General features: G+C 65.4%; 55 protein-coding genes, 3 tRNA genes and 1 pseudogene (2 of these 59 cut by a window edge). 36 read left to right on the forward strand and 23 right to left on the reverse strand.

The genetic code is table 11. The features are described 5' to 3' along the window. Both AC1DIM_RS10775 and AC1DIM_RS10780 read right to left on the reverse strand, forming a co-directional pair. Window positions 1-742 carry the 5' portion of a glutathionylspermidine synthase family protein gene (locus AC1DIM_RS10775; protein ID WP_477710477.1) on the reverse strand. The gene continues 479 nt to the left of window position 1, outside the view, so the window shows 742 of its 1221 coding nt (coding positions 1-742); it begins with the start codon at window positions 740-742; its stop codon lies off the left edge, out of view. Between the two features lie 2 nt (window positions 743-744). After that, a complete protein-coding gene (locus tag AC1DIM_RS10780; protein WP_477710478.1) occupies window positions 745-1341 on the reverse strand; it encodes a Tat pathway signal protein in 597 nt (198 codons plus the stop codon). 167 nt (window positions 1342-1508) lie between these two features. Between AC1DIM_RS10780 and AC1DIM_RS10785 the strand changes: the two genes are divergently transcribed. The 8 genes from AC1DIM_RS10785 to AC1DIM_RS10820 all read left to right on the forward strand — a co-directional run bounded on the left by AC1DIM_RS10785 (window position 1509) and on the right by AC1DIM_RS10820 (window position 9219). Then, on the forward strand, window positions 1509-2162 hold the full coding sequence (locus AC1DIM_RS10785; RefSeq protein WP_477710479.1) for an MOSC domain-containing protein: 654 nt from the start codon (window positions 1509-1511) through the stop codon (window positions 2160-2162). 413 nt (window positions 2163-2575) lie between these two features. Further along, a complete protein-coding gene (locus AC1DIM_RS10790; RefSeq protein ID WP_477710480.1) occupies window positions 2576-4789 on the forward strand; it encodes a DEAD/DEAH box helicase in 2214 nt (737 codons plus the stop codon). Between the two features lie 251 nt (window positions 4790-5040). Next, window positions 5041-5112 (forward strand) — tRNA-Thr (locus AC1DIM_RS10795). Window positions 5113-5173: 61 nt separating this feature from the next. Further along, a tRNA-Met gene (locus tag AC1DIM_RS10800) sits at window positions 5174-5247 on the forward strand. A 155-nt stretch (window positions 5248-5402) separates the two neighbouring features. Next, window positions 5403-6185, forward strand: coding sequence for a membrane protein insertase YidC (yidC, locus tag AC1DIM_RS10805; protein WP_477710481.1), 783 nt, complete (start codon window positions 5403-5405; stop codon window positions 6183-6185). Window positions 6186-6231: 46 nt separating this feature from the next. After that, complete coding sequence (locus AC1DIM_RS10810) at window positions 6232-6792, forward strand: dihydrofolate reductase family protein (protein ID WP_477710482.1); 561 nt, start codon at window positions 6232-6234, stop codon at window positions 6790-6792. 35 nt (window positions 6793-6827) lie between these two features. After that, on the forward strand, window positions 6828-7484 hold the full coding sequence (locus AC1DIM_RS10815; protein ID WP_477710483.1) for an SDR family oxidoreductase: 657 nt from the start codon (window positions 6828-6830) through the stop codon (window positions 7482-7484). 163 nt (window positions 7485-7647) lie between these two features. Beyond that, complete coding sequence (locus AC1DIM_RS10820) at window positions 7648-9219, forward strand: Na+/H+ antiporter (protein ID WP_477710484.1); 1572 nt, start codon at window positions 7648-7650, stop codon at window positions 9217-9219. A 10-nt stretch (window positions 9220-9229) separates the two neighbouring features. On the opposite strand, the gene AC1DIM_RS10825 is transcribed toward AC1DIM_RS10820, so the two are convergent. Next, a complete protein-coding gene (locus AC1DIM_RS10825) occupies window positions 9230-10396 on the reverse strand; it encodes an ROK family protein (protein WP_477710485.1) in 1167 nt (388 codons plus the stop codon). Between the two features lie 120 nt (window positions 10397-10516). Between AC1DIM_RS10825 and AC1DIM_RS10830 the strand changes: the two genes are divergently transcribed. The 4 genes from AC1DIM_RS10830 (at window position 10517) to AC1DIM_RS10845 (ending at window position 14507) form a co-directional block, all read left to right on the forward strand. After that, a complete protein-coding gene (locus tag AC1DIM_RS10830; protein WP_477710486.1) occupies window positions 10517-12244 on the forward strand; it encodes a glycoside hydrolase family 13 protein in 1728 nt (575 codons plus the stop codon). Between the two features lie 46 nt (window positions 12245-12290). Next, window positions 12291-13232 carry an aldo/keto reductase gene (locus AC1DIM_RS10835; protein ID WP_477710487.1) on the forward strand — a complete coding sequence of 314 codons (942 nt, stop codon included), beginning with the start codon at window positions 12291-12293 and terminating at the stop codon, window positions 13230-13232. Window positions 13233-13398: 166 nt separating this feature from the next. Further along, window positions 13399-14262, forward strand: a complete 864-nt coding sequence (locus tag AC1DIM_RS10840) for an HpcH/HpaI aldolase/citrate lyase family protein (RefSeq protein ID WP_477710488.1) — start codon at window positions 13399-13401, stop codon at window positions 14260-14262. 20 nt (window positions 14263-14282) lie between these two features. Next, complete coding sequence (locus AC1DIM_RS10845; protein ID WP_477710489.1) at window positions 14283-14507, forward strand: DUF3188 domain-containing protein; 225 nt, start codon at window positions 14283-14285, stop codon at window positions 14505-14507. Here the strand turns inward: AC1DIM_RS10845 and AC1DIM_RS10850 are convergent. Beyond that, window positions 14497-16173 (reverse strand): SulP family inorganic anion transporter, encoded by a 1677-nt coding sequence (locus AC1DIM_RS10850; protein ID WP_477710490.1) that lies wholly within the window; start codon window positions 16171-16173, stop codon window positions 14497-14499. The two genes, AC1DIM_RS10845 and AC1DIM_RS10850, sit on opposite strands and share 11 nt — an antisense overlap. Then, on the reverse strand, window positions 16170-16550 hold the full coding sequence (locus AC1DIM_RS10855) for an ArsR/SmtB family transcription factor (protein WP_477710491.1): 381 nt from the start codon (window positions 16548-16550) through the stop codon (window positions 16170-16172). Before AC1DIM_RS10855 ends, AC1DIM_RS10850 begins: the two co-directional genes overlap by 4 nt. Before the next feature lie 111 nt (window positions 16551-16661). Here AC1DIM_RS10855 and AC1DIM_RS10860 point away from each other — a divergent pair, with 111 nt between their 5' ends. Genes AC1DIM_RS10860 through AC1DIM_RS10870 form a run of 3 tightly spaced genes read left to right on the forward strand, consistent with a single transcriptional unit; the run spans window position 16662 to window position 18646 of the window. Continuing rightward, window positions 16662-17129, forward strand: a complete 468-nt coding sequence (locus tag AC1DIM_RS10860; RefSeq protein WP_477710492.1) for an FAS1-like dehydratase domain-containing protein — start codon at window positions 16662-16664, stop codon at window positions 17127-17129. 2 nt (window positions 17130-17131) lie between these two features. Next, the gene (locus AC1DIM_RS10865) at window positions 17132-17569 is read left to right on the forward strand and encodes a MaoC family dehydratase (protein ID WP_477710493.1); all 438 of its coding nucleotides are present in this window, start codon (window positions 17132-17134) and stop codon (window positions 17567-17569) included. A 9-nt stretch (window positions 17570-17578) separates the two neighbouring features. Then, window positions 17579-18646 (forward strand): UDP-N-acetylmuramate dehydrogenase, encoded by a 1068-nt coding sequence (locus tag AC1DIM_RS10870; RefSeq protein WP_477710494.1) that lies wholly within the window; start codon window positions 17579-17581, stop codon window positions 18644-18646. A gap of 4 nt (window positions 18647-18650) precedes the next feature. Here the strand turns inward: AC1DIM_RS10870 and AC1DIM_RS10875 are convergent, their stop codons facing one another. Beyond that, on the reverse strand, window positions 18651-19178 hold the full coding sequence (locus tag AC1DIM_RS10875; RefSeq protein ID WP_477710495.1) for a hypothetical protein: 528 nt from the start codon (window positions 19176-19178) through the stop codon (window positions 18651-18653). A 37-nt stretch (window positions 19179-19215) separates the two neighbouring features. On the opposite strand from AC1DIM_RS10875, the gene AC1DIM_RS10880 reads away from it, so the two are divergent. After that, a complete protein-coding gene (locus tag AC1DIM_RS10880) occupies window positions 19216-20316 on the forward strand; it encodes a winged helix DNA-binding domain-containing protein (RefSeq protein WP_477710496.1) in 1101 nt (366 codons plus the stop codon). A 237-nt stretch (window positions 20317-20553) separates the two neighbouring features. Then, a complete protein-coding gene (locus tag AC1DIM_RS10885; RefSeq protein ID WP_477710497.1) occupies window positions 20554-21531 on the forward strand; it encodes a hypothetical protein in 978 nt (325 codons plus the stop codon). Window positions 21532-21611: 80 nt separating this feature from the next. On the opposite strand, the gene asd is transcribed toward AC1DIM_RS10885, so the two are convergent. The 9 genes from asd to AC1DIM_RS10930 form a co-directional block, all read right to left on the reverse strand. After that, on the reverse strand, window positions 21612-22742 hold the full coding sequence (gene asd / locus AC1DIM_RS10890) for an aspartate-semialdehyde dehydrogenase (protein ID WP_477710498.1): 1131 nt from the start codon (window positions 22740-22742) through the stop codon (window positions 21612-21614). A 108-nt stretch (window positions 22743-22850) separates the two neighbouring features. Then, complete coding sequence (locus AC1DIM_RS10895) at window positions 22851-23069, reverse strand: NF038396 family protein (protein ID WP_477710499.1); 219 nt, start codon at window positions 23067-23069, stop codon at window positions 22851-22853. Window position 23070: 1 nt separating this feature from the next. Further along, window positions 23071-23655 carry a dihydrofolate reductase gene (locus AC1DIM_RS10900; protein ID WP_477710500.1) on the reverse strand — a complete coding sequence of 195 codons (585 nt, stop codon included), beginning with the start codon at window positions 23653-23655 and terminating at the stop codon, window positions 23071-23073. Beyond that, window positions 23652-24455, reverse strand: a complete 804-nt coding sequence (locus tag AC1DIM_RS10905) for a thymidylate synthase (RefSeq protein ID WP_477710501.1) — start codon at window positions 24453-24455, stop codon at window positions 23652-23654. The genes AC1DIM_RS10900 and AC1DIM_RS10905 overlap by 4 nt, the downstream gene beginning before the upstream one ends. Window positions 24456-24457: 2 nt before the next feature. After that, window positions 24458-25063: a DUF1648 domain-containing protein gene (locus AC1DIM_RS10910; RefSeq protein WP_477710502.1), complete on the reverse strand. Its 606-nt coding sequence runs from the start codon at window positions 25061-25063 to the stop codon at window positions 24458-24460. After that, entirely contained in the window at window positions 24957-25925 is a 969-nt protein-coding gene (locus tag AC1DIM_RS10915; RefSeq protein WP_477710503.1) for an NUDIX hydrolase, read from the reverse strand. The genes AC1DIM_RS10910 and AC1DIM_RS10915 overlap by 107 nt, the downstream gene beginning before the upstream one ends. A gap of 8 nt (window positions 25926-25933) precedes the next feature. Next, window positions 25934-28183, reverse strand: a complete 2250-nt coding sequence (locus AC1DIM_RS10920; RefSeq protein ID WP_477710504.1) for an RNA degradosome polyphosphate kinase — start codon at window positions 28181-28183, stop codon at window positions 25934-25936. A 149-nt stretch (window positions 28184-28332) separates the two neighbouring features. Beyond that, window positions 28333-29304, reverse strand: a complete 972-nt coding sequence (gene mshD / locus AC1DIM_RS10925) for a mycothiol synthase (protein WP_477710505.1) — start codon at window positions 29302-29304, stop codon at window positions 28333-28335. A 224-nt stretch (window positions 29305-29528) separates the two neighbouring features. Then, window positions 29529-30227 carry a winged helix-turn-helix transcriptional regulator gene (locus AC1DIM_RS10930; protein WP_190987352.1) on the reverse strand — a complete coding sequence of 233 codons (699 nt, stop codon included), beginning with the start codon at window positions 30225-30227 and terminating at the stop codon, window positions 29529-29531. 379 nt (window positions 30228-30606) lie between these two features. Here AC1DIM_RS10930 and AC1DIM_RS10935 point away from each other — a divergent pair, with 379 nt between their 5' ends. From AC1DIM_RS10935 to AC1DIM_RS10960, 6 genes are all read left to right on the forward strand, one after another. Then, window positions 30607-31341, forward strand: a complete 735-nt coding sequence (locus tag AC1DIM_RS10935; protein WP_477710529.1) for a permease — start codon at window positions 30607-30609, stop codon at window positions 31339-31341. A 168-nt stretch (window positions 31342-31509) separates the two neighbouring features. After that, window positions 31510-32124 (forward strand): nitrobindin family protein, encoded by a 615-nt coding sequence (locus AC1DIM_RS10940; protein ID WP_477710506.1) that lies wholly within the window; start codon window positions 31510-31512, stop codon window positions 32122-32124. 90 nt (window positions 32125-32214) lie between these two features. Next, window positions 32215-32937 (forward strand): flavodoxin family protein, encoded by a 723-nt coding sequence (locus tag AC1DIM_RS10945; protein WP_477710507.1) that lies wholly within the window; start codon window positions 32215-32217, stop codon window positions 32935-32937. Between the two features lie 40 nt (window positions 32938-32977). Next, window positions 32978-34060: a CAF17-like 4Fe-4S cluster assembly/insertion protein YgfZ gene (gene ygfZ / locus AC1DIM_RS10950; protein ID WP_477710508.1), complete on the forward strand. Its 1083-nt coding sequence runs from the start codon at window positions 32978-32980 to the stop codon at window positions 34058-34060. Beyond that, window positions 34060-34500, forward strand: a complete 441-nt coding sequence (locus AC1DIM_RS10955) for an ankyrin repeat domain-containing protein (protein WP_477710509.1) — start codon at window positions 34060-34062, stop codon at window positions 34498-34500. Before ygfZ ends, AC1DIM_RS10955 begins: the two co-directional genes overlap by 1 nt. A gap of 3 nt (window positions 34501-34503) precedes the next feature. Next, window positions 34504-36018 carry a DHA2 family efflux MFS transporter permease subunit gene (locus tag AC1DIM_RS10960; RefSeq protein WP_477710510.1) on the forward strand — a complete coding sequence of 505 codons (1515 nt, stop codon included), beginning with the start codon at window positions 34504-34506 and terminating at the stop codon, window positions 36016-36018. An 8-nt stretch (window positions 36019-36026) separates the two neighbouring features. On the opposite strand, the gene AC1DIM_RS10965 is transcribed toward AC1DIM_RS10960, so the two are convergent. The 5 genes from AC1DIM_RS10965 to AC1DIM_RS10985 form a co-directional block, all read right to left on the reverse strand. Continuing rightward, window positions 36027-36743 (reverse strand): GNAT family N-acetyltransferase, encoded by a 717-nt coding sequence (locus AC1DIM_RS10965; RefSeq protein WP_477710511.1) that lies wholly within the window; start codon window positions 36741-36743, stop codon window positions 36027-36029. Window positions 36744-36770: 27 nt separating this feature from the next. Continuing rightward, window positions 36771-37796: an ATP-dependent 6-phosphofructokinase gene (locus tag AC1DIM_RS10970; protein WP_477710512.1), complete on the reverse strand. Its 1026-nt coding sequence runs from the start codon at window positions 37794-37796 to the stop codon at window positions 36771-36773. A gap of 204 nt (window positions 37797-38000) precedes the next feature. Continuing rightward, complete coding sequence (locus AC1DIM_RS10975; protein ID WP_477710513.1) at window positions 38001-38252, reverse strand: PspC domain-containing protein; 252 nt, start codon at window positions 38250-38252, stop codon at window positions 38001-38003. A 3-nt stretch (window positions 38253-38255) separates the two neighbouring features. Continuing rightward, on the reverse strand, window positions 38256-38549 hold the full coding sequence (locus AC1DIM_RS10980; RefSeq protein WP_477710514.1) for a hypothetical protein: 294 nt from the start codon (window positions 38547-38549) through the stop codon (window positions 38256-38258). A 1-nt stretch (window position 38550) separates the two neighbouring features. Beyond that, a complete protein-coding gene (locus AC1DIM_RS10985; protein WP_477710515.1) occupies window positions 38551-40104 on the reverse strand; it encodes a PspC domain-containing protein in 1554 nt (517 codons plus the stop codon). A gap of 124 nt (window positions 40105-40228) precedes the next feature. Between AC1DIM_RS10985 and AC1DIM_RS10990 the strand changes: the two genes are divergently transcribed. Both AC1DIM_RS10990 and AC1DIM_RS10995 read left to right on the forward strand, forming a co-directional pair. Beyond that, the gene (locus tag AC1DIM_RS10990) at window positions 40229-41692 is read left to right on the forward strand and encodes an ATP-binding protein (RefSeq protein WP_477710516.1); all 1464 of its coding nucleotides are present in this window, start codon (window positions 40229-40231) and stop codon (window positions 41690-41692) included. Then, on the forward strand, window positions 41689-42372 hold the full coding sequence (locus tag AC1DIM_RS10995; protein ID WP_477710517.1) for a LuxR C-terminal-related transcriptional regulator: 684 nt from the start codon (window positions 41689-41691) through the stop codon (window positions 42370-42372). Before AC1DIM_RS10990 ends, AC1DIM_RS10995 begins: the two co-directional genes overlap by 4 nt. A gap of 93 nt (window positions 42373-42465) precedes the next feature. Here the strand turns inward: AC1DIM_RS10995 and AC1DIM_RS11000 are convergent, their stop codons facing one another. Next, the gene (locus AC1DIM_RS11000; RefSeq protein ID WP_477710518.1) at window positions 42466-43683 is read right to left on the reverse strand and encodes a pyridoxal phosphate-dependent aminotransferase; all 1218 of its coding nucleotides are present in this window, start codon (window positions 43681-43683) and stop codon (window positions 42466-42468) included. 270 nt (window positions 43684-43953) lie between these two features. On the opposite strand from AC1DIM_RS11000, the gene AC1DIM_RS11005 reads away from it, so the two are divergent. The 9 genes from AC1DIM_RS11005 to rplL all read left to right on the forward strand — a co-directional run bounded on the left by AC1DIM_RS11005 (window position 43954) and on the right by rplL (window position 50553). Then, a tRNA-Trp gene (locus AC1DIM_RS11005) sits at window positions 43954-44026 on the forward strand. An 81-nt stretch (window positions 44027-44107) separates the two neighbouring features. Then, a complete protein-coding gene (secE, locus tag AC1DIM_RS11010) occupies window positions 44108-44392 on the forward strand; it encodes a preprotein translocase subunit SecE (protein ID WP_477710519.1) in 285 nt (94 codons plus the stop codon). 115 nt (window positions 44393-44507) lie between these two features. Continuing rightward, window positions 44508-45383 carry a transcription termination/antitermination protein NusG gene (gene nusG / locus AC1DIM_RS11015; protein ID WP_477710520.1) on the forward strand — a complete coding sequence of 292 codons (876 nt, stop codon included), beginning with the start codon at window positions 44508-44510 and terminating at the stop codon, window positions 45381-45383. A 130-nt stretch (window positions 45384-45513) separates the two neighbouring features. Continuing rightward, complete coding sequence (gene rplK, locus AC1DIM_RS11020; RefSeq protein WP_190987336.1) at window positions 45514-45945, forward strand: 50S ribosomal protein L11; 432 nt, start codon at window positions 45514-45516, stop codon at window positions 45943-45945. 185 nt (window positions 45946-46130) lie between these two features. Further along, window positions 46131-46838, forward strand: coding sequence for a 50S ribosomal protein L1 (rplA, locus tag AC1DIM_RS11025; RefSeq protein WP_477710521.1), 708 nt, complete (start codon window positions 46131-46133; stop codon window positions 46836-46838). 122 nt (window positions 46839-46960) lie between these two features. Beyond that, window positions 46961-48073: a GNAT family N-acetyltransferase gene (locus AC1DIM_RS11030; protein WP_477710522.1), complete on the forward strand. Its 1113-nt coding sequence runs from the start codon at window positions 46961-46963 to the stop codon at window positions 48071-48073. 8 nt (window positions 48074-48081) lie between these two features. Continuing rightward, on the forward strand, window positions 48082-49200 hold the full coding sequence (locus AC1DIM_RS11035; RefSeq protein WP_477710530.1) for a GNAT family N-acetyltransferase: 1119 nt from the start codon (window positions 48082-48084) through the stop codon (window positions 49198-49200). A 295-nt stretch (window positions 49201-49495) separates the two neighbouring features. Next, entirely contained in the window at window positions 49496-50095 is a 600-nt protein-coding gene (rplJ, locus tag AC1DIM_RS11040) for a 50S ribosomal protein L10 (RefSeq protein ID WP_477710523.1), read from the forward strand. A gap of 80 nt (window positions 50096-50175) precedes the next feature. Further along, complete coding sequence (rplL, locus tag AC1DIM_RS11045) at window positions 50176-50553, forward strand: 50S ribosomal protein L7/L12 (RefSeq protein WP_164205871.1); 378 nt, start codon at window positions 50176-50178, stop codon at window positions 50551-50553. 118 nt (window positions 50554-50671) lie between these two features. Here the strand turns inward: rplL and AC1DIM_RS11050 are convergent, their stop codons facing one another. Both AC1DIM_RS11050 and AC1DIM_RS11055 read right to left on the reverse strand, forming a co-directional pair. After that, window positions 50672-51175: an aminoacyl-tRNA deacylase gene (locus AC1DIM_RS11050; RefSeq protein ID WP_477710524.1), complete on the reverse strand. Its 504-nt coding sequence runs from the start codon at window positions 51173-51175 to the stop codon at window positions 50672-50674. Beyond that, window positions 51175-52374, reverse strand: a complete 1200-nt coding sequence (locus AC1DIM_RS11055) for an acetyl-CoA C-acetyltransferase (protein ID WP_477710525.1) — start codon at window positions 52372-52374, stop codon at window positions 51175-51177. The genes AC1DIM_RS11050 and AC1DIM_RS11055 overlap by 1 nt, the downstream gene beginning before the upstream one ends. Before the next feature lie 234 nt (window positions 52375-52608). On the opposite strand from AC1DIM_RS11055, the gene AC1DIM_RS11060 reads away from it, so the two are divergent. Beyond that, window positions 52609-53076: a hypothetical protein gene (locus AC1DIM_RS11060; RefSeq protein WP_477710526.1), complete on the forward strand. Its 468-nt coding sequence runs from the start codon at window positions 52609-52611 to the stop codon at window positions 53074-53076. 296 nt (window positions 53077-53372) lie between these two features. After that, window positions 53373-55566, forward strand: a pseudogene (gene rpoB, locus AC1DIM_RS11065) (DNA-directed RNA polymerase subunit beta); it runs 1185 nt beyond the window's last position.

Consider the following 55566-nt stretch of genomic DNA (forward strand, 5'->3'; position numbering starts at 1 on the left):
GGTGCCCGAACGGCTCCTTCATCATCAGCTCCCAGGGGTACAGCTTGAACATGGTGCTGATCATGTAGTTGTCCAGGTCCACGAACCTGTTCAGGTTGGGGTCCCAGCCGATGTCGGACATGTTGATGCCGATGGTGGTCCAGCCCGCCTGGCTGGCGACGTCGCGCATGTAGGCAGCAGTCATCCAGTCCTCGCCGGACTCCTCGGCCTCGGAGTGGGCGATGTGGAGGGTGCTCATCCCGGTGCGGTACTGCATTTTCTTCCACTGCCGGATCAGGGCCTCGTGGATGCCGTTCCACTGGTCCTTCTCCGGGAACACGTCCTGCAGCCAGAACCACTGCGCTACCGCAGCCTCGATCAGTCCCGTGGGGGTATCAGCGTTGTACTCCAGCATCTTGGCCGGGCCGCCCTGGCCGTCATAGATAAAGTCGAAACGTCCGTACACGTCCATGTCGCCAGCCTGCAGGGACTCGGCAGCAAGCTCCAGGGCCTGCGGGCCGATGCCGATGTTTCCCATGGCGCCGGTGGCCATGAACTTGGCGGCTTCCACGCACATCTTGTGCATGTCCTCGGCCTGGAACTCAAGGGATTCCACCTCGTCCATGGTGAATTCGTAGTAGGCGGACTCGTTCCAGTATTCGATCTTCCGGCCGTCGGGCATGGTGGTGGTGGAGAAGACCAGGCCCTGCTCTTCGATCTTTTGTTTCCAGTCAGGCCTGGGCTCCGATAGCAACCGTTTCACGCCTAGCCTCCCGTACTTCCGCCTTTGGAGCTGCTGCCAAAGCCGCCCCTGCTGACCGTTCCGCCCTTGGTGCTGTAGCCGGTCGAGGCCTTGGCGCCGCTTGGGACTGTCTTGGTGAAGTTGGGCGCCGTTGACCTGTTCTGGCCCACCCCGGGCACACTGGCGCCACGGGCGTAGAAGTACCAGGCGTAGAGGGCGCCGCTGCGGCCCGCCGAGCTGTTGCACTGCGTGTCTTCCACACGCTCGCCGGTCTCATCGTTGAAACAGACCTGCGCGTACTCGGGCTCATCGTCGTTGCTTGCCACGATGGCGGTGATGGTGCCGGCGAGCAGGGCGGTGACGCCGAGGCCCACCACTACGGTGCGGCGCTGTGACCGCTTCTTGCGGGTGGCCACTTCATGCGCCTGGCGCTCGCGGTCCTTGGCGAAGGGGTCCACCGTGGGCACCGGCTGGTTCAGGAGTTCGGGGCGCAGCTCGGGTTTGGGCACCTGCCAAGGCGGGGGTTTTGGCGCGTCCGTAGCGGGGTCGTTGCCCTTGGCTTGTTGGTCTTTGGCTTGGCCGTTGTCCGGACCGTTGCCCCGGTTCTTGTCCGGGTCCATGACGTCCCCCTCGGTTGTCCATGCTGAATGTGGGCGCAGCGGTGCGCCGGAAGCTCAATCCTGAAATCAGCCTAGCCGGTGCCCCGGCCGGCTGCGACGGTAACCGGGGGAGAAGTCCGCACCCGGCCCGCCACCCGAACTCGTGGCCGGGAACCTACACTGGTGCCATGGAATCCGCTTCTGTGCTCGCCGTCTGCCGCGTCCATCAGCTCCTGCCCGATGAGGGGAGCGTGGGTGTCACAGCCATCGACAAACGGCCGGTGGAAGGGCCTGTAAAGGTCCACAACCTGGGCCTCCACGGCGACATCCAGGCGAGCCGTGTGCACCACGGCGGTGAAGATCAGGCCCTCTACGCTTACTCCCAGAAGGACGCCGACTACTGGATGAACCAGCTTCAGCGCGACCTCCCGCCCGGGATCTTCGGTGAGAACCTGCGCGTGACCGGGATCGAAACCACCGGCGCCGTCATCGGCGAACGCTGGAAGATCGGTCTGGACGTCGAGGTTGAGGTCACCTCCCCGCGAACACCGTGCGCCACCTTCCAACGCGCCATGGGCGAGCCGCAGTGGGTGAAGCGCTTTACCGAAGCAGGCCGCGTGGGCGCGTACCTCCGGGTGGTGCAGACCGGCACCATCCGGGCCGGCGACCATATCCACCGCCTGTTCGTCCCGAAGCACGGCATCACGATCGGAAAATGGTTCAGCGAACCGGACCTTGAGTCGATGGAGGCGTTGCGTGACGCCGACGCTGACGGCGAGATCCGGTTGCAACCCGAGTACCGGGAGGAATTCGAGCGGCTGCAGCGGCAGCTGACCCCGTAGCAGCCGCCAGGCCGCCCCTCAGCGGCACCCGCAGGGGCCGTGTGCGCAAGCTCACCGCCGCCGTCGTTCGTTCAATTAGCCGCAAAGCGGATACGTACCTTACACTTGAAATATCCCCCACTCCGGAAATCCCTTATTCCTGCCCAATTTTTGAGGCAGGACTGGCAAGTGTTGGGGCCCGCACAAGCGATGCGGGCATTTTCATAGGGAGAGCCGGCTAAAGAAAACGCTGTACAGACTGCTGGGATAGCAGCCAAGAGATGCAGCGGGAAGTCCTGCCACGGGATTGCGAAAGCGCCGGACTTCCAGTGACCGGCCGGTCAATGTATGCCCGGCACCCACGGCACACGTACTGCGGCTCCGCTCACCTCGGGTTGTGCCGCCTGGCCCCCTATGGATGAGGAAACTTCCCTATGCCCGAAAATCAGAACGACGCCACCGAAGCGGTAACCGCAGAAACCGCTGCCGTCGAATTCACCGAAGCCGCTGTCCCCGCAGCCGAGCCTGCCGCTGAAACCGAAGCGCCCGCCGTCGAAACCGAAGCGCCCGCCCTCGAAGCCCCTGCCGAAGCTCCGGTTGCAGTCGAAGCGCCCGCCGCCGAAGCTCCGGTTGCCGAAGAAGCCCCCGCCAAGGCAGAAGAAGCCGAAGAAGAAGGCGTCCGTTTCGCCGATCTCGGCATCGACGGCCGTGTCCTCGCCGCACTGCAGGACGTCGGCTACGAAAAGCCTTCCCCCATCCAGGCAGCGACCATCCCGCTGCTGCTTGAAGGCCGCGACGTCGTGGGCCTCGCCCAGACCGGCACCGGTAAGACTGCAGCATTCGCAGTACCGGCCCTGTCCCGCCTGGCCGAGCTCCACGACCTCAACGGCCCGTCCCGCAAGACCCAGGCCCTGGTCCTGGCCCCCACCCGCGAGCTCGCGCTCCAGGTTGCCGAGGCCTTCACCTCCTACGCCAAGCACATCGATGACTTCACCGTCCTCCCCGTCTACGGCGGCTCCGCCTACGGCCCCCAGCTCGCCGGCCTGCGCCGCGGCGCCCAGGTTGTTGTCGGTACCCCCGGCCGTGTGATCGACCACATCTCCAAGGGTTCCCTGGACCTGTCCGAGCTCCAGTACCTGGTGCTGGACGAGGCCGACGAGATGCTGCGCATGGGCTTCGCCGAAGACGTGGAGCAGATCTTCCAGCAGACCCCCTCGGACCGCCAGGTTGCCTTGTTCTCGGCCACCATGCCGAGCCAGATCCGCCGGATGTCCAAGCAGTACCTGAACAACCCCGCCGAGATCTCGGTGAAGTCCAAGACCACCACCGGCGCCAACACCCGCCAGCGGTACCTGCAGGTCATGGGCCCGCACAAGCTCGACGCCCTGACCCGCATCCTCGAGGTTGAAGAGTTCGACGGCGTTATCGCCTTCGTGCGCACCAAGATGGCTACCGAGGACCTGGCTGACAAGCTGAAGTCCCGCGGTTTCCAGGCTGCCGCTATCAACGGCGACATCCCGCAGCAGCAGCGCGAACGCACTGTTGACGCGCTGAAGGAAGGCCGCATCGACATCCTCGTGGCCACCGACGTCGCCGCCCGCGGCCTTGACGTTGAGCGCATCAGCCACGTGGTCAAYTACGACATCCCGCAYGACACSGAGTCYTACGTCCACCGCATCGGCCGCACCGGCCGTGCAGGCCGTWSCGGCGACGCCATCCTGTTCATGACGCCGCGGGAGAAGTACCTGCTGCGTTCCATCGAGAAGGCCACCCGCCAGCCGGTGGAGCAGATGCACCTGCCCACCGCCGAGACCGTGAACACGCTGCGTCTGGGCAAGTTTGCCGAGAAGATCACCGAGACCCTCGAGTCCGAGGACGTTTCGGCGTTCCGCGACCTCATTGCCTCCTACGAGCAGGAGCACAACGTTCCGGCCTCGGAAATCGCTGCCGCGCTGGCCGTCATGGCCCAGGGCGGACAGCCGCTGCTGGTCAAGGAACTGCCCGCAGCTCCTGAGTTCCAGAAGCGCGAGCGCTCCAAGGACGGCTTCGGCTCACGTGGCCCGACCCGCACGCTCACAGAGGGCAACGCCACCTACCGGATCGCCGTCGGACGCCGCCAGCGCGTTATGCCGGGTTCCATCGTGGGCGCCATTGCCAACGAGGGTGGCATCTCCTCGGCCCAGATCGGCGGCATCGACATCCGCTCGGACCACTCCCTCGTGGAGCTCCCGGCGGACCTGAGCGCCGATCAGCTGCGCGCCCTGTCCCGCACCCGGATCGGCGGCGAGCTGATCCACCTCGAGCTGGACAACGGCCGCAAGCCTTCCGGCGGCGGCGAGCGTGGCGGCTACCAGGGCAACCGTGGCGGCGGGGACCGCGGCGGTTACTCCGGCGGCGGCGACCGTGGCGGCAACTTCAAGGGCAGCGGCGGATTCAAGAAGGAATACCGCAAGACCGACGGCGAGCGTTCCTCCGCTGACCGCGGTGGCCGTTCTTACAGCGACCGGTCAGAGCGCAGCGTTGGAGCCGACAGCGGTTCCAGCCGCGGCCAGGCCAGCGATTCCCGCTTCGGCGGCCACGGCGACGGTTCACGCAAGCCCCGCACCGAGGGTGGACAGGGCGGTTTCAACCGCAAGGGCAAGTGGTAACCGTCAGTTAGTCTGACAAGTTTCTCCCCAAGGGGCCGGCTTTCGAGCCGGCCCCTTGGCTTTTAACCCTTCAACCTCAAATCCCGCATGTTCGCTTCGTCACACCTGTTTCGCGGGCACGCTCCGATCAGCCCTTCATGGGCCCCGGAGTGGCTCTTTGGCGCCGGGATTCAGGGGTTTTTCGCGCCTTTGGCCGCGTCTGGCCCCCGATTTGTTGGTGGCCAAATCTTCCGGTAGAGTATTTACTCGTTGCCCCCCTAGCTCAGTGGTAGAGCGCGTTCTTGGTAAGAACGAGGTCACCGGATCGATTCCGGTGGGGGGCTCTGAATGAGGGCCTGTGTCAAGGCGGTTTTGACCGGCTTGATGCAGGTTTTTCTCATTCGTGGCGGTGTAGCTCAGTTGGTTAGAGCGCACGACTCATAATCGTGAGGTCGGGAGATCGAGCCTCCCCACCGCTACAGGCTAAGCCCCCGGAGTCCCCGAGATTCCGGGGGCTTTTCTGTGTTCACCCAGATCGGCGAGGTTCCGGGCTAACCCGGGTTCTGCTGCGCGGGGCAGTGACAAGCGTGGCTTTTCGCCGTAGCTTGGCAGCATCTGGCGATGGGGGGTTTCAGTGGACGTCCTCGCATCGGTCATGGCTCCGTTCAAGTGGCTTGTCTCCGCCCTTATGGTCTGGTTCCATGATGCCCTGAGCAGCCTCGGCATGCCGGCTGCCAATGGCTGGACATGGACCTTCTCCATCATCGGGCTGGTGCTGGTCATCCGCGCCGCTTTGATTCCGGTCTTCCTGAGGCAGGTCAACGCCCAGAGCCGGATGCGGCGCCTGCAGCCGGACTTGAAGAACCTGCAGGTCAAGTACCAGGGCAAAACGGATCAGCTTTCCCGGCAGGCCATGGCGCAGGAGCAGATGGCGCTGTACAAGGAACATGGGACCAATCCATTGTCGGCCTGCTTGCCCGTGCTGATCCAGGTGCCGTTCTTCTTTGCCCTTTTCCAGGTCCTTTCCGGCATCACCTCTGCGGCCGGGCAAGGCCAGGGCATCGGCGCGATGAGCCGCCAGCAGGTGGCGCAGTTTGACCAGGCGAGCATTCTCGGCGCCCCCCTGTCAGCTTCCGTGCTGCACGGAGTCGGAGGCGACCAGACGGCGGTCATAGTGCTCACTGTTGTGATGATCCTGGTGATGACGGCCGCGCAGTTCCTTGCGCAGCGGCGGATCATGGCCAGAAGCATGCCGGAAGAATCCGCTGATAATCCACTGATGCGGCAGCAGAGGATGTTCCTGTATGTCCTGCCGCTGATCTTCGGTGTTGGCGGCATCCTCTTCCCGATCGGTGTCCTGACCTATTGGACCATCACCAACCTCTGGACCTTGGCACAGCAGTCCCTCGTCAAGTGAGTGGCGCGGCCTATCCAACACGGTACGGCGACGGCACAATGGGCGGATGGGCCAGCTCATCTACACAGGCATCGCGTCCCTTGACGGGTACGTGGCGGACCGGGACGGCAATTTCAGCTGGAGCGAACCGGACCAGGAAGTCCACAAGTTCGTCAATGACCTCGAGCGCGACGTAGGCACCTACCTCCTCGGGCGCCGCATGTATGAGGTCATGTCGGTCTGGGAAACCCTCGGCAGCACGCCTGGTGCGCCGGACTATATCCAGGATTACGGCCGGATCTGGCAGGGGGCAGACAAGATCGTCTACTCCTCGTCGCTTGCAACCGTCCAGACTGCCCGCACGAGGATCGAGCGGACATTCGGCGCCCACGCAGTCCAGAAGCTGAAGGACAGCACAGACGGGAACATCAGCATCGGCGGCCCCACCCTCGCCGCGGCCGCCCTGCAGGCCGGGCTCGTGGACGAGTGCCAGCTGTTCGTCAACCCGGTGGCGGTTGGCGGCGGCTTACGGTTCCTGCCCGACGGCCTGAACCTGCGGCTCGAACTCCTGGCGGAACGCAGGTTCGGCAACGGCGTGGTCTATTTGAGTTACCGCACCCTCGCTTGACTGCGGGGAACGGTGTTGGGGGGCAGAATGGGGGCATGACCCGCATCGCTATCATCGGCGGCCACGGCAAAGTGGCCCTCCACCTGTCCTCGCTCCTCGCCACAGAGGGCCACAGCGTCACCTCGATCATCCGCAACCCGGACCACGCGGCAGACGTCGCGGCAACGGGGGCTACGCCGTCGGTCCTGGATGTTGAAAGCTCGACGACGGCGGCCATCGCAGACGCGATCCGCGGCCACGACGCCGTGGTCTGGTCAGCCGGCGCCGGCGGCGGCAACCCGGAACGTACCTACGGGGTGGACCGTGATGCCGCCATCCGGTCGATGGACGCGGCGGCCGAGGCCGGCGTCGGGCGCTATGTCATGGTGTCCTACCTGGGGGCCGGCCCGGACCACGGCGTCCCGGCGGACAATTCCTTCTTCGCCTATGCGGACGCGAAGGCCGCGGCGGATGAGTACTTGCGCGGCACCCAACTTGCCTGGACCATCCTGGGTCCCGGCAGGCTGACGGACCAGCCAGCGAGTGGCCTGATCGAGGTCAACCCGCCCCGGGACGGCGACGGGGCAACCTCCCGCAGCAACACTGCCAGCGTGGCAGCGGCAGTGTTGGACCTGCCCGAAACGGCAGGACGTACCATCGAATTCCGCGACGGCACCCTGCCCATTGCGGCGGCTTTGGAACCTCTGCCTTAACGGGAGGTCCCGCACGGACGGCCGGGCTGCCGTGCCGCCATCGCTAGAGTACAGGCGCCGCTAGAGTACCGCCGCTGGAGTACCGCCACCGATAAACTGGGACCGGCGGCAGGCGCCTCCCACCGGGCGGCGGGACAGGCCGCCCCGCCGGGGAAGCAGGCACATGGATCAGCTGGCACTCATCATCGGACTTTTGTTGGCCACTGTGGTGGCTGTCGGCCTGGGGGACCGGCTCCGGCTGCCATATCCGGTGCTTATGCTCCTGCTGGCCATCGGGCTGACCTTCATCCCAGGCTTCCCTGACCTGAACTTCGCGCCTGAGCTGATCCTGCCCATCTTCCTGCCGCCGCTGCTCTTTGCCACGGCCCAGCGCAGTTCATGGGCGGTTTTCCGGGTACGTTGGCGCACGCTGATCATGCTGGCGGTGGCGCTGGTGGTCATCAGCACCGCCGCTGTGGCGGGTGCCGCGTGGCTGATGATTCCGGGCATCGGCATCCCGGCCGCAATCGCGCTGGGTGCCATGGTGGCGCCGCCGGACCCCATAGCGGTGGAATCGGTGGCTGGCCGCGTGCACATGCCGCGCCGGCTCACCACCGTGCTGCAAAGCGAAGGACTCTTCAACGACGCCGCGGCCATCGTCATCTTCCAGGCGGCAGTCGCCGCCGCAGTGGGCGGCACCGAGATAGGGCCCGACGTCGTCCTCAAGTTCGTGATCGGCGCCGCGCTCGCCGTGGTGGTGGGCATGGCCATGGGCTGGCTGACGGGACTTATCACCAGGCTGGTCACCTCGCTGGTTGCCCGCAGTGCGGTGACGCTGGTGGTGCCTTTCGCGGCCTACATCCTGGCAGAAGAGGTGCACGCCTCCGGGGTGATCGCCGTGGTGGTGACCGCCCTGGAGATGCAGCGGCACTCCCGGCCGCAGTACGCGGAGGAGCGGGTCACCCGGGCGGCCTTCTGGGATGTGGTGGAGTTGCTGGCTACCGGCCTGGCCTTCGGGTTGGTCGGGCTGGAAATCCGGCACGTCATCCACGATGAACGCGCGGATCTCCCCGGCATGCTCGGCGTCGCCGGGCTGGTCTGCGTGCTGGTGTTCGTTGTCCGGTTCCTATGGATGGCCATCCTGGCCATGGGGTCCCGGAACCGCTCGAATGTCCTCCAGCCCACGTCAGCCAAGGAGGTCTTGATCCTCACCTGGTGCGGCATGCGCGGGCTCGCGACCCTGGCCCTTGCGCTTGCGCTGCCCCTCACCCTGGCCGACGGCACACCGTTCCCCGCCCGGGACTACCTGTTGGTGATCGCTTGTGCCGTACTGGTGGCCACCTTGGTGCTGCCCGGCCTGACGCTGCCGTGGCTGATGCGTGTCCTGAATGCTTCCGGGGACGGATCAGAGGAACGCGACGCCGCCCGTCTGCTTGCCAAGCGGGCGCAGGAGGCGGCTGTTGCCGCCCTGAAGCAGCATGACCTGATGAAGGATCTTCCGCCGGAGAAAGTGGCCCTGGTCAAGGCAAAGATGGGCCGGCTGCATGCCGAACTCCTGGACGGCAGCCTGAAGAACGAGAGCGTGGCCGAGCTTCGGTCCCGGGGGCGCGGTCTCGCGGTTGCAGTCCAGACCATTGCACTGGATGCGGCGCGGCAGGAAGTGGTGATGGCCCGCAACGAACCCGACATGGATCCCGAGGTGGCTGACCGGGTACTGCGCCAGTTGGACCTGCGGACCATGATCATGCCGGAGTGAGCAGGGCGCCTCAAGCCGGCCGGGGCGCAAGCGCCAGGTCCAGTGCATTGGCCTCCACGAAGTCCAGCGCATGCCGGACTGCCCCAATGGTCACGATCGCATCGCCCAGCGGCGAGACTGTAATGCGCGGAACGGTCGCCGTGAAGCGCGGAAGCCACGCCTCGATGCCGGGCACCAGGGCGCCAGCCGAGCCGGCCACTGCTCCGCCGATCACCACCTGCTCCGGGTTCAGCAGGACCGCCAGTGATGCCACCACCCGTGCCAGCCGTTCGGACAGCCGGTCCAGGACTGCCGCTGCGGCGGGGTTCCCCGCGGCCGCGGCAGCGAAGACCTCCGGTGCCTCGAGCAGCGATCCCGTTTCGGCCTGGTACCACTCCCGGGCCAGCACGGCTATGCCGGCGGAACTGCCCACTCCTTCCACCAGATCCAGGTAGCCCATTTCGCCTGCCGCCCCGGACAGTCCGTGAAGCAGCCGTCCGGATTCGATGATGCCGGCACCGATCCGCTCGCTGGCCAGCAGCACCACCAGGTCATCAACGCCTGCGCCCGTTCCGCGCCACCGCTCACCCAGGGCCGCGAGGTTGGCGTCGTTCTCCAGCAGCACCGTCCAGCCGTGGAGGTCCTTCAGGGCGGCCCGGAGGCCGACGTCGAACAACCGCCAGAAAGGCCGGGTCACCAAGACATTGCCGGCACGGTCCACCGGCGCCGCAAGGCCGGCGCTGGCTGCCAGGACGTCCAGGGAGGTGGCACCCGCCTCCGCAAGTGCTGCCCGGCAGGCCTGGTCCACAACATCGATGCGCTCCGCGGCCGGGATCTCGGGGATCCGGAAGCTGCGGCTGGCCCTCGCGATGATCTTTCCGCGAAGGTCCGCAACTGCGGCAGTGGTGGTGGCCGCCCCGATGTCGATACCCAGAACCACGCCGGCCCGCGGATTCAGCTCAAACCGACGGGCGGGCCGTCCCTTCGGCTGGCCGGACTGGCGGGCTGCCTCCAGTTCCCGGATCCAGCCCCGCTGGAGCAGATCCTCACAGACGGCGATGACCGAAGCCCGGGTCAGTCCGGTCCACGCCATCAGGTCAGAACCGGTGGCTACCTCCGCGCTGCGCAGGAAGGACAGGACAGCGTTGGCATTATGCCGCCGCAGCAGTTGGGGGCTTGGTGCCCCGGCGTTCTTCATGCGTCCTTGACCTCCAGATTCCGCCGTCCCATAATTGGTGAGGGAATATATTTAGTAACTATCTAAATTGTACCCAGCCGTCCCGGAACGATCACCCCCCAGACGAAAAGGATCATCGCCTTGCCCTCCACTGCCACGCTGGCAACCCTGTCCGAAGCTGACCGTCCGGCCGACCCCAACTGGTGGCGCCAGGCTGCCGTGTACCAGATCTACCCGCGCAGTTTCTCTGATTCCAACGGTGACGGGCTGGGGGACATCAAGGGCATCACGGCCAAAGTCCCTTACCTCAAGGAACTGGGGATCGACGCCGTGTGGCTGAGCCCGTTCTACCCTTCTGCGCTCGCCGACGGCGGCTACGACGTGGACGACTACCGCAATGTGGATCCCAAGCTCGGCACCCTGGCCGACTTCGACGCGATGGCCAAGACACTGCACAGCGCCGGCATCAAGCTCATCGCGGACATCGTTCCCAACCATTCCTCGGACCGGCACGAATGGTTCCGCGAGGCGCTGGCCTCCCCGCGGGGATCGGCCGCCCGGGAGCGCTACATCTTCCGCGACGGCAAGGGGCCCAACGGCGAGTTCCCGCCGTCGGACTGGGATTCCGTGTTCGGCGGTCCGGCGTGGGAGCGCATCACCGAACCTGACGGCACGCCCGGCCAGTGGTACCTGCACATCTTCGCCAAGGAGCAGCCGGACCTGAACTGGTCCAACCGCGAGGTCCGCGAGGACTTCCTGAAGACGCTGCGGTTCTGGTCCGACCGTGGCGTGGACGGCTTCCGCGTGGACGTGGCCCACGCGCTGACCAAGGACCTCACGGAGCCGCTGCTGTCCAAGCTGGAACTTGCCCGGGAGGGGCAGCTGGTGGACGGGTTCGACGACGGCACCCACCCCTTCTGGGACCGCGACGAAGTCCACGAGATCTACGCCGAATGGCGGGCGGTCTTCAACGAGTACAACCCGCCACGCACCGCGGTCGCTGAAGCCTGGGTGCACGCCACCCGCCGCGCCCGCTACGCCAGCCCGCAGGGCCTGGGCCAGGCGTTCAACTTCGATCTCCTTCAGGCCGACTTTGACGCCGGGGAGTTCCGCGAGATCATCACCCGGAACCTGGCCGAGGCCAAGGAGACCGGGGCTTCGTCCACCTGGGTCTTCTCCAACCACGACGTCGTCCGGCACGCCACGCGCTACGGGCTGCCCAAGGGATCCAAGGGATCCAAGGGATTGAATGGCATGGAGCCCCAGGGCCAGGACGGAAAAGCCTGGCTGCTGGCCGGCGGCCCCTCGGACCAGCTGGATGCGGAACTGGGCGAACAGCGCGCCCGTGCTGCCACCCTGCTGATGCTGGCAGTCCCCGGGTCTGCCTACCTTTACCAGGGCGAGGAGCTCGGTCTGCAGGAAGTGGCGGAAATTCCCGACGCCGAGCGGCAGGACCCGACGTTCTTCCGGAGCCAAGGTCTTGAGGTGGGCCGCGACGGCTGCCGGGTTCCGCTGCCCTGGACGGTTGAAGGCACCTCCTTCGGTTTCGGCGACGGCGGCGCGCACCTCCCGCAGCCGGCCTGGTTCAGCAAGTACGCCGTCGAGGCGCAGGACGGCGCCGAAAACTCCACCCTGGAGCTGTACCGCAAGGCACTGAAACTGCGCCGGGAACTGCAGGCCGGGGAGGAACTGGAATGGTCAGAGACGGGCAGCCCGGACGTCCTGCACTTCAGCCGCCCCGGTGGCTGGCAGTCAGTGACCAACTTCGGGGACACCGCCGTCGAACTCCCCGCCGGTACCGTGCTGCTCAGTAGTTCACCGCTGCAGGACGGCAAGCTGCCGGCCAACAGCACGGCGTGGCTGCGCTGATGCCGGTTTACGTGGCTGTAGCCGTGGCGGGCGGGGGTCCAGCCTGATGCAGGAGCTCATCTATGGCTGCATGGGCCTGGGCGGCAGCTGGTCCGACGAGCCGCATGGCGCTGACCATGTGGACGAGGCAGCTGCCGCCGTCGAGGCCGCCCTGGCTGCAGGGATCACGCTGTTCGATCACGCGGACATCTACCGCAGCGGCAAGTCCGAGGCCGTCTTCGGCGAAGTGCTTGCCGCTACGCCCGGCCTGCGCGGCCGGATCCGGCTGCAGACAAAGTGCGGAATCCGGCTCAACGAACGCGGGCTTGCCACGCACTACGACCTGAGCCGGGAAGCCATCCTGGAGCGGGTGAACGGCAGCCTGAAGCGGCTGCAGACGGATTTCGTCGATGTGCTCCTGCTGCACCGCCCCGACCCCCTCACGGACCTGGCGGAGGTGGCCGGCGCGGTCGCGCAGTTGCTCGCCGAAGGCAAGGTGCGGCAGGTGGGGGTGTCCAACATGTCCGGCGCGCAGATCCAGGCGCTGCAGGACCGGCTGGAAACGCCCGTGGTGGCGAACCAGCTTGAGATGAGCCTGCTGAAGCGGGCCTGGTTGGAGAGCCAGGTCCTGGTGAACCATGCGGACTCGCTGGACTACGGCTTTCCGCACGGCACACTGGAGTACTGCACCGGCAACGGGGTCACCCTGCAGGCATACGGGGCGCTGGCACGGGGGCTGTACACCGGTGCAGCCCCGGAGGACCCGACGACGGCCGAGACTTCCACAGCGGTCCTCGTGCAGGAGCTGGCCGGCAAATACGGCACCACGGGGGAGGCCGTCCTCCTGGGCTGGCTGATGAAGCATCCGGCAGGCATCTCGCCCGTGATCGGCACGGTGAACCCAGGGAGGATCGCCGCGAGTGCTGACGCTGTCCGGGTGGCGGCGGCCATGACCCGGGCCGACTGGTACGGGCTCTGGATCGCGGCCCGGGGCGGCAACCTCCCGTAACCCCAACCAGGTAGCAGTAAGTGTCGGTTTGAGCCGTCATAACCACACTTACTGCTACCTACATTCGGCGGCCGGGGCGCGGACGGCGCCGGTACTGTTCGTATTGGTCATCACGTATGGCATTCCTGCTTAGCGCTCGCAGGGCCCGGCCAGATACGGTAGAAGCATGACGTCAATCACCGCCACCGAGACCGTTCGGCCCGAGCGCAACATCCCAGCTGAAATCGCCCGTTCCTGGCTCCTGGTCAATGCGATGAAACCCGAACTGTTCGACCAGTCGGCTGTTTCACGCGCTGACTCGATCATCCTTGACATTGAAGACGCGGTGGACCCGTCGCAGAAGGACCAGGCGCGCGGACATGTCATTGACTGGCTGACCGGCGGCGGGAAGGCCTGGGTCCGCATCAACGATGCCACCAGCCCGTTCTGGGCCGATGACCTTGCCGCCCTGCGTGGAACCCCGGGCCTGCTCGGTGTGATGCTGGCCAAGACCGAGTCCGCGGACCAGGTGACCGAGAGCTTCCACCGGATGGATGGCAAGACGCCCGTGATCCCGCTGGTGGAATCCGCCGTGGGCATCGAGGAAGCCAACAACATTGCCAAGGCCCAGGGAGCGTTCCGCCTTGCCTTCGGTTCCGGCGACTTCCGCCGCGACACCGGCATGGCCGCCACCGCCGAGGCCATGGCCTACCCCCGCGCCAAGCTGGTGGTCGCCAGCCGGGTGGGTAACCTGCCGGGCCCCATCGACGGCCCCACGGTCGGCACCAACCACCCCATCCTGCGCGAGCAGACCGGTATCACGGTGATGATGGGCATGACCGGTAAGCTCTGCCTGGCCATCGACCAGACCCCGGTCATCAACGAGGTCATCAGCCCCACGCCGTCGGACGTCGCCTGGGCCACCGACTTCATGAACGACTTCGAGGCCAACGGCCGCGTCATCCGCGACGGCTCAGACCTGCCGCGCCTGGGCCGCGCCGAGAAGATCATGAAGCTCGCAGTGGCCTTTGGGGTAAAGCCGGCGCTCTGACGCCTCGCTAGAATTGGACGGTGCTGAACGAATTCTGGAACACCGCGCCCACCGCCTACAAGGTCACCGTCTTCTGTGCCATGGGACTGATCGGCGTGGGAATCGTCCTGAACCTGATCGGCAACACGTCCGGAAACCAGGGCCTGGCCACTGCGTCGCTGCCGGTTATCGGCCTGGGCCTGGTCCTGCACATCGTGGGGATCGTGGTCCGGGGTCAGGCGATCCGCAAGAACCTCAAGCGGTAGCTGCGGCCGCGTTCCGGCGCACATGGCTGCGGGCGTGCTCCACGGCGGCCGTCAGGTCCTCGAACAGGTGCTTGTGGTGGCGCAGTGAACGGATCACGCCGACGTTGGTCACCAAGGCAAGATGATCCGGCCGGACGCCCTTCAAAAGCACCGTGATGCCGCGCAGTTCCAAGGCGGAGATGACCTCCACGAGTGCGTGCGCGCCGGTGGCGTCAAGCATCCGCAGCTGCGAGAGCCTGATGATGGCCACCTGGACGTCCTTGACCTGGCTGATCTCCTGGAGGATGCGTTCTGCGGCACCGAAGAACATGGCGCCGTCCAGCCGGAAGACGGCAATGTGTTCATCACCTGCCACAGGCGGCCCGGCAATACCCTCACGCTGCACACTGCTCAGGGACGCGAATTTACGCAACGTGAAAAGTGCCGCTGCGGCCAGCCCGATCTGGATCGCCACGATCAGATCAAACGCCACGGTGATGATTGCCGTGAGGACGAAGACCGCCGCATCCGAGCGTGTTGAGCGCAGGATCGCGTTCACCGTGCGCCGTGAGACCATCCTCACCGCGGTGACCATCAGCACGCCGCCGAGGGCCGCGAGCGGAATGCTGCCCACCAGCCCGGCGGCCAAATAGACAATGCCCAGCAGGACCACGGCATGCACTGCGGCGGATACGCGGGTTTTCGCGCCCGAGCGCACATTCACGGCGGTCCTGGCGATGGCTCCCGTGGCCGGCATTCCGCCGAACAAGCCGGCGGCGATGGATGCCAGGCCCTGGCCCGTCAGTTCCCGATCCGGGCTGTACGCGCCGCTCGGGGTCCCGTCCGGGCCAACCATCCCGCCTGCAACGCGGGCCGACAGCAAAGATTCGATAGCCGCGAGGGCGGCGATGGCGACGGCGGGCATCGCCAGGGCGCCAATGGACGCCGGGTCCATAGCGGGAAGGGAGGGGGAGGGCAGGGAGTGCGGCAGCGCGCCGATCCGGGGCACGTCCAGCCGCAGAAGTTCGGCAGCCACCGTCGCCAGTAGTACCGCGAGCAGGCTCGCCGGCAGCGCCCGGAAGTACTTCTGGACCAGGACCATCACGACGGCGACCCCCGCCACGAGTGCCAGGGTCAGCAGGACTGTGGGTGCCACCGCCCCGGACGCCGCCTCGATGGCGGCGAGCAGCGTGTTATGGCCCGGGATCCCGGCCGTACCGGTCGCGAGGGGCACTTGCTGGAGGAAGATGATGGCCGCGATTCCCAGGGTGAAGCCTTCCACCACGGGCCAGGGGATAAAGGCCACTGCCTTCCCCAGGCCGCTGAAGCCGAGGACGCAGACCATCAGCCCGGCCATCAGGGACACCAGGGCCACACTGCCTGTCCCGTGCACCGCCACCACCGGCGCGAGGACCACCACCATGGCCCCGGTGGGTCCTGAGACCTGGACGTGGGAGCCGCCCATGACGGCGGCAACCAACCCGGCCACGATCGCCGTGATGAGGCCCGCCTCCGCACCCACCCCGGAGCTGACCCCGAATGCCAGTGCCAGCGGCAAGGCCACGATGCCCACGGTTATCCCGGCCAACACGTCCGTCCGCCAGGACTGCCGGAGGCCGGCATAGTCCGCCCGGGATGGCAGGAAGCGGCTGAGCCCGGTTGAACTGGATCGCAGTTCGGTGCTCACGACGCTGCCCCGTCCTGCAGGTGCCCGGCCGGCAGCTGCTGCGCGAGCTTGAGCTGTTCATTCGAGTCGGCGAGGCTGTCCAGCAGGAACGTGCGCGCGATCGCCAGCAGTTGGGAGATACCAGGGTGCGCCAGTCTGTAGGTCACGGCGTTGGCGCTCCGCACCGACGTCACCACCTTGTGCCTCCGCAGCGTGGCCAGATGCTGGGAGAGATGCGAGGCCTCCAGCCCTGTTTCGACAAGGAGGTGGCTCACGGCAGCGGTGTTGTCCGGGGCCGCAGCGAGCAGTTCGAGGATCCGGATCCTGGCGGGGTGTGCCAGCGCTTTGAACAGGTTGGCCTTGATCTCGTAGAGCGGAGCCTGGGCGGGAGACAACATAAGAAGCGCTCCTCTGTGACCCTGCAACGGGTCACTTGATGGGATGATGAATCCATCATATCAACAGGGCGCAAGACCCTTGCGTGCTGCCCGGGCGATAGGCTTGAGCCCATGACTATCAATCCGGACCTGCAGGGCCGCAGCTACCCTGCCGCAGAGGTGTACGACGTCGGCCGCGAGAAAATCCGCGAGTTCGCCCGCGCCGTCAAGGCAAGGCACCCCGCCCACTTCGACGTCGAAGCCGCCAAGGCCCTGGGCCATACCGACCTGGTGGCGCCCCCCACGTTCGCCATCATCATCGCCCAGCGGGCCGACGCACAGCTGATCGAGGACCCGGATGCCGGCATCGACTTCACCCGCGTGGTCCACGCAGACCAGCGCTTCATCCACCACCGCCCCATCTTCGCCGGTGACCGGCTCGTTGCCGAGCTGCATGTCGACGGCGTCCGCGCCATGGGCGGCGGCGCCATGATCACCACCCGCGCCGAGATCTTTGCCCTCACCGACGGCGGCACCGATTCACGCGAGGCCGTCGCCACCACGACCTCATCCATCCTCGTCCGCGGAGAGGGACAGTAACCATGAGCCCCAGCTTCCACGAACTCAGCGCCGGCCAGGAAATCGGCAGCCGCACCATCGCGGTCACCCGCACCGACCTGGTCAAGTACGCCGGTGCCTCCGGTGACTTCAACCCCATCCATTGGAACGAAGCCTTCGCCACCGGTGTGGAACTGCCCGGGGTCATCGCCCACGGCATGTTCACCATGGGTGCCGCCGTGCAGCTGGTGACCGACTGGGCAGGCGACCCTGCCGCCGTCGTCGACTTCCAGACGCGCTTCACGAAACCGGTCCTGGTCACCGACACCACCGGCACCACGGAGCCGGGGGCCACCATCGAAGTCACCGGCGCCATCGGAAAGCTCGACGCCGAGGCGGGCACCGCGCGCGTGGACCTCACCGTGGTTGCGGCCGGGCAGAAAGTGCTGATGAAGGCCCAGGCCGTCGTCAGGCTGTCCTAGGGTGAAGCTGTGAGCCAGACAATGCTTTCTGCCCTGACCACGGCCGCCGTCGGGGGTCCCGCCGGCAAGTATGTTGAGGCCCGGACCGAGGCGGAGATTATTGACGCCGTCCGAACGGCCGACGCCGCAGGGGAGCCGGTCCTCATTGTTGGCGGTGGCTCCAACCTCTTGATCTCCGACGACGGGTACCCCGGCACCGTCGTGCGGATCGCCTCGGAGGGGTTTACCGTCAACGCGGAGGACTCCTGCGGCGGCGTGGCGGCGGTGGTCCAGGCCGGACACAACTGGGATGCCCTGGTTGAGCACGCCGTGCTCCATGCCTGGTCCGGAATCGAGGCGCTTTCCGGTATCCCCGGTGCAACAGGTGCCACTCCGGTGCAGAACGTCGGCGCGTACGGCTCGGATGTCTCCCAGACGATCGCCGCGGTCCGCACCTGGGACCGGACCCGGAACGCGGTTCAGACCTTCACCAGCTCAGAGCTGAAGTTCGGCTACCGCGATTCCATCCTGAAGCAGGCCACCGTGGACGGGTCGCCCCGCTACGTCGTGCTGACCGTTGAGTTCCAGCTGCCTCTCGGCCGGATGAGTGCGCCCATCCGCTACGCCGAACTGGCCCGCTCCCTGGGAGTTGAACCCGGCAAACGTGCCTACTCCAATGACGTCCGGCGTGAAGTACTGCGCCTGCGCGCATCCAAGGGCATGGTGCTGGACCCTGCGGACCGGGACACCTATTCCACCGGCTCCTTCTTCACCAACCCGGTTGTTCCGGTTGATGTGGCCGCCGGTCTGCCCGATTCGGCACCGCAGTATCCAGCCGGCGTCGACGGGATGGTGAAGCTCTCCGCTGCCTGGCTGATCGACCAGGCAGGGTTCGGCAAGGGCTACGGCCTGGAGCCTGGCAGCGTCTCCGGCGGGAGGGCGTCGCTGTCCACCAAGCACACGCTGGCCATCACCAACCGTGGCTCAGCCAGCGCCAAGGACATGCTGGCGATCGCGCGCGAGGTGCGGGCCGGCGTCGTCGAACGCTTTGGCATTGAACTGCACCCTGAACCGTTGCTGATCGGGCTGACGCTTTAGCCGGTCAGCAGGGCTGCGTGGCCACGGCGGCGCGCGCGTCTCTGGCGTCTGCCAACCGGACGGCCGTTGCTGTCCCCAGAAGAGCAGCGGTCCAGCCGCTGAGCGCCAGGAACGGGCCCATAAAAAGCCAGACCAGGGCCGCTGGAACTGCCGAATGCGTCGCGGCCGCGAGGATGCAGGCCATGACGCCCGCCGTCGCGGTGGCAAGGGAGAGTGCCCCGAGCAGCCGGCCGCTCAGCGGCGAGACCTTCCAGTCGCGGACTAGATGGACGTCGGCGCCCGCCCGCAGCCCGGGAAACAGGACGGCATACCCACCACCCAACGAGAGGAACAGGGACGGCAGCAGGAGCTCCATGCTTGCTCGGCCTGAGAATCCAACAACCGGGAACCCGCCGTCGCCGGATCCGCCGTACGCGGATCCCAGGGTAGGGGCGAGTCCAATGGTCACGCCCGCCAGTACCGCGACGGTCCCTCCCAGCATCCAGCCTTTCGTTTCACGCTCGAACAACTGCCATAAACTCCCCAAAGTCATGGATCTACCCTATCTGGACAGCGTTTAGGATGAGGGCATGGCAGCGAACCGGGTAAGCCGCAAGGTCATGGGCAGGCTCCGGCTGGCCTCACAGGGTCTGCTCGGGCCGGCGCGGCCGGGCTCGGTTGCCGAGGCTGTCCGCTGGATGACGGCCACCCAGGCGCAGGACCTGCAGGCCTCACTGCTGGCCGTCGGCCTGCGGGTTCCCGGGGCAGGGCTGACGGATGTCCGGGCCGCACTGGAGGATGGCAGCGTGGTTCGCTCGTGGCCGATGCGTGGAACGCTCCACCTCGTGGCTCCGGAGGATCTGCGGTGGATGCTGGACCTCACGGCGGAACGGCTGCACCGCGTGGTTGCCGGCCGGCACCGGGAGCTCGACATCACCTGGGCGGACATCGAAAAGTGCCGCGACGTCGCTTTGGAGCGTGTGGCCGGCGGCGGGTCTGTCAGCCGCAGCGAACTCTTCGCCATGTTTGAGGCCGCAGGGCAGCCAACCACCGGCCAGCGGGGGATCCATATCCTGGGGTCGCTGTGCCGCCACGCATGGCTGGTCCAAGGCCCGCTCGCGGGAAACCAGCCGCTCTTGGTGGCGTTCGACGAGTGGATACCGGTTTCGCGGACGCTCGGGCGCCAGGCGGCCATCGCCGAATTCATGCTGCGCTATTTCCGCAGCCACGGCCCTGCCACGGTCCGCGATTTTGCCTGGTGGACGCAGCTTCCGCTGCCCGAGGTGCGGGCTGCGTTGGAGCAGATCAGCGGGCAGCTGGTGGAACTCGAGTTCGGCGGGGCCGCCTACTGGATGTCGGCGGAAACCGGGGCACTGCTCGACGACGGTGTGCCTGGCCAGCGGTCGGTGCTCCTGCTGCCTGGATTCGACGAGTTCCTGCTCGGCTATCAGGACCGGAGCCTCGTCCTGGCGCCCGAGCATGCCGACAAGATCGTCCCCGGCGGCAACGGTGTGTTCAAGAAGACCATCGTGGCCGGGGGAGAGGTGGTGGGCACCTGGGCCAGGGCAGGCACCAACAGAAACGCCGCCGTCGTACCTGAACTCTTCGACGACGCCAGGCCCCTCGGTGCCGGTGCGCAGGCTGCGTTCGCCAAGGCCGCCGAACAGTACCTCAGCTTCCTCAACACCTGACGCCGCAGGCCCCCACGCAAAAGCGGCGCCTATCCCGACCCTGCCCCGCACGAACGGCCGTTTCCCGCACGAACGGCCCTCTCCCGCATACGCGGGGCTGGCCAGCACCGCGTATGCGGGAGAGGGCCGCTGAAGCAAGGCAGAAGCGGAGGCACGCGGGCACGCCGGGCCGCGGAGTTGTCCACATAGCGTGGCTTGGACCTGCCGTTGTTTTGGTTTGTCCGGGAGCCTTGGAGCATGAATAGCGACAAGCTGCGCGTGGTCCTGGACGCACGGTGGCCGGCGTTCCCCGTGGCCTCCACCCAACAGCTGGCCGCCGCCGGACTGGACGAACGCGTGCTGACTGCAGCCGTCCGCAGCGGATTCGTCTTGAGGCTTCGTCGCGGCGCCTATGTCCGGAGCGCCGACTGGAAAGCCGCCGAGCCCTGGACCAGGGACGCCCTCAGGCTCCAGGCGCATTTCCTGTCCACCGGCGGGCTTTCCCGTTACAGCCACGTCAGCGCTGCCAGATTGCATGGCTGTCACGTTTGGGACATAGGGCCGCTGGTCCACGTCACCACGGACTACGCCAACACAACGAAGAGCGCAGGCCGCGACGTCCGGACGCACCGTATGGATCTGCAGCCCGCCGACCTTTGGACACTGTGGAGCCCGGACGCCAGGGAGATCCTGACCACTGGCATCGAACGCACAGTACTGGATTGCGCCCGTATCCTTCCACTGGAACAGGCCGCCGTGATCGGCGACCACGCACTGCGGAAGGGAGCCGGCGTCGAACGTATGCGCCATCTGTTGGAAGAGAGTCCGGTCAAGCGCGGCAGCCGCCGGGCACTTAACCTTCTAGATGTCCTCGATGGTCGGTCAGAATCGGTGGGGGAGACCCGGTTACGGCTGGTACTCCGGTCTTTCGGGCTGACCATGTTCATTCCACAATTTGAAATCCCGACCGTGAGGGGCCGCTTCAGGGCAGACTTCGCGGATCCTGAGTCGCGAGTGGTGATCGAGTTTGATGGCAGGGGGAAGTACACCGACTACAAGCCGACTGACGAGGTGCTGCTCGCCGAACGAAGCCGCGAGGATGAGCTGATCGAAGAAGGCTGGTTGGTACTCCGCGTTGAGTGGAAGCATGTGGCGCAGCCCGCAGAACTGCGCCGGCGCCTCGGGGCCGCAATGGACCGGTCCCGGATTCTGCGAGGCCAAGCTCTTGCCGGTTAACCGCGAAAGCGGCCCTGACCCGCAGGAGCGGTGCTGGGCAGCACCGCTCCTGCGGGTCAGGACCGCTCCAGGCGGCGGGGCTACAGGTTCCCGGTGGCGATGTTGAGCATGCGGCGCAGTGGCTCGGCGGCACCCCAGAGGAGCTGGTCGCCCACGGTGAACGCGCTGATGTACTCCGGTCCCATCTCCATCTTGCGGATACGGCCCACCGGGATCTCCAGCGTGCCGGAGGCGGCCACGGGGGTCAGCCCGGCCATGGAGTCTTCCTTGGTGTTGGGGATGACCTTGGCCCACTCGTTGTCCTCGGCGAGGAGCTTTTCGATCTCTGCCACGGGCAGGTCTTCGCGGAGCTTGAGCGTCAGCGCCTGGGAGTGGGAGCGCATGGCGCCGATGCGGATGCACAGGCCGTCCATGATGATCCGGTTCTCGTCCGAGGTGCCCAGGATTTTGTTGGTCTCCACACCGGCCTTCCACTCTTCCTTGGACTGCCCGTTGCCCAGGTCCGCATCGATCCAGGGGATCAGGGAGCCGGCCAGCGGCACGCCGAACTGGGTGGCGTCGATGTCGGTGCGCTGGTGGGCCAGGACCTTGCGGTCGATTTCCAGGATGGCCGACGCCGGGTCGTCCAGTTCCGAGCTGACCTCGGCGTTGAGCGTTCCGAACTGGCTGAGCAGCTCGCGCATGTGCCGGGCACCGCCGCCGGAGGCTGCCTGGTAGGTCATGGAGGTGCCCCATTCGACGAGGCCGTTCTTGAACAGCCCGCCCAGGCCCATGAGCATGCAGGAGACGGTGCAGTTGCCGCCGATGAAGTCCTTGGTGCCGTTGACCAGGCCCTTGTCGATGACGTCGCGGTTGATCGGGTCGAGCACGATGATCGAATCGTCGTTCATTCGCAGGGTGGACGCGGCGTCGATCCAGAGGCCGTCCCAGCCGCGGCCACGCAGCTCAGTGTGCACTCGCTTGGTGTAGTCCCCGCCCTGTGCGGTGACAATAATGGGCAGCTTCGCCAGGGTGTCGACGTCGAACGCGTCTTCGAGCTTGCCGGCACCATCAGCGAATGAGGGGGCGGCACCTCCCGCGTTGGACGTGGAGAAGAATACCGGGTTGAGGTTGGCGAAGTCGCCCTCGTCCTGCATGCGCTGCATCAGGACGGAGCCGACCATGCCGCGCCATCCGACCAGGCCGACGGAGGGGGTAGCTGCTGTAGTCATTCGTACAGTTTAGACTTCGGAACCGGAAGGGCGCAGTCGGTTACGTCACTGGCAGGTGGGAAGTGACAAGGCGGACGGGGACGAGGATCCCACGCTCCGGGGAAGGGGCTACTTCCGGGTGGACTCCTCCAGCACGGCAGCCTTCCGCGCCCGCAACGCAAAGAAGGCGCCGAAAGTGAAGACCTGCGTGACCACCACCAGCACGATGGCGCCGGCGATCTTGTTGCCGCCCAGGATCATGGTCAGGCCAACGATCGCGGACAGCAGCGCGAGCAGCGGCAGGAGCATATAGCCCAGTACAAACAGTGTTTCCGGTTTCTTCAACATCTCAGCCTTGCGTCCTAACCCATTTGGTAAACCTGTAACGCGTCCCGTTCGCTGCCGTCAGCCAGCCGTCCGGCGGGACAGCGGCGGCCGCCTCCCACGTCTCGTCGAGCTCGGGAGCGTACGTATCGCCGTCGGCCTCCACATCGATGGTGGTGACCACCGCGACGTTGGCGAGTTCGGTGGACTGTCGGAACACTTCGCCGCCGCCCAGGATCCAGACCGTCTCGCCGCCGTCGACGAACTGGGACTCGAGGAGCGCATCATCCAAGGAAGGAACTACGACGGCGCCCTCCGCCTCGGGTGATTCGCCCCAGTTTTTCTGCCGGGTGATCACAATGTTCGTGCGGCCGGGCAGCGGACGGTACTTGTCCGGGAAGGACAGCCACGTCTTGCGGCCCATGATCACCGGGTGCCCCACGGTGAGCCGGGTGAAGTGCTTCATGTCTTCCGGCAGGTCCCACGGCATGTCGCCGTCCTTGCCGATCACGCCACCGGAGGTCTGCGCCCACACCAGGCCGACGCCGGTGACGGTATCGGCCAGCTCCTCGCTGAAGGCCTGGGAATCTGCTGTGTTCTCGGTGCTCATACGGCGATCGGAGCCTTAATCGTGGGGTGGTGCTGGTAGCCCACCACTTCGAAATCTTCCAGTGTGTAGTCGAAGATCGACGCCGGCTTCCGGGTGATCTTCAGCTGCGGGTACTCATACGGTTCACGGTCCAGCTGCTTCAAAACCTGGTCCATGTGGTTCTCATAGATGTGGACGTCGCCGCCCGTCCAGACAAACTCGCCTGGTTCCAGCCCGACCTGCTGCGCAATCATGCAGGTCAAAAGCGCGTAGGAGGCAATGTTGAATGGCACGCCCAGGAACATGTCGGCGGACCTTTGGTACAACTGGCAGGACAGTTTGCCGTCCGCCACGTAGAACTGGAAGAACGCGTGGCACGGCGGCAGTGCCATGTTCTTGAGTTCGGAGACGTTCCACGCGGACACGATGTGCCGGCGGGAATCCGGGTTGGACTTCAGGTTCTCCACCAACTCGGCGATCTGGTCAACGTGGCCACCGTCAGGGGTAGGCCAACTGCGCCACTGGACGCCGTAGACGGGGCCGAGTTCGCCTTCGGCGTCGGCCCATTCGTTCCAAATGGTCACCCCCAGGTCCTGCATCCATTTCACGTTCGATTCGCCGCGCAGGAACCACAGGAGTTCAACCGCCACTGACTTGAAATGCACCCGCTTGGTGGTGATCAGCGGGAAGCTTTTGGCCAGGTCGAAGCGGATCTGGCGGCCGAAAACACTGGTGGTTCCGGTGCCGGTGCGGTCGGATTTGTGCGTGCCGTGGTCGAGGACATCGCGCAGGAGGTCTTCATAAGGCGTCGGGATGCTCACGGCTAAAGTCTACCGGGGCGGCCGGCGGGAGCAGCGCTGGTGGCGGCGGATGACATGACCCGGGCGATGATGACCGTGGTGTAGACCATGATGGCCAGCACAGGAACCCAGATGACGGCGGCTCCGGTCAGTCCCAGCCAGCCCTGGATGCTTAGCCAGCTGAACAGCACTGACATTGCGGGTGTGATCGCGGCAAGGATGTGTCGGCCGGCTTCCGCGTTGGCCTCCGCGAGCGCAGCGTCCTGGCCCCCCATCTGCAGCGAACGGGCCGGCAGGAACCGGTGCAGCAGCCACAGGAAGGTCACTGTTCCGGTTCCGATCAGCAGTGGCGAAAAGACAGCCAGCACCGACTTCGCGGTGAACTCATCGGCCTCTCCGGCGCCGTTCCAGTGCACTGGAACAGGATCCGGCATCCCGCGATACAGGGCTGCGCCGACTCCAGCCGTGGCCAATAACAGCAGGAGGGAAGGGATGAACCACGTCCGCAAGCGCATCGGTTTCTCAGTCGTCGAAAGGCTTGAACTGTTCCACTGCCACGATGCGTTGCTTGTGGTTGGTCGCCACATGGCAGACCACCAGTTCCCCGGGAGAGAGGAACGGGTCCGCATCCGGCAGGAGGGCCCGCAACCTGCCCGGCATGTGCTTGCCCAACTGGGCCAGGACGGTGGGGAGCGCCGGCCGGTGCGTGCAGACGGCCACTGGCTGCTGCTTGTCCAGAAGCGACTCAACGACGGCACCCGTCTTCTTGGGGGTGCGGGCGTGCCGGTGTTCCGTCAGCGCATCGATAAGTTTGACCTTTGCTCCTGACGCCTTCAAATAGGGCGCCACCGTGGACACGCAGCGCCGCCAGGGGCTCGTGACCACGCGCGGCGGCTGCCAGGCCTGAAGCAGCCGGCCGACGGCCTGCGCCTGCCGGATGCCGGTAGCCGCCAGGGGCCGCTCACCCTCCGCCTTGGTCCAGGACGAGCGGGGTTTGGCCTTCGCATGGCGCACCACAATGAGCGGCCACGTGTCCAACTGGTCGTTTTTGTGGGCGGCCCGCAAATGATCCAGCGGGACGACGTCGGACGGGTTGGACAGCAGCCCGGCGGCGGTTTGGGGGGCGCACCAGACTACCCGGTCCACTTCCTTGCCGTCCGGAACCAGCTTGGCCCCGTTAACCTTGATCGCCCAGTAATGAACCACCTTAAGGCCGGAAGCCACGTGGTAGTGGATGGGTGGCAAGGGAATGCCCAGGGGCGCTGACAGCCCAATCTCCTCGCGCACCTCACGGGCGGCGCACTCGGGAATGGTCTCGCCGGCGTCGATTTTGCCTTTAGGCCAGGACCAGTCGTCGTACTGGGGCCGGTGGATCAGGAGGACCTCAAGGCCGTTGGAGTTAACCCGCCAGGGAATGGCCCCGGCAGCAACCACCGCGACTGTTTCGCCGGGATGGTCTGTCTGGTCTGCTACGAGGATGTCGCTCGACAACGCCGGCCCTACCGCCGGCTCAAGCTGCGCTGGCGGTCACGCGATGCCAACAGCCACGACTGGATGTCCTCAAGGGGCGTGCCGTCGTCGGAAATGTGGTGGCGGTTCCACAGTCCCTCGTTGTCCAAGTGCCAGCTGGCCGTCTCCGGATCCATGTACCGGCGCAGCAGGTCCAGGACGTAGGTGATGTCATCCGGGTTGGTCAGTTGGACCAGGGCCTCGACCCTGCGGTCCAGGTTGCGGTGCATCATGTCGGCCGAGCCGATGTAGACCACGGGGTTCCCGCCGTTGGCGAAGGCGAACACCCGGGAGTGCTCAAGGAAACGGCCCAGCACGGAACGAACCGTGATGTTCTCGCTGAGGCCGGGGACCCCCGGACGCAGCGAGCAGATGCCGCGCACAATGACGTCCACCATCACACCCGCCTGCGATGCGCGGTAGAGCGAATCGATGATGGCCTCATCCACCATGGAGTTGACCTTGATCTGCACCCGGGCGGCAAGCCCGGCACGGGCGTTGCGGATTTCGGTCTCGATCCGGTCAATCAGCCCCGAGCGGACAGAGCGGGGAGCCACCAGCAGGCGCTTGAACGTGGATTTGGGTGCGTAGCCGGAAAGCTGGTTGAACAGCTTGGAAAGATCCTCGCCCACCTGCTCGTTGGCGGTCAGCAGGCCAAGATCCTCGTAATAGCGGGCGGTGCGGGGATGATAGTTGCCGGTGCCGATGTGGCAGTAGCGGCGAAGCCCGTCCACTTCCTGCCGGACCACCAGCGACAACTTGCAGTGCGTCTTCAATCCCACAATCCCGTACACCACGTGAACGCCGGCCTGTTCGAGCTTGCGGGCCCAGGAAATGTTGGCCTGCTCATCGAAGCGGGCCTTGATCTCCACCAGCGCCAGCACCTGCTTGCCCGACTCGGCCGCGTCGATCAGGGCGTCAACAATGGGGGAGTCGCCCGAAGTCCGGTACAGGGTCTGCTTGATTGCCTGCACCTTGGGGTCGGTTGCTGCCTGTTCCAGGAACGCCTGCACCGATGTGGAGAAGGAGTCATAGGGGTGGTGGAGCAGGATGTCGCGGCGGCGCATGGCCGAAAAAACGTTGGCGGCCTTGGATGTCTCGGATTCGTTGAGGAACCGGGACGTGTGCGGCATGTGCTTCGGATAATGGAGGTCGGCGCGGTCGATGCCGGCAATGACGGAAAGCCCGCGGAGGTCAAGCGGTGCGGGAAGCGAATAGACCTCGGACTCTTCCACCCCGAGTTCGCGGATCAGGAGCGCGCGGATGTTCGGGTTGATGTCATTGCTGACCTCGAGGCGGACGGGCGGCCCGAACCGGCGGCGCAGCAGTTCCTTCTCAAGCGCCTGCAGCAGGTTTTCGGCGTCGTCCTCTTCAACTTCCAGGTCCTCGTTGCGGGTGACGCGGAAGATGTGGTGTTCCAGGACTTCCATGCCGGCGAAAAGCTTGTCCAGATGGACGGCGATGACCTCTTCGAGCGCGATGAAACGCGCCACGCGCCCTGCAATGGCACCGGCGCGCGGACCGTCGATGGAAATCAGGCGGGGAAGCTGGTCCGGAACCTTAAGGCGGGCGAAGAGTTCCTTGTCGCTTACGGGGTTGCGCACCACCACCGCCAGGTTCAGCGATAGTCCCGAGATGTAAGGGAAGGGATGCGCCGGGTCGACGGCGAGCGGCGTCAGGATGGGGAAGACCTTTTCGGCGAACATCGCGCTGAGGTGCTGCTTGGCGGCGTCGTCCAGTTCGTCCCAGTGCATCAGATGGATATGCTCGTAGGCCAGTGCTGGCCGGATCTGCTCCGCGTAGACCTGGGCGTGGCGCTGCTGGAGGCGGTGGGCTTCGTCGCCGATCTTTTCGAGGACCTCCACCGGGCTGAGGCCGGCGGGGGAGGGGACTGCGAGGCCCGTGGCGATACGCCGCTTGAGGCCGGCCACACGGACCATAAAGAATTCGTCCAGGTTGGACGCGAAGATGGAAAGGAAGGCGACGCGCTCCAACAGGTGGAGGTTCGGGTCCTCGGCCAACTCCAGGACCCGGGAGTTGAAGGCAAGCCAGCTCAGCTCGCGGTCGAGGAAACGGTCGGGCCGGATGTCGCCTTCCGGCACGAGGCTGGGCGCAAACTCAGGAATGTCGATCCGGTCCTGCGTGGCGCGCGAAGCCGGTACTTCGGATGAGCCGAAGCGGGCCCGCACGGGTGCTGAAGTGCCCTTGGACGTGGCTGTTCCCGCGGGTTCCGGTTTCATGGTGTCTCCTCTTACCTGGCGCTTGATGCTGGCCCACCGCCGGCGCGGTTCCCTACCAACCTTACAATCAAACGGGGTCCGCTGGCCCTGTGCTTAGGGCCAGAGGAAGCCTTTCGTCCAGCGAGCCGGATACCTCACCCGAGGGGAAGCTATGCCGTGGTCACAGGCCCGTACTGCACGTCCATGTCCCAGCGCGTGAAACCCAGGCCACGGTAAAGGGAGACGGCCGCCGTGTTGTCCGCGTCCGTGTACAGCATGACGGCGTGCAGCCCCAGGCCCTGCAGGTACCTGATCCCGGCAACAGTGAGCGCCTTGCCCAGGCCCATGCCCTGCGCAGCCGGGGTGACTCCCACCGCATACACTTCACCGATCGCCGGGTGTGAGCCATGCCGTGGGTGGACCTTGGTCCAATGGAAACCCAGGAGTTGGCCGTCCGCGTCCACGGCAAGCAGGAAGCCGGCGGGATCAAACCAGTCCTCGGCCATCCGGGCATCCAGGTCCGCACGGGTCAAGGAGCCCTGTTCAGGGTGATGGGCGAAGGCGGCACGGTTCGCCGAAAGCCAGCCGTCCTCATCCCGGCCCGGCACGAAGGCTCGGAGCGTGACGTTGTCCGGAAGGCCGACGTCGGGCAGTTCAGCGGTGGCGGTGGTCAGCCTCATCTTCCAGAGCTCCCGCACCGGGCCATAGCCGTAACGGGCGGCGAGGTCCGCTGCCGCCTCGTGGTTGCCGTGCGACCACGCCTTCAAACCGTTAAGGCCGCGCCCGGATTTCAGCGAACCTACCAGGCGGTCCGCCACGCCTTGGTTGCGGTAGCTGGGGTGGACCGCAATCTCCAGCAGCCCGCTGCCGTCGGCTTCTTCCACCACCACTGCGAACCCGGCCAGGTCCTGGCCGGAGGACGGGTCCGAGTCCTCGTCCGGGGCGTAGAGGGCAAGAGCCAGGAGGGAATGCTCGGCGGAATCCCCGGCGCGGAGCGTCACCACTGTCTGCTCGGACAGCGAGGGGTTGCCGTCGGATTCCTCGGCGGCGGCCAGGAGCCCCAGGCAGTCCTTCAGCAGTTGCTCATCCACACCGCCGTGGACAACGAGGACGGGCCATTTTTCCGGGTGCGCAGGACTCATGAGGCTAGGCTATACGTCCGGGCCGGAACGTGCCCCGATTTGATGCCGCCCCTGCGGTTACGTATAGTCGATATCTCACCCGGCAGGAGACTGGCGGGAGCGAGGGGGATCCACCAGTGGGGTGGCCTCGATACGTTCGACCCGTATGTCCTCCACGAACAGACAAAAGCAACAGCCCCGGACCGGCGGTCCGGGGCTGTTGCGTTAATTCTGGATGCCGGCGGTCAGGCTTCCGTCAGTTCGTCCTCTTGCTGCCGTACGAGCGTCAGGCGGTAGCCGACGTTGCGGACGGTGCTGATCAGGTTTTCATGGTCCGCGCCGAGTTTGGCCCGGAGACGGCGGACATGGACGTCAACGGTGCGGGTGCCGCCGTAGTAGTCATAACCCCACACCTCGGTGAGCAGTTGCTGGCGGGTGAAGACGCGGCCGGGGTGCTGGGCCAGGTATTTGAGAAGTTCAAACTCCTTGAACGTCAGGTTCAGCGGTGCGCCGTTGACACGGGCCGTGTAACTGGCCTCGTCGATGACCACCCCCGCTGCCCGGATCTCCGTGGGAGCATCGTCCTGTTCGGGTACAGCCCTCGCCACCGAGAGCCTGATGCGCGCTTCCACCTCGGCCGGACCGGCGGAGTCGAGCACGATGTCGTCCACAGCCCAGGCCGAAGAAACGGCAGCCATGCCGCCTTCAGTGAGGATCAGGACAAGCGGTGCGCTCAGGCCGGTGGCCTTCAGTAGCTGCGTGAGTGAACGGGCACCCACCAGGTCCTTGCGCGCATCCAGCAGCACGATGTCGCAGGGATCAGTCTCCAGCAGGGCGGTTGGCTCAGCGGCGAGGATGTGCACGCGATGGTTCAGTAATTCAAGGGCAGGCAGAATGTCCACCGATGAACCAGTGCTGTTCGTCAATAGCAGGATGTGCGACATTGTTCCTCCAAGGGGCGTCCGCGCATCTTCGGGCGACTGAACCGGGTTTTCACCGGCCGGAACCAGCTCACTGCCACGATCGAGGCCGGCAAAGCATCTGTCCGGCCGGCAACCGTTGCAGGAAGCGTAGCTGAACTTTGAGTATACCGAACGGCGTTCCCGCGAACAGGGATTCCGGCCCAGCAGACCTTCGTTTTGCGACATATCCGAGTCACATAAGGCAGGATTGAGCCGTGGGGCAGAATGCCCTCCCGCGGAGGGCAAGGCCGCCGGGTTATAGCCAGAATGGGAATGCAACGAATTGAGTGCAGTGTCGAAGCGGCGGACCGGAAGGACTGGGATCAGCGTGAGCGGGGAAGAACAGGCCCCGGCGCGGTCACTGGGCTCCTGGGTCATTGGCCTGATAGGCGTGGCGGGTCTCGTAGCCATCATCGTTGGCGTGTACGTCTCGCAGGAGGCGCTCGTCGGCGTTGCAGGTGCCATTGCTGTGGCGGTAGGCATCGGCTGGCCCCACTTCCTCCGAATTCCGGCGAAGAAAACGCTCGCCACTGTCATTGCCCTGCCGGGCGTTGGGTCCGCAATCGCCGCAGGCCTGGTCCCGGCGCCGGGTTTCCTGGACTGGACACCCGCCTTCATGGCGTTGGGGATGATGGCCGTCTTCGTGGTGCAGCTCATCCGAGGCACCGGCCAGGCCCAGCGGCTGGAATCCACGCTGGGCTGCTGCGCCGGTGTGCTCCTCTCCTGCCTCGGCGCCGGATGGGTTGCCGGTGCCCGGTTCAACGGGGTCCGCGAAATGATGCTGGTGGCAGCCATCAGTGCCGCCGTGGCTCTGTGCGCCGGGCTGATCCGCTGGCCGGACAGGGTGGTTGCTCCGCTGGGGATCGTCCTGGCGGGTCTCGCGGGACCGCTCGCAGGGCTGGTCTTCTCGGACCTTGCTGTGTTGCCCGCCGCGATTTTCGGCGTGGTGGTGGGCGCGGTCCTGGTGAGCTTCCGCCGGCTTGTCACACTCCGCGGCGCTCCGCTGAATCTCGCCGCAGCCCTTAGCATGGGTCTGGCACCCGTGTCCGCTGTGGGTTCCCTTGCCTACTTCATAGACAAACTACTCATCTACTAACGGTTAGGATGGCATCATGTCCGTACTTGCATTTGAAATCTTCTTCCTTGTCCTGCTCGGCGTCGCCAGCCTTTCCATGGCCTGGTTTGCCGGCTTTGTGGTCTACCGCCTGTTCAAAGGCCAGAAGTAAACCCGTCCCGCAGCTAGCGATTTCCTGAGGTAATTGTTGTGCCGATTGAGATTCCTACAGACCTGACACCGGAACTTGTTCCGCTTTCCTGGCTCATTGGTGAGTGGGAGGGCAGCGGCCGGCTCGGCAGCGGGGATGAGGATTCGGAACACTTCGTCCAGCACGTCTCCTTCACACACAACGGACTGCCGTATCTGCAGTACCGTGCGGAGAGCTGGTTGACGGACGACGACGGAACCCGCCTTCGGCCGCTCACGGTTGAGACCGGTTTCTGGGCGCTTGAGCGCAAACAGTTGGACGCCGACGGCGGCCCGGGCCTGATCCCGGCCGACATCGTTCCGGCGCTCAAGAGCGCCGACGAGGTCGAAGCCCTGCGCAACAAGGACGGCGGCTTCGATATCTCCGTGTCCATCGCGCATCCCGGCGGCATCTCCGAGCTCTACTACGGGCAGATCAAGGGCCCGCAGATCCAGCTCACCACCGACATGGTGATGCGCGGAAGCCACTCGAAGGACTACAGCGCTGCCACGCGCATCTTCGGCCTGGTGGACGGCAACCTGCTCTGGCGCTGGGACGTCGCCGCAGGTGGGGCCGCGAACCCAGGCAGCGGCCTTGAAGCGCACGCTTCTGCGTTCCTGAAGAAAGTCTCCTGACGCCGCCCCTGATTCGCTGACCATCAGTAGACTTGGTTTCCACAGCCCAGTCCGCACGGGTCAGCCCGTGCCAGTGAACCAGGGAGCATCATGGCGGCACCGCAGAACACCTCGGATTACAGCGACCTGAAGGCACTGTTCTTCAACGGGACGCTGAAAAAGTCGCCGGAAACCAGCAACACCGGGGGCCTCGTTGAGGTCAGCCGCCTCATTATGGAAAAGCAGGGCGTGAGTACGCGGGTGATCAGGACGGTGGATCACGACATCGCCAGCGGCGTGTACCCGGACATGACCGAGCACGGCTGGACAACCGATGAGTGGCCGGCGCTATACCCGGCTGTTGAAGAAGCAGACATCGTAGTGGTGGCCGGTCCCATCTGGCTTGGTGATAACTCCTCGCAGACCAAGAAGCTCATTGAGCGGCTCTATGCCCACTCGGGCCAACTCAACAGCAAAGGCCAGTGGGCGTTCTACCCCAAAGTGGGCGGCTGCCTCATCACCGGCAACGAAGACGGCATCAAGCACTGCTCCATGAACGTCCTCTACAGCCTGCAGCACATCGGCTTCACCATCCCGCCCCAGGCGGACGCCGGCTGGATCGGACCCGTGGGTCCGGGGCCGAGCTACCTGGACGAAGGATCCGGCGGCCCGGAGTCCGACTTCACGAACCGCAACACCACCTTCATGACCTGGAACCTGCTGCATCTTGCCCGGATACTCAAGGACGCCGGCGGGATTCCCGCTTACGGCAACCTTCCTGAAGAATGGAAAGCCGGTACGCGCTTCGATTTCGAAAACCCGGAGTACCGCTAGCCGGCCGGAATACTCACTGACTAAAGGACGTTGCGCCAGTATGACTACCCCCAGCCCACTCCTGTCGCGCCCTGGCGCCGTCGAGGCTGCCGGCGCGGACGCCGGCGTCGCAGCCCACTACGGTGAGCCGTTGCGCGAGCAGCGCGCGCTCGCAGCCGGAACCGCCGTCGTCGACCTTTCCCATCGTGGTGTGGTGACCGTTAGCGGTCCGGACCGGCTGACGTGGCTGAACACCCTGTCCTCGCAACAGGTCACCGGCCTGCAGCCGCGGGAATCCAGCGAACTGCTCCTGCTGAGCGTCCAGGGCCGAATCGAGTTCGACGCCCGGGTAGTGGACGACGGCGGCACCACCTGGCTGATCGTCGAGGCCGCCGAGGCTGCGCCGCTGGCTGAGTGGCTGAACAAGATGAAGTTCATGCTCCGGGTGGAAATCAGCGACGTCTCCGGCGACTGGGCGGTGCTCGGGTCCGCCAAGGAGGTAGCCGAGTGGGCCGGCCTGCTCGCCTGGCGCGACCCGTGGCCGCACGTGGGTGCCGGGGGTTACTCGTATTCGGTGGTTCCCGAAGAAGGACACCCAGGCCTCGAACGTCCGTGGATCGAGTACCTGGTGCCCGCCGCCGAGCTGGAGCAGACGGTGGCCGACCGCCCGCTGGCCGGGATGCTGGCCGCCGAAGCCCTTCGCATCGCCGCTTGGCGACCCCGGCTGGGCGCTGAAACCGACGACAAAACCATTCCGCACGAACTGGACCTCCTCCGCACCGCGGTGCACCTGGCCAAGGGCTGCTACAAGGGCCAGGAGACCATCGCGCGGGTGCATAACCTGGGACACCCGCCGCGCCGGCTTGTCTTCCTGCAGCTGGATGGGTCCCAGCACACCATGCCTGCACCGGGCAGCCAGGTCCTGCTCGGCGAGCGGAAGGTGGGCACAGTGACCTCCGTGGCGCAGCACTACGAGATGGGTCCGATTGCCTTGGCGGTCATCAAGCGTTCCGTGGCGCCGGATGAAATTCTGACCGTGCTGGACGGCGAGGAACACTACACCGCCGCCCAGGAAGTGATCGTTGCCCCCGATGCCGGCCAGGTCGTCGGGCGCCAGACAGGATTCCTCAGGGGGACCCGCTGATGACCGAATACTCCGCACCGGGCTCAACGCCGCCGGGCTCCACGACAGCCGGCGCTCAAGCGCCTGACGAGGAAACCCTCGCCTTGGCAGAGAAGCTCTTCCAGGCCGCCCGGGAGGGGGACACCGGGCTCCTGCGGGCGTACCTGGACGCCGGCGCCCCGGCTTCCATGACCAACGCCGCCGGGGACTCCCTCCTGATGCTCGCCGCCTACCATGGCCACGCCGGGACGGTGCAGCTGATCCTCCAGCACGGGGCCGAGGCCGACAAGGCAAACGACCGCGGCCAGACGCCGCTGGCCGGCGCTGCCTTCAAGGGGTACACGGACGTCGCCAAAGTCCTGCTGGAGGCCGGTGCTGATCCGGACTCCGGCACCCCCTCAGCGCGCGCGGCGGCGCAGATGTTCGCCCGCACCGAAATCCTCAACCTCCTGGAAAGCTGACCTTTGGAAAATGTAGCAAGGCCGTGGCCCGCCCTCTGGTCCCTCGTGATCGGGTTCTTCATGATCCTGATCGACACCACCATCGTCTCCGTGGCCAATCCCAGGATCATGGAAGGCCTCAATGCGGACATCAATTCCGTCATCTGGGTGACCAGTGCATACCTTCTGGCGTACGCCGTCCCGTTGCTCATCACGGGCAGGCTGGGCGACCGCTTCGGGCCAAAGAGGCTTTACCTTTCAGGTTTGGTGGTCTTCACCCTCGCATCGCTTTGGTGTGGACTGTCGGGTGACATCAGTACCCTCATCATGGCCCGCGTTCTGCAGGGTCTGGGTGCGGCCGTGATGACGCCGCAAACCATGGCAGTTATCACCCGGATCTTTCCGCCGGACCGCCGCGGCGCAGCCATGGGCATCTGGGGCGCCACCGCCGGCGTGGCAACGCTGGTTGGCCCCATCCTCGGCGGCGTCCTGGTGGACGGCCTGGGCTGGGAGTGGATCTTCTTCATCAACATCCCGGTGGGCGTCGTCGGCTTCATCCTTGCGTGGCGGTTCGTTCCCTCACTCAGCACCCACCCGCACAAATTCGACATCCCGGGCGTGCTGCTCAGCGCCGCCGGCCTCTTTCTGCTGGTTTTCGGCATCCAGGAAGGCGAGACCTACAACTGGGGGACCATCACCGGGCCCATCACGGTGTGGGGACTCATCATTGCCGGCATTGCCGTCCTGGTGGTCTTCGTACTTTGGCAGCGGTTCAACAAAGGTGAGCCGCTACTGCCCCTGGCACTCTTCAGCGACCGCAATTTCTCGCTCGCGAATATCGGCATCACCACCGTGGGTTTCACGGTCACAGCCTTTAGCCTGCCCCTGATTTTCTATTACCAGGTGGTCCGCGGCCTGACACCCACCCAGTCCGCGCTGATGATGGTTCCCATGGCCGTGATTTCCGGCGGTCTTGCCCCGGTGGTGGGCAAGATCATTGACCGCGTCAATCCGAAGTACATCACCGCCGCAGGCCTGGTCCTGATGTCCGTGGCGCTCTTCTGGAACTCGGCACTGATGCATCCGGATACGCCCATCTGGCTGTTCCTCCTGCCGAGCGCCGTGCTGGGGTTCGCCAACGCCGGGATCTGGGCTCCGCTGAGTACCACTGCAACCCGCAACCTCCCGCCGCGCCAGGCCGGCGCCGGGTCCGGCGTCTACAACACCACCCGACAGATCGGTGCGGTGCTGGGCAGTGCCGCCATTGCCGTGCTGATTCAGGCGAGGCTTGCGGCCGAGTTGCCGCGTGCGCCCGGGGGCGCGAGTCCCATGTCGTTCGGGGGAACCCTGCCTGAGGCCTTGCATGAAGGATTCTCGACGGCGATGGGCCAGTCCATCATGCTGCCGGCTGCAGTGATCCTGCTTGGGGCGGCCGTGGCCCTGTTCTTCGCCAAGCCAAAGGCCGTTGCTGGTTGGGGTGCAGGACCTGCGCCTGCGGCGGCCGGGGAAGCCTCGGAAGGTGCTGCCCGGCCCGCATAGCCGGAGCCTCAGCCCAGCTGCACGCTGGTCTGGATGCCGCCCGCGGTGAGGCCCAGTTGCCGCGCCAGGGCAACCGCCCCGGTGTTGCTCACCTCGGCCCGCCACTGGACAGTCAGGCCCGCGGCGAGTGCTTCATGGGCCGCGATCGAGGCTGCCAGCGAACCGAGTCCCCGGCGCCGCCACTCTGGGTCGACTAGGACTCCGAGGTGGCCCAGCAGGCCCTCCCATTCTGCGTACGCACCGCACGCCACGGGCACCTGCCGGCCGTCCACCTCATGCACGATGGTGTACCGGTTGTCGAGCTCGGACAGGCCCACTTCGTTGACGTCATCCGGCGGGCAAAGCCCTTCCAGCTCTATGGCCTCGGGGTTGCCGTGGGACACGGTCAGCTCCTCGGATGGCTGGCGCAGCGGCAGGTCGTCGGCGAAGAACAGCGCGGCAGCACCCAGGCCGTGGCCTCCGTGGGACCGCGTCAGGGTCAGGAGGGTCACGTGCTGGGCCATCTCGTCATCCGGGATGCCGGCCGCGGCGTCGATCAGCCACTGCGGACCCACCAGGGCGGAGCTGCCAAAAAGCCTGACGAACTCCACTGTCTTGGCCGCTTCGTCGGCCCTGACCACCCGCTCACCGGAAGCCAGGGACGAACCGAAAGCGTCGTCGTCGAGCCCCAGGTGCCGGGCCCACGCGAGCTGGATGATGGCGGCGGTACCGGGGTCAAGAGTCATATCCCCAGCCTAGGGGGAGTGCGCGGCTCAGCCGAACAGGACGGCGGCTTCGTCGTAGCGGTTCTGCGGCACAGTCTTGAGCTGGCCCAGGGCCTTCTCGAAGCCGACGTGCTCGATGTCGGTGCCCTTGAGCGCCACCATGGTGCCCCAGTAACCTTCCACCACCGAGTCGATGGCCGCCATACCCAGGCGGGTGGCCAGGACGCGGTCGAACGCTGACGGCACCCCGCCGCGCTGGATGTGGCCCAGGATGGTGGCGCGGGTTTCGATGCCGGTCCGCGCTTCGATCTCGGGCGCCAACTGGTCGGCAATGCCGCCCAGGCGGGGGCGTCCGAAGGTGTCCAGGCCGCGCTCGGAGTGCGGGGTTTCCATGTGGTCCGGCACGAATCCTTCAGCAACCACTACCAGCGGCGCGCGGCCGCGGTCGTGGGCTTCCTGGACCCATTCGGTGATCTGCTCGATGCTGACCTTCTGCTCCGGGATCAGGATGGCGTGGGCGCCGGCCGCCATGCCGGCGTGCAGGGCGATCCAGCCCACGTGGCGGCCCATGACCTCGGCGATCATGCACCGGTGGTGGGACTCGCCCGTGGTCCGGAGGCGGTCTATAGCCTCGGTGGCAATCTGGACGGCGGTGTCAAAGCCGAAGGTGTAGTCCGTGGCGTCGAGATCGTTGTCCACGGTCTTGGGCACGCCCACGATCTTGAGGCCGGCGTCCGTGAGGCGCTTGGCGGCTGCCAGGGTCCCTTCGCCGCCGATCGCGATGATCGCGTCAATCCCGAGACGGTCCATATGGGCCTTGATGACTTCAGGGCCGCCGCCGTTTTCGAAGGGGTTGGTGCGGGAGGTGCCCAGGATGGTGCCGCCCTGCTTGGCGATACCCCGGACCAAGGTGCGGGGGATCTCGATGATGTCGCCTTCCACCACACCGCGCCAGCCGTCCAGGAAGCCTACGAATTCGTGGCCGTGGATGGCGATACCTTTGAGGACCGCCCCGCGGATCACGGCGTTCAGTCCCGGGCAGTCCCCACCGCTGGTGAGAATTCCAATTTTCATGTCTCTGCTCAAATCCTGATGTGAAGGGGGTTAGGGGCAGAGCGCCACGCTGAGCTCACCTAGATTGTAGTCGGCCGTGTGCGTTACGACACAAACCCGTGACATAGGGCACCCTCTGGGCGATACAACAAAAGACGCCCGATCCGGAGGGGTTCTCCGGATCGGGGGCCCGTGCTGCGGGGCATTGTCTGCTTGGTGCCAGGATCAGCTGATGGAACGGCGGTCCAGGAAGTTCTGCAGGGGAATGGAGTTGCGCTGGTCGGGAAGGACCAGCCACGCCGCGATGTAGAACACGACAGCGGGACCCGGCAGGAGGCAGAAGACTAGGAAAGCGATCCGCACGAAGGCCACATCCACGTTGAGCTTCGCTGCGATGCCGCCGCACACGCCTCCCAGCCAGCTTTCCGGACCGCGTTTCAGGCCGAAGCCCCTGACGATGCTGAAGAACTTATCCATGGTTCAAGACTTCCCTGTTGTGGTTTCGTTGTCACGTTTCCGGGCCGAGAGCAGGCCGCCGATGACGAGGGCGGCGCCCGCCCCGATCATGAGCCCGATCAGCACATAGGTGCCGTTCAGCGTCACGAATCCCAACTGGGCGACGATGATGAGTGCTGCCAGTGCCAGGACAATGAGGCTCCAGACTATGGTGCCGACGCGGGCCGATGGCTGCGGCGGTGCGTCGGCTCCGGACGGCGTTGCCGGCGTCGTGCTTCCCGACTTGTATGAATCCGGTGCCGGATCAAAGCTGCTCATGTCAGTTTCCTTCCTGAATGGTGACGTTGCTGAAGGTGCCGTCGATCTGCACGATCAGGCTCGCCCCGCGTTTGTCCGTGTTGTACTTGCTTTCGCGGGTGGTGATGCCGCTGCGGCTGTCGGCGCCTTCGTGGATGTTGCCCATGGTCATATCGGCCCGCACCGTCACGGGGACATCCGCCGGGATGACCACGGTGACGTTGCTGGCTGTGATGTCAAGGGGAACCACGACGTCGGACGTCAGCGGGGCGGTAACTTTCAGGTTGGTGAGGTCAAGAGTGCCCCGGCCCGCGGTGACGTTGTAGCCGTCCCGGGCCTGGTCAATGCTTACAGGCGTCCAGTTCACATCAGTGAATCGGACCCTGTCACCGTTGCCCACCACGTTGAATATGCCACCGATGACGAGGGCAACCACGGCGAAGAGGCTGAGGATGCCCGCCGTCTTTCCGCGGAGGCCGGCAACCAGGATGCCCAGGCCCACCACGGCTGCGCCGCTCGCCCAGACGACGGCGTTGGCGGATTGGCCGAGATTGATCACGTTGAAGGCGTCGAGGGCCTTCAGTCCGCCGCCCACCAGGAGCGCTACGCCGGCGGTGACTGCCACGGCGGGGGCGCCGGGGCCAGAGGGGCGGGGGTGTGGTGCCCGGGCAGGGCCTTGCGCCTGGTAGCCGCCACCGTAGTTACCGCCGCCGTCGTAATTGTTACCGGAGTAGCCCCCGCCACCGTAGCTCCCGCCACCGTAGTTGCCGGCGCCATAGTTGTCGCCGCCGGGGAACGCACCGGCGGAGGGCGGCACGGCCCCTGCGGACGGCGTGTAGGGGGGAGTTACGGCGGAGCCGGCATCAGTTCCGGCGTAGGGCGAGGCATACGGGGCCGTGGGGTTCTGCGTGGCATAGGGGGCCGCGAAGGCGGCATTGCCGCCCGGGCCGGCGGGCCGGGGTGTGGCGTTCATGGGAGCTCCGTTCCGGGCCTTGTTCCGTTGGGTCAGGTAATAGATGAGGTAGATGGCGCCGCCCACCCAGAAGACGGTCCAGAGGAATCCGCCGAAGCCGTTGTGGCTCCAGCCCCAGAATCCGCCGCCGAGGCCGGTGAACCCGAGGACTGTGGTGATCAGCGCGCCTGTCATGCCGCTTGACCACCGGCCGGCGCCGGCTTCCTGGACGTGGATGCGCCCGTCGGGCTCGGGCAGGAAGGCCCATGCCAAGCCGTAGAGCAGGACGCCGATTCCGGCGAAGAGGGTCAGGACGATGAAGATGCCCCGGACGATCAGGGGGTCGATGCCCATCCGGTGTGCGATGCCGCTGGCGACGCCGCCGATCCACCGGTCGCGTCCACGGAAGATGCCGTGGCTCCGGATCCAAGGGAAGAAGTCAGTTGGCTGGCCGGCCGCCTGCGGGCGGGTGTGCTGGCCTGCGGCCGGGGGCGGCGGCAGGAGGGGTTCGGTGGGCTGGTCCTGACCGCGGGGCGGTAAGGGTTCAGTGGGCTGGTCCTGACCGCCTGGTGGAACGGGTTCGGTGGGCTGGCCGTCGTCGGGGGTAGGGGTCTGCGAGTTCATACTTCGATCCTGCCGTCAGCGGCGGCCGGGCTCTACTGGGGAACACCCTGACTCGTCCCTGAGTCACCCCCGGTTCCGGCCGGAAGCGGGTCCGGGGGACCCTGATCCGTGCTTGGATTGACTCATGACCACCGCATTTACCCGCCCCCCGCTGGTCCGCAGCACCGACCGCGTCATCGCGGGCGTGTGCGCCGGCCTCGCGGCTCATCTGGGCTGGCCGGTGCGAAGCGTCAGGATCGGCATGGCGCTCGCGACACTCGCCGGCGGTGCGGGGTTGGCATTCTACGCGTGGCTGTGGATCATGGTCCCCACCGCAGACGAAAGCGCCCGGCGCAACGCCCGGCGTCCGGCGTCGCCCATTGCTCCGGCCGTGAGCCTCACGTCCGCGCCCGCAACGGCGTCGCGCTTTACCGGCCATGGGCCGTCGGTTCCTCTGTGGGGAATGCCCGACGCCGGTGCTTCCGCGCCAGGCGTGCCCTCCAATGCGGGCGCTGCCGGTGCTGCTGTGCCGCCACTACCTGTCCCGGCCGCTGCTGTCCCGCCCGCTGGTGTCCCGTACGTCGCCGTCGACGGCGCTGCCCCCAATCCGCCGTGGTTCAGCGGGCGTGGAGTGCGCTACGGCAAGGAGATCCTGCTGGGAGCCGGCCTACTGCTGGTGGCGGGCATCATGATTGCGCAACTCATGGGGGTGGATGTGCCGCTGGGGACCCTCATACCCGCCGCCGCCGTGCTGGGCGGTGCAGCCATCGCCTGGATGCAGCTCGACGAAAACCGCCGTGCCGGGTTGGTGGACAAAACCAAGGCAGACCAGGCTGGCGGCTGGGGGCGCCTCGCCGCCGGCCTGGCGCTGGTGGTGGCAGGTGTGCTGGTGATGGTGTCCGGCTCGGGATCCTGGGAGCAGACCTGGCTGGCGCTGCTGGCATCGGTGGCGGTCCTGGGCGGGGTGGTGCTGGTGCTGCTGCCGTGGGCACTGAAATTTTGGCGGGACCTGGAAGCGGAGCGCTCTGGCAGGATCCGCGAAACCGAGCGGGCCGAGATCGCGGCGCACCTGCACGATTCCGTGCTGCAGACCCTGGCCCTGATCCAGCGGCGCGCCGGGAGTGAACACGACGTGGTCCGCCTGGCCCGGGCGCAGGAGCGTGAACTGCGGGGCTGGCTGTTCCAGGATCCGGGCAAGGAAGCCGGCCAGCTTTCGGACCGGATCAAGGCCACCGCCGCCGAAGTGGAGGACTTCCTGGGCAACGCCGTGGAGGTGGTCAGTGTGGGGGATACCCCCATGACCGAAGCCCACGAAGCCCTGGTCCAGGCCAGCCGCGAGGCGATGCTGAATGCCTCCCGGCACGGCGGCGGCACCGTCTCCGTGTACCTGGAGGTCACTGATGGCCGCGCCGAAGTCTTCGTGAAGGACCGGGGCCCCGGCTTTGACTTGAACGACGTTCCCGAGGACCGCCTGGGCGTCCGGGAATCCATCATCGGACGCATGAAGCGCCACGGCGGGACAGCCGCCATCACCAGCACCCCGGACGGCACCGAGGTGCGTTTGGGCCTGCCGGCGCGCCATCCGGATAACGCAGAAGGAAGATTATGAACAACGCACAGGGCGCCGCACCCGGCCGCTTGGCACAGTCCGTCCGCGTCGTAATTGTGGACGACCACGCTATTTTCCGGTCCGGCCTCAAAGCCGACCTCGACGCCAGCATCCAGGTGGTGGGTGAGGCCGCCACCGTGGAGCAGGCCATTGCAGTGATCGCCCGGGAACGGCCCGAGGTGGTGCTGCTGGATGTACACCTGCCAGGCGGCCTGGGCGGCGGGGGACGAGAAGTCATCGCCGGCTCCGCAGCGCTCCTGGGGACCACCAAGTTCCTGGCCCTCAGCGTCTCTGATGCAGCCGAAGACGTGGTGGCGGTCATCCGAGCGGGCGCCCGCGGCTATGTCACCAAAACCATTTCCGGCGCAGAAATCACGGACGCCGTCTACCGCGTGGCGGGCGGGGACGCCGTGTTCTCACCCCGGCTGGCCGGCTTTGTGCTGGATGCGTTCGGCACCGCGCCAGCCGACATCGCCGACGACGAACTCGACAAGCTCTCCGCCCGCGAACTGGAAGTGATGCGCCTGATCGCCCGTGGCTACAGCTACAAGGAAGTCGCCAAGGAGCTGTTCATCAGCATCAAGACGGTGGAAACCCACGTGTCCGCGGTGCTGCGCAAGCTCCAGCTTTCAAGCCGCCACGAGCTGACCAAGTGGGCTGCGGAGCGCCGCCTCCTCTAACCCACATTAACCTAGGATGCTCTATCACTTATGGTCCCCAAAAGCCGTAAATAGGGACCAAAAGTGATAGAGCATCGGGTGGTTGGCGGGGGCCTACTTGGCCTTGCCGAGGAAGTCCTGGAGCCGGGCGACGCCGGTGGCCAGGTCCTCGTCGCCGAGGGCGTAGGAGAGCCGCAGGAAGCCGGAGGGGCCAAAGGCCTCACCCGGCACCACAGCAACTTCGACCTCGTCCAGGATCAACGCAGCCAGTTCGGCGGAGGTCGACGGCGTCGCCGTGCCTGCCGCCGTCGGGAATTCCTTCCCAAGCAGCGCGCGGACGTCCGGGTACACATAGAACGCGCCCTTCGGCGTCGGGCATTCCACCCCGTCGATGGCGTTCAGTCCGGCGACAGTCGCCTTGCGGCGGCGGTCAAAGGCCACCTTCATCTCGTCGACCGCGGTCAGCGGTCCGGAGACGGCGGCGAGGGCGGCGATCTGCATAATGTTGGAGACGTTGGAGGTTGAGTGGGACTGCAGGTTGGTGGCGGCCTTGATGACGTCGGCCGGGCCGATCATCCAGCCGACACGCCAGCCGGTCATCGCGTAGGTCTTGGCCACACCGTTGAGGACGACCACTTTGTCGCCCAGTTCCGGGGCTGCGGTGGCGATGGAAGTGAACGGGACGCCGTCGTAGGTCAGGTGCTCGTAGATCTCGTCGGTGACCACCCACAGGCCCTTGGACGCGGCCCATTTGCCGATTTCGGCGACCTGTTCGGGAGAATACACGGCGCCGGTGGGATTGGACGGTGAGACAAAGAGCAGGATTTTGGATTTCTCCGTGAGTGCTGCCTCGAGCTGCTCCACCGTGACCAGGTAGTCCTGCTCCGGGCCGGCGAAAACCTCCACGGGAACGCCGCCGGCGAGCCGGATGGCCTCCGGGTACGTGGTCCAGAACGGCGTGGGCACAATCACTTCGTCGCCCGGATCCACCAGCGTGGCGAAAGTGTTGTAGACGGCCTGCTTGCCGCCATTGGTCACCAGCACCTGGGACGGGTCAACGGTGTAGCCGGAATCACGCAAGGTCTTCTCCGCGATGGCCTTCTTCAGCTCCGGCAGGCCACTGGCGGGGGAGTAGCGGTGGTACCTGGGCTGGCCGGCTGCCTCGATGGAGGCCTTCACGATGTAGTCCGGGGTGGGGAAGTCCGGTTCGCCCGCACCGAAGCCAATGACCGGCCGGCCGGCTGCCTTGAGCGCCTTGGCCTTGGCGTCAACGGCCAGGGTTGCGGATTCGGCAATGGCGGATATGCGCTGGGAAACGCGGGCGGAAGACATGGCGGGTCCGTTCTTCGCTTGCAGCCCGAAGGCTGAATGGTGGAATTCGACGAGATCTACTCTATGCTGTTCACCGGATCGTTCGGATTGCCGGCGTGGATGTGACTGCAGGCCAGGAGCACCCACGAGGGCGGCACGGAGGTCCGGAACGAGGCTGGTTCGACGTAGACGAAGTTGTTGCGTAGACTTGTTCTCCGGTGTTGAAACACGGATGATGGCGTGCGCCCCAGTGAAAGCTGGCAATCGCGGCAGGGTTCGTTTTCCTCACATAGGGTAGTGGCGCAATTGGTAGCGCAGCGGTCTCCAAAACCGCAGGTTGCAGGTTCGAGTCCTGTCTGCCCTGCGCAAGCTGTTCCGGCGGAATGCCGGAGCACGCGCAGTAACCATGGTTCTGATCTGGACCGGGTAATCCAACATTGCAAAGATGAGCGAGGACCAGGTGACCGAAACAGCTGCCAGCAGCTCCAAGGGCCGCCCAGCTAAGAAGGCCGCCAAGGCAAACTTCTTCGCTCGTATTGCACTCTTCGTCCGCCAGGTCATCGGCGAACTGAAGAAGGTTGTTGCACCAACCCGCAAGGAACTGATCAATTACACGCTCGTGGTGCTGGTGTTCGTGGCCATCATGATGGTGATCGTCAGCATTTTGGATCTCGGTTTTGGAACCGCGGTCAGCTGGGTCTTTGGCGGGATCGCTCCCACGGACCGCTAAGGCGCACCGTCCGCAGGCCGCGTGGCACTGACCGGGTAACCGGTAAGAAGCTATGGGTGTGCGGAATTGAGCCATTTAAATAGGCATGTTAGGCAATGAGGAAGCAGGAGACCAAGTGTCTGAGCAGGAGCTCGAGGTAACCGAGACTGAGCTGGAAGAGTCCACGGACAACACGGCGGCCCCCACGGTCGAAGCCGGTGAAGAGTCCGAGGTCGAGTCCGCTGCGCCCGAATCTGCCGACGCCGAGTCTGACGCTGCAGCGGCGGAGGATTCCGACGCCGATTCTGACGTTGCAGAGGATGCCTCCGACGAGGATGCCGATACAGAAGGCGACGTTGCTGAAGGCGCTGACGCCGACGCCCTGGCAGCCGCCGCCGCAAAGGCCGAGGTCGACCCCGCCGACGAATTCAAAGCCAAGCTKCGCCGCCAGGAGGGTGACTGGTACGTCATCCACTCCTACGCMGGYTACGAAAACCGCGTCAAGGCCAACCTTGAGACCCGCATCCAGACCCTGGACATGGAAGATTACATCTTCGAAATCCAGGTTCCCATGGAAGAAGTCGTGGAGATCAAGAATGCCCAGCGCAAGGTCATCAACCGCGTCCGCATTCCCGGCTACGTACTCGTCCGCATGGACCTGACGGATGCCTCCTGGGGCGCCGTCCGCCACACTCCCGGTGTTACCGGCTTCGTGGGCAACGCCCACAACCCGGTGCCGCTGCGCCTGGACGAAGTCTTCTCCATGCTCGCGCCGGTCTTCGAAGAAGAGCAGGCCGAAAAGGGCAAGCCGGTCAACAAGCAGTCGCAGACCCCGGTTGACGTGGACTTCGAGGTTGGCGAGTCCGTCATCGTCAAGGAAGGTCCGTTCGAGACCCTCCCCGCCACGATCTCCGAGATCAAGGTTGAATCCCAGACTCTTGTGGTCCTCGTGTCGATCTTCGAACGTGAGACTCCTGTCACCCTGGCGTTCAACCAGGTCAGCAAGATCTAGCAACCCGCACAGAATTCGTTCCGGACTGCCCGCTTAGCAGCCCCGGAACGGCCGGCCGCCTCGCCATGGCGGCCAACAACCTGAGGCACGCTCCTGTGTCCCAGGAAGATATTGAGAGAAGGACCTTACATTGGCTCCCAAGAAGAAGGTCACCGGCCTCATCAAGCTGCAGATCCAGGCAGGCGCCGCTAACCCGGCCCCGCCGATCGGTCCTGCGCTTGGCCAGCACGGTGTCAACATCATGGAATTCTGCAAGGCGTACAACGCTGCAACAGAAGCCCAGCGCGGAAACGTTATCCCCGTGGAAATCACGGTCTACGAAGACCGTTCCTTCACGTTCATCACCAAGACCCCGCCGGCTGCAGAGCTCATCAAGAAGGCTGCAGGCGTTGCCAAGGGTTCACCCACCCCGCACACCGTCAAGGTTGCAAAGCTGACCCAGGCCCAGGTCAACGAGATCGCCTCCACCAAGATGGAAGACCTCAACGCCACGAGCCTCGAAGGCGCAGCGAAGATCATCGCCGGCACCGCCCGCTCCATGGGTATCACCGTAGAGGGCTAATCCCCTTCGCTGCCTGAATGTTGGGTTCGGGAAACCGATCACGACGACGGGTGGCACCGCCGGGCAACCGGCACCACCGAAACTGAAATGTTGGGAACCGGGCACGTATAGCGAGCCCGTGCACCGACTGTGGCAGGGCCCAGCGCGGTCCGCAGACCACAACTGCACAAGGAGAAATAAGCAGCATGGCAAAGCGCAGCAAAGCATATGAGGCAGCAGCCGCCAAAATCGACGCGGAGAAGTTCTACGCGCCGTTCGAGGCAGTAACGCTCGCCAAGGACACCAACCCGTCCAAGTTCGACGCCACCGTTGAGGTTGCCTTCCGCCTGGGCGTTGACCCTCGCAAGGCTGACCAGATGGTCCGCGGCACGGTCAACCTGCCCCACGGCACCGGCAAGGTCTCCCGCGTCCTCGTTTTCGCAACGGGCGACAAGGCCGAGGCAGCAATCGCCGCCGGCGCCGACTTTGTTGGTTCCGATGACCTGATCGAAAAGATCGCAGCCGGCTGGACCGACTTCGACGCCGCTGTTGCCACCCCTGACCTCATGGGCAAGGTTGGCCGCCTCGGTAAGGTCCTGGGTCCGCGTAACCTTATGCCGAACCCSAAGACCGGCACCGTGACCGCTGACGTCACCAAGGCTGTCAACGACATCAAGGGCGGCAAGATCGACTTCCGCGTCGACAAGCACTCGAACCTGCACTTCATCATCGGCAAGGTTTCCTTCGACGMMMTCAAGCTGGCCGAGAACTACGCAGCMGCWCTGGAAGAGGTSCTTCGCCTGAAGCCGTCCGCTTCCAAGGGCCGCTACATCCAGAAGGCCACCGTGGCCACCACGTTCGGTCCCGGCATCTCCGTTGACCCGAACGTCACGAAGGTCCTGACCGAGGTCTAATCCTCAACAGCGACTCGCGCCGGACCTGTCCGGCACACCCAAAGACCGCCCGGCATTTCGCCGGGCGGTCTTTGTGCTTAACTGCCGCTCGACTGAACAGGCCGGATCGCTAGGCTTGGGTGATGACTGCGCTGGCTATCACCCCGGTAAAGATCCCGCCAACGCCCGACCCCGGCACTTCCGTCCTCCCCGGAAGTCCGGACAGTGCCACGGAGTTCCAGGCGTGCCACGCGCTGCTCGAGGCGCACGAACTGGAGAAGTGGGGCAACCTGGACCGGTGCCCCACGCTCCTGGAGGATCTGGAGTACTGGCGGGGGAGCGATTACGAGGAGCGGCACCTGTTCATGGCGCGGCAGGGCGGGAGGACCCTGGGCACGTGCTCGGTGACGCTGCCGTTGCGTGAAAACTGGACTACAGCCGGCATCAACGTCCTGGTGCCGTCCGGCTACCGGCGGCAGGGCTGGGGGCGCAGGCTGTTGGAACACGCGGAAGCCGTGGCGACGGCGCGTGCCCGGACGTCGCTGGAGGCCTACTGTGAGTTGCCCGCCGAGAAGGTGGAGCGCGCCGGGCGGCTTGTTCCCGCCAAGTCCGGGGCCGGGGGACTTCCCGCAGATGATGCCAGCGTGGCCTTTGCCGCCGCCTGCGGCTATAAACTGGAACAGGTGGAGCGGGCCGGCCGCCTGGCGCTTCCCGTCCCTGCCGACCAGCTTCAGGAGCTGGAGAGCGCGGCGCTCCTGCGGGCCGGCGGCTACGCCGTGGTGGCCTGGGCTGACAAGTGCCCGGAGTGGCTCGTGGCCGAGTACGCGATCCTCAGGAACCGGATGACCCTTGATGTGCCCACCGCCGGACTGGACTGGGAAGCCGAGGATTGGGACCCGGCCAGGGTTCGGCATGAAGAGCGGGCAAATGGCCGCGGCGGGGTGCAGGCGCAGGTCACGGCAGCCCTGCATGAGGGCACCGGCCGGCTCGTGGCTTACACGGTGCTGACCTGGCGGGCTGGCGTTCCTGCGAGCATCATCCAGCAGGACACCCTGGTCACCGCGGAACATCGCGGGAAGAAACTCGGGCTGCTGACTAAGGTTAAGAACCTGCAGGCTGCCCAGGAACGGTGGCCCGCGGCGCGTTCGGTGCTTACATGGAACGCCGTGGAAAACCAGCATATGCTGGCGATCAATACATCGCTTGGATTCAAGCCTGCTGGTTATGAGGGTGAATGGCAGAAACGGCTGGGATGATGCCCTTTATGGCTAAAGACGTGCGGATCGAACAGCTGTGGATCCCGGACACCCTTGACGCGCCTGACGCAGCGGATTTCCTCGCGGCAGTGGAGGTGGGCCGCAAAGTCAGAATGCAGACGTGGGGGAGCGATGACCTCGCGTATACGCCGCTGGAAAAACTGCTTGAGCTGGCCGACCCGTACGAGCGCCAGGTAATTCTCGTGGCGAAGGTGGACGGCGAGATCGTGGGGGCGGTGGACATCGCCCTGCCGCTGACGGACAACCTCGACCTGGCGGAATTCACTCTGGACATCCTGCCTGAAATCCAGCGTCAGGGTGTGGGCCGCAAGCTCCTCCAGGCCGCCGAACACCTTGCCCGCAGCGAGGGCCGCACGCTGATCCTGGTGGACACCAACCATCCGGGCGCGTCACTGCATGAGTTTGAGAAGGCGCAACTGGTCCCGGGCTCGGGGCAAGGGTTTGTGCCGCTGGAAAGCCGGGAAGTCGAGTTTGCCCGCAGCACCGGTTACACCCTCCAGCACATCGAACAGTTCAGTTCCTGCGCGCTTCCGCTGGATACCAAGCTCGTAGCTGTTCTGCAGGCCGAGGCAGAGGAAGCCAACAACGGCCGCTACCGGCTCCACCATTGGACGGATCGCTGCCCGGACGAGTGGCTGGAAGCGGTGGCCACGCTCGAGAACCAGGCGGGCGCCGACGTCGACCCTTCCCTGGAGCCGCCCATTGAGCAGGGGATGGTGTTCGACGGCGGAATCCTCCGGGAAGCGGAAGAGGTCACCATCGCGCAGGGGCGGCGCACGGTGGTAACGGCCGTCGAGCACCTCGCCAGCGGATCCCTCGTGGGCCTTACCACGATCAGCGTCCTGGCCCATCGGCCGGACGTGGTGTTCCAGGACGACACGCTGGTCCTGCAGGAGCACCGCGGAAACAAGCTGGGCCTGCTGATCAAGGTAGCCAACATGGAACGGCTCACCGAGCAGTTCCCTGACGCCCGCGTCATTTACACCTGGAACGCGCCGGAGAACAGGTACCTGCTGACGGTCAACCAGCAGCTCGGTTTCACTACTGCTGGCGTGACAGGCATCTGGCAGAAGGAGCTGCCGTTCCTGGGTACCAGCAAGAGCTGAGGCCGATTTGGTAGAGCGGCGGGGCGTCCCGTAAGCTTGAACTACCAAAGACCGTCGGTTGTTGGAAATCCATTCTCCTGAACGCAGCTCAACTCTGCAGTTGTGCGCGGGAGGCCAAATGGGTTTCTGGACGAAGGACCCTGACATAGGGCGGCCGGCGCAGGTGAACGAAGCAAACGCTCCACGGCATCAGCCATGTTGAGCCAAGCCCCGTGCATCTGCGCGGGGCGTTTTTAGTTTTAGCTCATCTGAGCGGGGACCGTCGCATACCGGCACTATCCCCGGAAGGAGGGTTATGGCAACGCCTACAAAGGTTTCAGCAGTAGCTGAGATCGCTAACGATTTCAAGGAATCGAACGCCGCTGTCCTGACCGAATACCGCGGGCTCACCGTTGCACAGCTCAAGCAGCTGCGTGTTTCTCTCGGCCAGGACACCAAGTTCTCGGTCGTCAAGAACACCCTGACCGCTATTGCAGCCAAGGAAGCCGGCGTTGAAGCATTCAACGACCAGCTCTCCGGCCCCACTGCAATCGCGTTCATCAAGGGTGACGCAGTTGCCGCTGCCAAGAGCCTGACGGATTTTGCCAAGGCCAACAAGCAGCTGGTCATCAAGACCGGTTACTTCGAGGGCAAGGCACTGAACGCCAGCGAAGTTGCTGCCCTGGCAGCGCTCGAGTCCCGCGAGCTGCAGCTCGCCAAGGTTGCAGGCATCCTCAAGGCACCTGCTGCCGCCGCTGCACGCATCATTGACGCACTGCGCCTCAAGCTTGAAGAAGAGAACGGTGCACCGGCAGCTGCCGAGGCTCCCGCCGCTGACGAAGCTCCTGCAGCTGAAGAAGCCCCCGAAGCAGCTGCAGAGGCTCCCGCCGACGCACCCGCTGCCGAAGAGAACTAGTTTCTCTTTACCCACCAGACTCCGGTGTGAAGGCAACGGCCCAGGCCGCCAAGCACCACCTATAGGAAGGACGCCACACCATGGCGAAGCTCACCAACGAAGAGCTCATTGAAGCTTTCAAGGAACTGACCATCATCGAGCTCTCCGAGTTCGTCAAGCTCTTCGAAGAGACCTTCGAAGTAACCGCAGCTGCTGTTGCTGTTGCCGGCCCCGCCGGTGGCGGCGCTGCTGAAGAAGCCGAAGAGAAGACCGAATTCGACGTCGTTCTCGAATCTGCTGGCGAAAAGAAGATCGCAGTGATCAAGGAAGTTCGCGCCATCACTTCCCTCGGTCTCAAGGAAGCTAAGGACGTTGTTGACAGCGCTCCGAAGGCTGTTCTCGAAGGCGTCACCAAGGAAGCTGCCGAGAAGGCAAAGGAGCAGCTCGAGGCTGCCGGCGCTACCGTTACCCTCAAGTAACTCACGCTGCTTCACGGAAAACCCCGTCCACTTCGGTGGGCGGGGTTTTCCTGCATTTAAGCCCAACTGGGTAGCAGTAGATGTCGTTTTGAGGGCTGAAAACGACATCTACTGCTACTTACATGGGGTTGGGATCTGAAATGTCAGCGACGACGGCACCAAGGGCCGAGGTGAGCTCGTCCGCTTCAACAAAGGCGCTGTAGCCGTGCTCGCCGGCGCCCATGGAGATCCGCCGGCCCGTGATCGTAGCGTCCGCGTACACCGGCCAGGCCGTGGTGCTGCCGAGCGGGGTGATGGTGCCGCGCTCGTACCCCGTGGCATCCAGGGCCACGTCGGCCGGTGGCAGCGACAGCTTGTTCACGCCCACCAGGGCGCGCAGTTTGGGCCAGGAGATCTGCCGGTCGCCCGGAATCAGCGCAAACAGGAACGTCCCGTCCTTGTGCTTGACCACCAGCGACTTCACGATGTCAGCCGGGGTGATGCCCAGGATCCCGGCCGCCTCCGCCAGGCTCCGCGCCGCAAGCCGCTCCACAATCTGCACGTCGAGGCCGCGCGCGGCTGCGTCAGCCAGGAAGCGCTGACGTCCGACGGCGGCGCTTCCGTTGTCGACCTGGCCCACCATCAGTCGCGGTACAGCAGGAGGGCCTCGCCCTGGCCGCCGCCGCCGCACAGGGAGACAGCCGCCTTGCCGCTGCTCCGCCGCTTGAGTTCATGGGCCGCGTGCAGGGCGAGTCTTGCACCGGAGGCCCCGATGGGGTGGCCCAGTGCGATGGCGCCGCCGTGGATGTTGCACTTCTCCAAGGGATAGTCCAGGTCCTTCAAGGACTGCACCGCCACCGAACCAAACGCTTCGTTGATTTCGATGAAGTCCAGGTCCTTGGTGGTCCACCCCGCCCGCCCCAATGCGTTTTTGATCGCGTTGGACGGCTGGGAATGCAGGGAGTTGTCCGGGCCCGCGACCTGGCCCGGCTTGCCCACCACAGCCAGGTATTCCAGCCCGTTTTCCTCGGCGAACTGTCGTGATGAAAGCACCAGTGCGGCGGCGCCGTCGGACAGGGGAGAGGAGTTGCCGGCGGTGATGGTCCCATCGGTGACGAACGCGGCCCGGAGGCCGGCGAGTGTCTCGACGGATGTGTTGGGCCGGACCCCTTCGTCGGTGGCGACCACCAGGGGATCGCCCTTGCGCTGCTTGACGCTGATGGGCGCAATCTCGTCGTCGAAAATTCCGTCTTTAGTAGCCAGTGCGGCACGTTGGTGCGATTGGGCCGCCACGTTGTCCTGCGAAGTCCGGTCGATGCCGAGGGTGAGGTTCTTGGTCTCGGTGGAGAGGCCCATGGACTGGCCGTCGAAGGCGTCCGTGAGGCCGTCGTGGGCGGCAACATCCAAAGCCTGGATGGCGCCGTAGGTCCAGCCCTGGCGTGAACCGGGGAGGAGGTGGGGTGCGCGGGTCATGGACTCCTGGCCGCCGGCAACCACCACCGTGGCGTCACCGCTGCGGATCATGCGGGCGGCGTCGATCACGGCGGTCAGGCCGGACAGGCACACCTTGTTGATGGTGACGCTGGGTACGTTCCAGCCGATGCCGGCACCAATGGCACTCTGCCGCGCCGGGTTCTGCCCGGCACCGGCCTGCAGCACCTGGCCCATGATGACCGCATCCACCTTGCCTGCGTCCACGCCGCTCGCTGTGAGCGCGGCCCTGATGGCGTGCGCTCCGAGCTCGACGGCGGTAAAGCTCGCCAGTTGCCCGTTGAGGCGGCCCTGCGGGGTCCGCGCTGCTGCCAGGATGACAACGTCAGTGTTGTTCATGGTGTTGCCCATTGTGATCTCTTCCGCTCTGTAACGTGTAGGCCAAGGCTATCGTGAGCCTCTTCACACGTTAATCCAAACGCAGAAGCGGCTTCCGGGATTCCGCAACGTGGGCATCCGCGCAGGGGGATAGGGGAGGACTACCCATCCCTGTGATGTGCGCCGTCCCGCCACGGTGCGTAGGCTGGACGGCGAACGCAAGCCTCACGGCAGCGCAAAACGCAGCGCAAAACAGGGAGCAGAATCTTGAAGAAAATCCTCGCCGCGGCGGCCGTCGCCTGCCTCACCGGACTCACGGCCTGCAGCGTCACCACTCCTGCTCCGGAGGGCGCCGCTTCGACGACCACGCCGAAAACCTCCAGCGCCGCACCTTCCCAGGCGTCGCCGTCGCGCTCCACCGGCACGACGGCTCCCCAAGCCGGCCAGGTAAAGGACGCCTGCGAGCTGTTCAATTCGCTCTTCGCCGAGTACCGGGCCAGCGAGCCGACGTCCAACGCCTACGAAGAGATCTACGCAAAGGCCTGGAAAGCCAAGGACGCGTACACGGGGAACCTCAGAGGACTGTTTTCGTCGCTGAGCGCAATGACCATCAGCCACTCTGCCGTTGTCGAAAAGGGCGGCCAGCCGGACCAGGTCACCAAGGACGCCGTGCGCGACGCGGTCTTTGCGAACGCTGGAGCGTGCACGGCTGAGGGTGTGACGCTCACGCTCTGACGCCTGATACGCACCTAAAAAACGGTGCTTGCAAAACGTGCGGTTGTGGGGTAGACACGTAATGGGTTTTGCCGTATCGTAGATATTTGCGTCTTCCCTGTTTACCTTCAGCCTTCATATAGCGGTGGGCTTTGCCTGGCAGCTGACCATCAACGTGCCGTCAACAACGTCATTGTATGGTCAGCCCCGGCCCCGGGTCATATAGCGGAACCGGATGGTAGCACTGCGGAGTCATTTCGCAGGGTGCACAGCGGGGGAGATCTGAAAACGCCTGAAGGTCTGTGGAAGGATCCCTCTTGGTCGCCTCGAGCACCTCTAATAACCAAACCGCTAACACCGCCGACAGCACTGATGGTGCCACTCGCCGGCTCTCATTCGCAAAGATTCACGAACCGCTTGACGTTCCGAATCTCCTTGCCCTGCAGACGGACAGCTTCGACTGGCTGGTCGGAAACGAACGCTGGCAGGCACGCGTAGCGAAGGCCGTCGAAGAAAACGACCTCAGCGTCGCCACCWCSTCCGGACTKKCSGACATCTTCGAAGAGATCTCCCCGATCGAGGACTTCCAGGGCACCATGTCCCTGAGCTTCTCCGATCCGGAGTTCGCTGATCCCAAGTACACCATGGCCGAGTGCAAGGACCGGGACGCAACTTACTCGGCTCCGCTGTACGTCAAGGCCGAGTTCATGAACAACAACACGGGCGAAATCAAGCAGCAGACCGTGTTCATGGGCGACTTCCCGCTGATGACCGAGAAGGGCACCTTCGTCGTCAACGGCACCGAGCGTGTGGTCGTCTCCCAGCTGGTCCGTTCACCGGGCGCCTACTTTGAGCGCACCGCTGACAAGACCAGTGACAAGGACATCTTCACTGCCAAGATCATCCCGTCCCGCGGTGCATGGTTTGAACTCGAGATCGACAAGCGCGATCAGGTCGGCGTCCGCCTCGACCGCAAGCGCAAGCAGTCGGTCACCGTTCTGCTGAAGGCCCTCGGCTGGACCGAAGGCCAGATCCTCGAAGAGTTCGGTCAGTACGACTCCATGCGTGCAACGCTGGAGAAGGACGCCACCGAAACCCGCGAAGACGCGTTGCTGGACATCTACCGGAAGCTGCGACCGGGCGAGCCGCCCACAGTCGAGGCTGCCCAGTCCCTGCTGGACAACCTGTACTTCAACTCCAAGCGCTATGATCTGGCCAAGGTTGGCCGTTACAAGATCAACCGCAAGCTTGGCATCGACCGCTCCCTCGGTGACAAGGAAGCTTCGGTCCTGCACGTTGAAGACATCGTGGCCATGATCAAGTTCCTGGTTGCCCTGCACGCCGGCGAGAAGACCCTTACGGGCAAGCGCGACGGCCAGGACCACGAGCTGCGCGTCGAGATCGATGACATCGACCACTTCGGCAACCGCCGCATCCGCGCTGTCGGCGAGCTCATCGAGAACCAGGTCCGCACCGGCCTGTCCCGTATGGAGCGCGTTGTCCGCGAGCGTATGACCACCCAGGACGTCGAGGCCATCACGCCGCAGACCCTGATCAACATCCGCCCCGTTGTCGCAGCCATCAAGGAGTTCTTCGGAACGTCCCAGCTGTCGCAGTTCATGGACCAGAACAACCCGCTCTCGGGTCTGACCCACAAGCGCCGTCTGTCCGCGCTCGGCCCGGGTGGTCTGTCCCGTGACCGTGCAGGCATGGAAGTTCGAGACGTTCACCCGTCCCACTACGGACGTATGTGCCCCATCGAAACCCCTGAAGGCCCGAACATTGGTCTGATCGGTTCGCTGGCTTCCTACGGCCGCATCAACCCGTTCGGTTTTATCGAGACTCCTTACCGTCTCGTTTCCGAAGGCGTTGTCGCCGATGACGTCCAGTACCTCACGGCCGACGACGAAGCAGAGGTCCTGATCGCACAGGCCAACGCTCCGCTGGACGAGAACAAGCGCTTCGCCGAAGAGACCGTCCTGGTCCGCGCCCGTGGTGGTGGAGGCGAGCCCGTGCTGGTTCCCGCCGCCGACGTCGAGTTCATGGACGTTTCCCCGCGCCAGATGGTGTCCGTGGCCACGGCCCTGATCCCGTTCCTCGAGCATGACGATGCTAACCGCGCACTCATGGGTGCCAACATGCAGCGCCAGGCCGTGCCGCTGGTCCGTTCCGAGGCCCCGTTCGTGGGCACCGGCATGGAGCGTGCAGCCGCCGTCGACGCCGGTGATGTCACCATCGCGAAGAAGGCAGGTGTGGTTACCGAGGTCTCCGCTGAGCTGGTCATCATGCTCAACGACGACGGTACGGAAACCAACTACCGCATCAACAAGTTCGCGCGTTCCAACCAGGGCAACTGCTACAACAACCGCGTCCTGGTTAACGAAGGCCAGCGCCTCGAAGTCGGCGGCATCATCGCCGACGGCCCGGCAACGGACCAGGGCGAGCTCGCCCTCGGTAAGAACCTGCTCGTGGCATTCATGTCATGGGAAGGCCACAACTTCGAGGACGCCA

This window comes from Pseudarthrobacter sp. 01T43, from assembly GCF_056398665.1.

Bases quoted from the DNA above. Each gene is read 5' to 3' on its own strand.
- AC1DIM_RS10780 (WP_477710478.1), bottom strand. From the start codon at position 1,341: ATGGACCCGGACAAGAACCGGGGCAACGGTCCGGACAACGGCCAAGCC.
- AC1DIM_RS10785 (WP_477710479.1), top strand. From the start codon at position 1,509: ATGGAATCCGCTTCTGTGCTCGCCGTCTGCCGCGTCCATCAGCTCCTG.
- AC1DIM_RS10810 (WP_477710482.1), top strand. From the start codon at position 6,232: ATGGGCCAGCTCATCTACACAGGCATCGCGTCCCTTGACGGGTACGTG.
- AC1DIM_RS10815 (WP_477710483.1), top strand. From the start codon at position 6,828: ATGACCCGCATCGCTATCATCGGCGGCCACGGCAAAGTGGCCCTCCAC.
- AC1DIM_RS10820 (WP_477710484.1), top strand. From the start codon at position 7,648: ATGGATCAGCTGGCACTCATCATCGGACTTTTGTTGGCCACTGTGGTG.
- AC1DIM_RS10825 (WP_477710485.1), bottom strand. From the start codon at position 10,396: ATGAAGAACGCCGGGGCACCAAGCCCCCAACTGCTGCGGCGGCATAAT.
- AC1DIM_RS10835 (WP_477710487.1), top strand. From the start codon at position 12,291: ATGCAGGAGCTCATCTATGGCTGCATGGGCCTGGGCGGCAGCTGGTCC.
- AC1DIM_RS10840 (WP_477710488.1), top strand. From the start codon at position 13,399: ATGACGTCAATCACCGCCACCGAGACCGTTCGGCCCGAGCGCAACATC.
- AC1DIM_RS10855 (WP_477710491.1), bottom strand. From the start codon at position 16,550: ATGTTGTCTCCCGCCCAGGCTCCGCTCTACGAGATCAAGGCCAACCTG.
- AC1DIM_RS10860 (WP_477710492.1), top strand. From the start codon at position 16,662: ATGACTATCAATCCGGACCTGCAGGGCCGCAGCTACCCTGCCGCAGAG.
- AC1DIM_RS10865 (WP_477710493.1), top strand. From the start codon at position 17,132: ATGAGCCCCAGCTTCCACGAACTCAGCGCCGGCCAGGAAATCGGCAGC.
- AC1DIM_RS10875 (WP_477710495.1), bottom strand. From the start codon at position 19,178: ATGACTTTGGGGAGTTTATGGCAGTTGTTCGAGCGTGAAACGAAAGGC.
- AC1DIM_RS10880 (WP_477710496.1), top strand. From the start codon at position 19,216: ATGGCAGCGAACCGGGTAAGCCGCAAGGTCATGGGCAGGCTCCGGCTG.
- AC1DIM_RS10885 (WP_477710497.1), top strand. From the start codon at position 20,554: ATGAATAGCGACAAGCTGCGCGTGGTCCTGGACGCACGGTGGCCGGCG.
- asd (WP_477710498.1), bottom strand. From the start codon at position 22,742: ATGACTACAGCAGCTACCCCCTCCGTCGGCCTGGTCGGATGGCGCGGC.
- AC1DIM_RS10895 (WP_477710499.1), bottom strand. From the start codon at position 23,069: ATGTTGAAGAAACCGGAAACACTGTTTGTACTGGGCTATATGCTCCTG.
- AC1DIM_RS10900 (WP_477710500.1), bottom strand. From the start codon at position 23,655: ATGAGCACCGAGAACACAGCAGATTCCCAGGCCTTCAGCGAGGAGCTG.
- AC1DIM_RS10910 (WP_477710502.1), bottom strand. From the start codon at position 25,063: ATGCGGACCCGTTCCTCTCTCCCGGGGAACTGGTGGTCTGCCATGTGG.
- AC1DIM_RS10920 (WP_477710504.1), bottom strand. From the start codon at position 28,183: ATGAAACCGGAACCCGCGGGAACAGCCACGTCCAAGGGCACTTCAGCA.
- mshD (WP_477710505.1), bottom strand. From the start codon at position 29,304: ATGAGTCCTGCGCACCCGGAAAAATGGCCCGTCCTCGTTGTCCACGGC.
- AC1DIM_RS10930 (WP_190987352.1), bottom strand. From the start codon at position 30,227: ATGTCGCACATCCTGCTATTGACGAACAGCACTGGTTCATCGGTGGAC.
- AC1DIM_RS10945 (WP_477710507.1), top strand. From the start codon at position 32,215: ATGGCGGCACCGCAGAACACCTCGGATTACAGCGACCTGAAGGCACTG.
- ygfZ (WP_477710508.1), top strand. From the start codon at position 32,978: ATGACTACCCCCAGCCCACTCCTGTCGCGCCCTGGCGCCGTCGAGGCT.
- AC1DIM_RS10955 (WP_477710509.1), top strand. From the start codon at position 34,060: ATGACCGAATACTCCGCACCGGGCTCAACGCCGCCGGGCTCCACGACA.
- AC1DIM_RS10965 (WP_477710511.1), bottom strand. From the start codon at position 36,743: ATGACTCTTGACCCCGGTACCGCCGCCATCATCCAGCTCGCGTGGGCC.
- AC1DIM_RS10970 (WP_477710512.1), bottom strand. From the start codon at position 37,796: ATGAAAATTGGAATTCTCACCAGCGGTGGGGACTGCCCGGGACTGAAC.
- AC1DIM_RS10975 (WP_477710513.1), bottom strand. From the start codon at position 38,252: ATGGATAAGTTCTTCAGCATCGTCAGGGGCTTCGGCCTGAAACGCGGT.
- AC1DIM_RS10980 (WP_477710514.1), bottom strand. From the start codon at position 38,549: ATGAGCAGCTTTGATCCGGCACCGGATTCATACAAGTCGGGAAGCACG.
- AC1DIM_RS10985 (WP_477710515.1), bottom strand. From the start codon at position 40,104: ATGAACTCGCAGACCCCTACCCCCGACGACGGCCAGCCCACCGAACCC.
- AC1DIM_RS10990 (WP_477710516.1), top strand. From the start codon at position 40,229: ATGACCACCGCATTTACCCGCCCCCCGCTGGTCCGCAGCACCGACCGC.
- AC1DIM_RS10995 (WP_477710517.1), top strand. From the start codon at position 41,689: ATGAACAACGCACAGGGCGCCGCACCCGGCCGCTTGGCACAGTCCGTC.
- AC1DIM_RS11000 (WP_477710518.1), bottom strand. From the start codon at position 43,683: ATGTCTTCCGCCCGCGTTTCCCAGCGCATATCCGCCATTGCCGAATCC.
- secE (WP_477710519.1), top strand. From the start codon at position 44,108: ATGAGCGAGGACCAGGTGACCGAAACAGCTGCCAGCAGCTCCAAGGGC.
- AC1DIM_RS11030 (WP_477710522.1), top strand. From the start codon at position 46,961: ATGACTGCGCTGGCTATCACCCCGGTAAAGATCCCGCCAACGCCCGAC.
- AC1DIM_RS11035 (WP_477710530.1), top strand. From the start codon at position 48,082: ATGGCTAAAGACGTGCGGATCGAACAGCTGTGGATCCCGGACACCCTT.
- rplJ (WP_477710523.1), top strand. From the start codon at position 49,496: ATGGCAACGCCTACAAAGGTTTCAGCAGTAGCTGAGATCGCTAACGAT.
- rplL (WP_164205871.1), top strand. From the start codon at position 50,176: ATGGCGAAGCTCACCAACGAAGAGCTCATTGAAGCTTTCAAGGAACTG.
- AC1DIM_RS11050 (WP_477710524.1), bottom strand. From the start codon at position 51,175: ATGGTGGGCCAGGTCGACAACGGAAGCGCCGCCGTCGGACGTCAGCGC.
- AC1DIM_RS11055 (WP_477710525.1), bottom strand. From the start codon at position 52,374: ATGGGCAACACCATGAACAACACTGACGTTGTCATCCTGGCAGCAGCG.